The organism is Desulfovibrio sp. (genome assembly GCF_014803725.1).
In the GTDB taxonomy this organism is placed as follows: domain Bacteria; phylum Desulfobacterota; class Desulfovibrionia; order Desulfovibrionales; family Desulfovibrionaceae; genus Desulfovibrio.
Genome location: NZ_JAAVBE010000028.1, coordinates 1 through 56772 on the forward strand (window position 1 = coordinate 1; position 56772 = coordinate 56772).

At 66.1% G+C, this 56772-nt stretch carries 50 protein-coding genes and 3 pseudogenes (1 of these 53 only partly in view); 46 read left to right on the forward strand and 7 right to left on the reverse strand.

All coding sequences use genetic code 11. The features are described 5' to 3' along the window. The first annotated feature begins 336 nt into the window (after positions 1–336). The 11 genes from HDR50_RS10345 (at position 337) to HDR50_RS10395 (ending at position 11841) form a co-directional block, all read left to right on the forward strand. Positions 337–1611: a 3-isopropylmalate dehydratase large subunit gene (locus HDR50_RS10345; protein WP_291358045.1), complete on the forward strand. Its 1275-nt coding sequence runs from the start codon at positions 337–339 to the stop codon at positions 1609–1611. Positions 1612–1790: 179 nt separating this feature from the next. Next, positions 1791–2291: a 3-isopropylmalate dehydratase small subunit gene (locus HDR50_RS10350; RefSeq protein ID WP_291358046.1), complete on the forward strand. Its 501-nt coding sequence runs from the start codon at positions 1791–1793 to the stop codon at positions 2289–2291. Then, positions 2292–3371 carry a 3-isopropylmalate dehydrogenase gene (leuB, locus tag HDR50_RS10355; RefSeq protein ID WP_291358047.1) on the forward strand — a complete coding sequence of 360 codons (1080 nt, stop codon included), beginning with the start codon at positions 2292–2294 and terminating at the stop codon, positions 3369–3371. Between the two features lie 3 nt (positions 3372–3374). Next, complete coding sequence (locus tag HDR50_RS10360; protein WP_291358048.1) at positions 3375–4370, forward strand: hypothetical protein; 996 nt, start codon at positions 3375–3377, stop codon at positions 4368–4370. Positions 4371–4540: 170 nt separating this feature from the next. After that, a complete protein-coding gene (locus HDR50_RS10365) occupies positions 4541–5335 on the forward strand; it encodes a helix-turn-helix transcriptional regulator (RefSeq protein ID WP_291358049.1) in 795 nt (264 codons plus the stop codon). 337 nt (positions 5336–5672) lie between these two features. Further along, entirely contained in the window at positions 5673–7202 is a 1530-nt protein-coding gene (locus HDR50_RS10370) for an aldehyde dehydrogenase family protein (RefSeq protein WP_291358050.1), read from the forward strand. A gap of 51 nt (positions 7203–7253) precedes the next feature. Next, positions 7254–8348 (forward strand): ABC transporter substrate-binding protein, encoded by a 1095-nt coding sequence (locus HDR50_RS10375; protein WP_291358051.1) that lies wholly within the window; start codon positions 7254–7256, stop codon positions 8346–8348. Between the two features lie 117 nt (positions 8349–8465). Beyond that, positions 8466–9221: an ABC transporter ATP-binding protein gene (locus HDR50_RS10380; RefSeq protein WP_291358052.1), complete on the forward strand. Its 756-nt coding sequence runs from the start codon at positions 8466–8468 to the stop codon at positions 9219–9221. Positions 9222–9248: 27 nt separating this feature from the next. Next, positions 9249–10043, forward strand: a complete 795-nt coding sequence (locus HDR50_RS10385; RefSeq protein ID WP_291358053.1) for an ABC transporter permease — start codon at positions 9249–9251, stop codon at positions 10041–10043. Between the two features lie 2 nt (positions 10044–10045). Beyond that, entirely contained in the window at positions 10046–10891 is an 846-nt protein-coding gene (locus tag HDR50_RS10390) for an ABC transporter permease (RefSeq protein WP_291358054.1), read from the forward strand. Positions 10892–10908: 17 nt separating this feature from the next. After that, positions 10909–11841, forward strand: coding sequence for an ABC transporter ATP-binding protein (locus tag HDR50_RS10395; protein WP_291358055.1), 933 nt, complete (start codon positions 10909–10911; stop codon positions 11839–11841). On the opposite strand, the gene HDR50_RS10400 is transcribed toward HDR50_RS10395, so the two are convergent. Then, on the reverse strand, positions 11838–13175 hold the full coding sequence (locus tag HDR50_RS10400; RefSeq protein WP_291358056.1) for a homoserine dehydrogenase: 1338 nt from the start codon (positions 13173–13175) through the stop codon (positions 11838–11840). The genes HDR50_RS10395 and HDR50_RS10400 overlap by 4 nt on opposite strands. 204 nt (positions 13176–13379) lie before the next feature. After that, positions 13380–14561, reverse strand: a complete 1182-nt coding sequence (locus HDR50_RS10405; RefSeq protein ID WP_291358057.1) for an aminotransferase class I/II-fold pyridoxal phosphate-dependent enzyme — start codon at positions 14559–14561, stop codon at positions 13380–13382. 198 nt (positions 14562–14759) lie between these two features. Between HDR50_RS10405 and HDR50_RS10410 the strand changes: the two genes are divergently transcribed. The 18 genes and pseudogenes from HDR50_RS10410 to HDR50_RS10495 all read left to right on the forward strand — a co-directional run bounded on the left by HDR50_RS10410 (position 14760) and on the right by HDR50_RS10495 (position 34623). After that, complete coding sequence (locus tag HDR50_RS10410; RefSeq protein ID WP_291358058.1) at positions 14760–15266, forward strand: rubrerythrin family protein; 507 nt, start codon at positions 14760–14762, stop codon at positions 15264–15266. A 280-nt stretch (positions 15267–15546) separates the two neighbouring features. Further along, positions 15547–19266, forward strand: a complete 3720-nt coding sequence (locus HDR50_RS10415; RefSeq protein ID WP_291358059.1) for an FAD-binding and (Fe-S)-binding domain-containing protein — start codon at positions 15547–15549, stop codon at positions 19264–19266. Further along, complete coding sequence (locus tag HDR50_RS10420) at positions 19263–21368, forward strand: hypothetical protein (RefSeq protein WP_291358060.1); 2106 nt, start codon at positions 19263–19265, stop codon at positions 21366–21368. The genes HDR50_RS10415 and HDR50_RS10420 overlap by 4 nt, the downstream gene beginning before the upstream one ends. Before the next feature lie 8 nt (positions 21369–21376). Continuing rightward, a pseudogene (locus HDR50_RS10425) lies at positions 21377–22049 on the forward strand (site-2 protease family protein). A gap of 39 nt (positions 22050–22088) precedes the next feature. Next, a pseudogene (gene trpS / locus HDR50_RS10430) lies at positions 22089–23039 on the forward strand (tryptophan--tRNA ligase); the annotation flags it as partial. A gap of 34 nt (positions 23040–23073) precedes the next feature. Beyond that, complete coding sequence (ruvX, locus tag HDR50_RS10435; RefSeq protein WP_291358061.1) at positions 23074–23511, forward strand: Holliday junction resolvase RuvX; 438 nt, start codon at positions 23074–23076, stop codon at positions 23509–23511. Between the two features lie 17 nt (positions 23512–23528). Next, positions 23529–23963: pseudogene (locus tag HDR50_RS10440) on the forward strand (endolytic transglycosylase MltG); the annotation flags it as partial. Positions 23964–24105: 142 nt separating this feature from the next. Next, positions 24106–24618 carry an endolytic transglycosylase MltG gene (mltG, locus tag HDR50_RS10445; RefSeq protein WP_291358062.1) on the forward strand — a complete coding sequence of 171 codons (513 nt, stop codon included), beginning with the start codon at positions 24106–24108 and terminating at the stop codon, positions 24616–24618. Continuing rightward, positions 24615–24851, forward strand: a complete 237-nt coding sequence (locus tag HDR50_RS10450; protein ID WP_291358063.1) for a hypothetical protein — start codon at positions 24615–24617, stop codon at positions 24849–24851. Before mltG ends, HDR50_RS10450 begins: the two co-directional genes overlap by 4 nt. Further along, positions 24848–26392, forward strand: a complete 1545-nt coding sequence (locus HDR50_RS10455; RefSeq protein WP_291358064.1) for a cobyrinate a,c-diamide synthase — start codon at positions 24848–24850, stop codon at positions 26390–26392. Before HDR50_RS10450 ends, HDR50_RS10455 begins: the two co-directional genes overlap by 4 nt. Continuing rightward, positions 26383–27036, forward strand: coding sequence for a precorrin-8X methylmutase (locus tag HDR50_RS10460; protein ID WP_291358065.1), 654 nt, complete (start codon positions 26383–26385; stop codon positions 27034–27036). The genes HDR50_RS10455 and HDR50_RS10460 overlap by 10 nt, the downstream gene beginning before the upstream one ends. A gap of 141 nt (positions 27037–27177) precedes the next feature. Next, a complete protein-coding gene (gene truB, locus HDR50_RS10465) occupies positions 27178–28116 on the forward strand; it encodes a tRNA pseudouridine(55) synthase TruB (RefSeq protein WP_291358066.1) in 939 nt (312 codons plus the stop codon). A 94-nt stretch (positions 28117–28210) separates the two neighbouring features. Continuing rightward, the gene (rpsO, locus tag HDR50_RS10470; RefSeq protein WP_165078615.1) at positions 28211–28480 is read left to right on the forward strand and encodes a 30S ribosomal protein S15; all 270 of its coding nucleotides are present in this window, start codon (positions 28211–28213) and stop codon (positions 28478–28480) included. Between the two features lie 264 nt (positions 28481–28744). Beyond that, positions 28745–30982, forward strand: coding sequence for a polyribonucleotide nucleotidyltransferase (gene pnp, locus HDR50_RS10475; RefSeq protein ID WP_291358067.1), 2238 nt, complete (start codon positions 28745–28747; stop codon positions 30980–30982). 259 nt (positions 30983–31241) lie between these two features. After that, positions 31242–32243 carry a hypothetical protein gene (locus tag HDR50_RS10480; protein ID WP_291358068.1) on the forward strand — a complete coding sequence of 334 codons (1002 nt, stop codon included), beginning with the start codon at positions 31242–31244 and terminating at the stop codon, positions 32241–32243. A gap of 30 nt (positions 32244–32273) precedes the next feature. Continuing rightward, a complete protein-coding gene (locus HDR50_RS10485; protein WP_291358069.1) occupies positions 32274–32792 on the forward strand; it encodes an NfeD family protein in 519 nt (172 codons plus the stop codon). A gap of 3 nt (positions 32793–32795) precedes the next feature. Beyond that, positions 32796–33812: a stomatin-like protein gene (locus HDR50_RS10490; RefSeq protein ID WP_291358070.1), complete on the forward strand. Its 1017-nt coding sequence runs from the start codon at positions 32796–32798 to the stop codon at positions 33810–33812. Further along, the gene (locus tag HDR50_RS10495) at positions 33805–34623 is read left to right on the forward strand and encodes a hypothetical protein (RefSeq protein ID WP_291358072.1); all 819 of its coding nucleotides are present in this window, start codon (positions 33805–33807) and stop codon (positions 34621–34623) included. Before HDR50_RS10490 ends, HDR50_RS10495 begins: the two co-directional genes overlap by 8 nt. Before the next feature lie 101 nt (positions 34624–34724). Here HDR50_RS10495 and metK read toward each other — a convergent pair whose 3' ends face one another. Beyond that, positions 34725–35906: a methionine adenosyltransferase gene (gene metK, locus HDR50_RS10500; RefSeq protein ID WP_291358073.1), complete on the reverse strand. Its 1182-nt coding sequence runs from the start codon at positions 35904–35906 to the stop codon at positions 34725–34727. 25 nt (positions 35907–35931) lie between these two features. Then, positions 35932–36780 carry a pantoate--beta-alanine ligase gene (gene panC / locus HDR50_RS10505; RefSeq protein ID WP_291358074.1) on the reverse strand — a complete coding sequence of 283 codons (849 nt, stop codon included), beginning with the start codon at positions 36778–36780 and terminating at the stop codon, positions 35932–35934. A 152-nt stretch (positions 36781–36932) separates the two neighbouring features. Between panC and rlmN the strand changes: the two genes are divergently transcribed. From rlmN to HDR50_RS10530, 5 genes are all read left to right on the forward strand, one after another. Then, positions 36933–38006 (forward strand): 23S rRNA (adenine(2503)-C(2))-methyltransferase RlmN, encoded by a 1074-nt coding sequence (gene rlmN / locus HDR50_RS10510; RefSeq protein ID WP_291358134.1) that lies wholly within the window; start codon positions 36933–36935, stop codon positions 38004–38006. A gap of 312 nt (positions 38007–38318) precedes the next feature. Continuing rightward, the gene (locus HDR50_RS10515; RefSeq protein WP_291358075.1) at positions 38319–38540 is read left to right on the forward strand and encodes a 4Fe-4S binding protein; all 222 of its coding nucleotides are present in this window, start codon (positions 38319–38321) and stop codon (positions 38538–38540) included. Between the two features lie 24 nt (positions 38541–38564). Continuing rightward, positions 38565–40253: an FAD-binding protein gene (locus HDR50_RS10520; protein WP_291358076.1), complete on the forward strand. Its 1689-nt coding sequence runs from the start codon at positions 38565–38567 to the stop codon at positions 40251–40253. 99 nt (positions 40254–40352) lie between these two features. Beyond that, positions 40353–41651, forward strand: coding sequence for an SLC13 family permease (locus HDR50_RS10525; RefSeq protein WP_291358078.1), 1299 nt, complete (start codon positions 40353–40355; stop codon positions 41649–41651). A 60-nt stretch (positions 41652–41711) separates the two neighbouring features. Continuing rightward, on the forward strand, positions 41712–42641 hold the full coding sequence (locus HDR50_RS10530; RefSeq protein WP_291358080.1) for a LysR family transcriptional regulator: 930 nt from the start codon (positions 41712–41714) through the stop codon (positions 42639–42641). Between the two features lie 162 nt (positions 42642–42803). On the opposite strand, the gene HDR50_RS10535 is transcribed toward HDR50_RS10530, so the two are convergent. Continuing rightward, positions 42804–43514, reverse strand: coding sequence for a hypothetical protein (locus HDR50_RS10535; protein ID WP_291358081.1), 711 nt, complete (start codon positions 43512–43514; stop codon positions 42804–42806). Positions 43515–43631: 117 nt separating this feature from the next. On the opposite strand from HDR50_RS10535, the gene HDR50_RS10540 reads away from it, so the two are divergent. Next, on the forward strand, positions 43632–43811 hold the full coding sequence (locus HDR50_RS10540) for a hypothetical protein (protein ID WP_291358082.1): 180 nt from the start codon (positions 43632–43634) through the stop codon (positions 43809–43811). Between the two features lie 2 nt (positions 43812–43813). Here the strand turns inward: HDR50_RS10540 and HDR50_RS10545 are convergent, their stop codons facing one another. Beyond that, the gene (locus tag HDR50_RS10545) at positions 43814–44278 is read right to left on the reverse strand and encodes a hypothetical protein (protein ID WP_291358084.1); all 465 of its coding nucleotides are present in this window, start codon (positions 44276–44278) and stop codon (positions 43814–43816) included. Between the two features lie 644 nt (positions 44279–44922). Here HDR50_RS10545 and HDR50_RS10550 point away from each other — a divergent pair. Further along, positions 44923–46896 (forward strand): FAD-dependent oxidoreductase, encoded by a 1974-nt coding sequence (locus HDR50_RS10550; protein ID WP_291358086.1) that lies wholly within the window; start codon positions 44923–44925, stop codon positions 46894–46896. Positions 46897–46916: 20 nt separating this feature from the next. Then, positions 46917–47300, forward strand: a complete 384-nt coding sequence (locus HDR50_RS10555) for a nuclear transport factor 2 family protein (RefSeq protein WP_291358088.1) — start codon at positions 46917–46919, stop codon at positions 47298–47300. 120 nt (positions 47301–47420) lie between these two features. Here the strand turns inward: HDR50_RS10555 and HDR50_RS10560 are convergent, their stop codons facing one another. Further along, on the reverse strand, positions 47421–47840 hold the full coding sequence (locus tag HDR50_RS10560; RefSeq protein WP_291358089.1) for a nuclear transport factor 2 family protein: 420 nt from the start codon (positions 47838–47840) through the stop codon (positions 47421–47423). A 293-nt stretch (positions 47841–48133) separates the two neighbouring features. Here HDR50_RS10560 and HDR50_RS10565 point away from each other — a divergent pair, with 293 nt between their 5' ends. From HDR50_RS10565 to HDR50_RS10605, 9 genes are all read left to right on the forward strand, one after another. Then, entirely contained in the window at positions 48134–48763 is a 630-nt protein-coding gene (locus HDR50_RS10565) for a flavodoxin family protein (protein ID WP_291358090.1), read from the forward strand. Positions 48764–48774: 11 nt separating this feature from the next. After that, positions 48775–49611 (forward strand): amidohydrolase family protein, encoded by an 837-nt coding sequence (locus HDR50_RS10570; protein ID WP_291358092.1) that lies wholly within the window; start codon positions 48775–48777, stop codon positions 49609–49611. A 70-nt stretch (positions 49612–49681) separates the two neighbouring features. Then, positions 49682–50464: an SDR family oxidoreductase gene (locus tag HDR50_RS10575; RefSeq protein ID WP_291358094.1), complete on the forward strand. Its 783-nt coding sequence runs from the start codon at positions 49682–49684 to the stop codon at positions 50462–50464. A gap of 25 nt (positions 50465–50489) precedes the next feature. Continuing rightward, entirely contained in the window at positions 50490–51494 is a 1005-nt protein-coding gene (locus HDR50_RS10580; protein ID WP_291358096.1) for a TAXI family TRAP transporter solute-binding subunit, read from the forward strand. Between the two features lie 24 nt (positions 51495–51518). Continuing rightward, complete coding sequence (locus HDR50_RS10585; protein ID WP_291358097.1) at positions 51519–53420, forward strand: TRAP transporter permease; 1902 nt, start codon at positions 51519–51521, stop codon at positions 53418–53420. A 2-nt stretch (positions 53421–53422) separates the two neighbouring features. Then, positions 53423–54337 (forward strand): LysR family transcriptional regulator, encoded by a 915-nt coding sequence (locus HDR50_RS10590; RefSeq protein WP_291358098.1) that lies wholly within the window; start codon positions 53423–53425, stop codon positions 54335–54337. 45 nt (positions 54338–54382) lie between these two features. Then, positions 54383–55270 (forward strand): amidohydrolase family protein, encoded by an 888-nt coding sequence (locus tag HDR50_RS10595; protein WP_291358099.1) that lies wholly within the window; start codon positions 54383–54385, stop codon positions 55268–55270. Between the two features lie 343 nt (positions 55271–55613). Continuing rightward, positions 55614–56597: a TAXI family TRAP transporter solute-binding subunit gene (locus tag HDR50_RS10600; protein ID WP_291358100.1), complete on the forward strand. Its 984-nt coding sequence runs from the start codon at positions 55614–55616 to the stop codon at positions 56595–56597. A gap of 31 nt (positions 56598–56628) precedes the next feature. Continuing rightward, on the forward strand, positions 56629–56772 hold the 5' end (the start) of the coding sequence (locus HDR50_RS10605; protein WP_291358101.1) for a TRAP transporter permease. It continues 1800 nt past the right edge of the window; only the first 144 of its 1944 coding nucleotides appear in the window; it begins with the start codon at positions 56629–56631; the stop codon falls past the right edge of the window.

A 56772-nucleotide genomic window follows, 5' to 3' on the forward strand; every position in this document is an offset into this window, starting at 1 on the left:
CCGGAAGAATCCTAAAAAATAAGATTTTTTGCTGCTTGCAAGGAAGATAAAAATTTTCGCAGGGAGTGTACTCAAGTACTCGACCAAGAAAATTTTTCTCTGACGCAGCAAGCAGCAAAGCGCTAGCCGTTGCCCGGCTTGCCGGGCTTACGGATAGCGACAGCGGTTCCGTTGACTGGCTGACGCGCTACCTAACTGCTGTCTCCATCCGTAGCTTCCTTCGTCGCAACGGCTGGAGCAAGGCTGTTTTTAACGGATAATTTCGGCGTTAAGACGGCAAGCACAGACGGGACGCCCCCGCAACGCAGCTGCACAATCAGGCCAAAGGAAGACACCATGCCCAGAACCCTCGCCCAGAAGATCCTCCAGCGCCACACGGACGAGCCCGTGGAGGACGGCGCCATCGTCCAGTGCCGCGTCTCCATGGTGCTCGCCAACGACATCACCGGCCCCCTCGCCATCAAGTCCTTCCGCGGCATGGGCGCCGCGCGCGTCTTTGACCGCGACAGGATCGCGCTTGTCATGGACCACTTCACCCCGCAGAAGGACATCGACTCCGCCAACCAGGTGATGATAAGCCGCCGCTTCGCCGAGGAGCAGCAGATCACCCACTACTACGAGGGCGGCAACTGCGGCGTGGAGCATACGCTTTTGCCCGAGCTCGGCCTCGTGAACCCGGGCGACCTCGTCATCGGCGCGGACAGCCACACCTGCACCTATGGGGGCATCGGCGCCTTCGCCACGGGCATGGGCTCCACGGACATCGCCGCGGCCATGGCCCTTGGCGAGACCTGGCTCAAAGTGCCCCCCACCATCCGCGTGGAATACGCGGGCGAAATGCCGCGCTGGCTGCGCGCCAAGGACCTCATGCTGCTGCTCATCGGCCGCATCGGCGTGGACGGCGCGCTCTACAAGGCGCTGGAATTCGGCGGCCCGGTCATCGCGGGCCTCGGCGTGGAAGGGCGCCTCACCATGGCGAACATGGCCATCGAGGCCGGCGCCAAGGTGGGCCTCTTCCCGGTGGACGCGGTGACGCTGGCCTGGTGCGCGGAGCGCGGCCACACGGTCGCGCCCGACCTCAAGGACGGCCTCGCCGCCGACCCGGACGCGAAGTACGAGGCCGTGCTGCACATGGACGTGACGGATCTCGAGCCCGTGGTGGCCTGCCCGCACCTGCCCTCCAACGTGGTGCCGGTATCGGACGTGAAGGACGTTCCCATCCATCAGGTGGTCATCGGCTCCTGCACCAATGGCCGCATCAGCGACATGCGCGACGCGGCCGAGGTGCTGCGCGGCCGCAAGGTGCACAAGAAGGTGCGCTGCATCGTTTTGCCCTCCACGCCGGAAGTGTGGAAGGCCTGCCTTGCCGAGGGCCTGATGCAGGTCTTCATGGATGCGGGCTGTATCGTCGGCCCCTGCACCTGCGGGCCGTGCCTCGGCGGGCATACCGGCATCCTCGGCGACGGCGAGGCGGCCGTGACCACCACCAACCGCAATTTCAAGGGCCGCATGGGCAGCCTCGACTCGCAGGTCTACCTCGCGAGCCCCATCGTGGCCGCGGCCAGCGCCGTGGCGGGCAAGGTGGCGGGGCCACGCGAGATAGGGATTTAGTTGAAAATTTTTCAAATTTTCAACCATACGCGCTGTCGTTTCGCGGAAACAACGCGGTGTTTCCGCTCACTTTTGCGCGGGCGCTCATGAATGAGCGCCGGGCAGCCTGTCATAAATGCCAGGCTGCCCCGGAAATCGGCCTTGAGTGACGCGCGGGAAGAAAGAGGAGAAAGATACCCATGATATACAAGGGCAAGGCCCACAAGGTGGGCGAACATGTGGATACGGACGCCATCATCCCGGCGCGCTTCCTCGTCACCGCTGACCCGGAAAAACTGGGCGAGAACTGCATGGCCGGGCTTGAGCCGGACTGGGTGGCCCGCGTGAACAAGGGCGACATCCTCGTGGCCGGGCGCAATTTCGGCTGCGGCTCCTCGCGGGAGCACGCGCCCCTCGCCATCCTCGGCGCGGGCATGCCCGTGGTGGTGGGGCACAGCTTCGCGCGCATCTTCTACCGCAACGCCTTCAACATGGGCCTCCCGCTCATGGAAGTGGGCGACGCCATGGACGCCATCAACGACGGCGACGAGCTTGAGATCGACACCGCCACCGGGCGCATCCGCGACCTTACCAACGGCGCGGAGATCGTCTGCCCGCCCCTGCCGGAATCCATGGGCAAAATTCTCGCCAGCGGCGGCCTCGTGGGCTATGTGAAACAGCGGCTGGAGGAGGGAAACTAGATGGACGCACGCATCTGTCTCTTGCCGGGCGACGGCATCGGCCCGGAGATCCTGGCGCAGGGCGTGGCCGCGCTCAAGGCCGTGGCCAGGCGCTTCCGCCACGAGTTCACCTTCGTGGACGCGCTCATCGGCGGCGCCGCCGTGGACGCCTGCGGCGAACCCCTGCCGCAGGAGACCGTGACCAAATGCCTGGAATCGGACGCGGTGTACCTCGCCTCGGTGGGCGGCCCCAAGTGGAACGGCCTCGCGCCGCAGAAGCGCCCGGAGCGCGGCCTGCTCGGCATCCGCAAGGCGCTGGGGCTCTTCGCCAATTTGCGGCCCGCCATGCTCTTCCCCGAGCTCGCCGGCGCCTGCCTGCTCAGGCCGGACATCGCGGCGCGCGGCCTTGACCTCATCGTGGTGCGCGAGCTCACGGGCGACATCTATTTCGGCGAGCCGCGCGGCCAGGAACTGCGCGACGGCCTGCGCACGGGCTACAACACCATGATCTACAACGAGGAGGAGATCCGCCGCATCGCCAGGGTGGCCTTCGAGACGGCCCTCGGGCGGCGGAAGAAGGTCTGCTCCGTGGAAAAGAGCAACGTGCTCGAGACCTCGCGCCTCTGGCGCGAGGTGGTGCTCGAGACGCACAAGGAATATCCCGCCGTCGAGCTCTCGCACCTCTATGTGGACAATGCCGCCATGCAGCTCGTGCGCGACCCCTCGCAGTTCGATGTCATCCTCACGGGCAACATCTTCGGCGACATCCTCTCGGACGAGGCCTCGGTCATCACCGGCTCGCTCGGCATGCTGCCCTCGGCCTCGCTGGGCGCCAGCGGCCCGGGCCTGTTCGAGCCCATCCACGGTTCCGCGCCGGACATCGCGGGCGAGGACAAGGCCAACCCGCTGGCGACCATCCTCTCCGGGGCCATGCTGCTGCGCCTCGGGCTGCACCTGCCCGAGGAGGCGGACTGCATCGAGGCCGCGGTGCGGCGCACCCTCGCCGACGGCTTCCGCACGGCCGACATCATGGAGCCGGGCAAGACCCTCGTGGGCTGCGCAGCCATGGGCGCGGCCGTGTGCGAGCGCATCGCGGGCTAAGTCATGCGCGTCCTGCTCGGCTGCGTCAACAGCAGCGTCTCGCTGGTGGGCTATGACCTCGCGAAACGCGTGCCCTTCTGGTACTGCCCGGGCAATGTGCTCAGGGCCTGCGGCATCTGCGTGCACCAGGGCGCCCTCTGGGTGGCCACGGACAACGAGGTGCAGCGGCTGGACGCCGCGGGCGTCACCCTGCTGCCGCTCCCGGGCCCGCACGAGAACCTAGCGCACAGCGTGAAGCCGCTGGACTTTGCCGGGGGCGCGGCCCTGGGCGTGGCCGACACGGGCAATTCGCGCGTGCTCGTGCTCGGGGGCATGAAGGCGCTCTTCTCGCTTTCGCCGCTGGAGGGCTGGCTGGAAGCGGCCGCGCAGGGCGACGGCCGGCCGGCCCTGCCGCCGGACGCCATCCACCTCAATGACTTCATCAGCTGGATGGGCGGCCTGCTCGTCTCGGCCTTCAACTACCAGCCCTTCGCGGGCCTGAAGCGCGACTTCCCGGGCTGGCAGGCCGAGGGCCTGGGCTGCCTCTTCCACCTGCGCCGCCACGACGGGCGCACCATCGCGCGCGTGGCGGCACAGGGCCTCGACTGCCCGCATTCGCTGATCCAATGGGAGGGCGCGGTCTATTGCTGCTCCTCGGCGCGGGGCATGTTTTTCCGCTATATGGAGGACGGGCACGGCGGCCTGCGCGAGGACGCCCGCTGGCCCGTGACGCAAAGCCACTTCCTGCGCGGGGCACTGCGCGTGGAGGGCGGCTGGCTCCTCGGCGGCTCGTCCCGCCGCCATCAGGAAGACGGCGGCGGCATGTGCCTCTTTTTGCTCCACGACGACGGCCGGGTGGAAGACCTGCCCCTGGGCGGCCCGGGCGAGATCTACGACATCATCCCCTGGGACGCGGCCCTCATGCCCGGCATCTGCGCCATGCTCGCCGGCCGGCCCCTGCTGGACCTGCCCGGGGACTTCCCGCCGCGCTGCGTGCTTGCGCCGGAATACGCTGGCTGAGGGCCGGCGCTTTCGGGCCGTCCCCGGGCGCCCGGGACTTCTCCGGGGCGGGCAAAGGCCTTGCAGAAGGGCGGCGCCTCGCCGTATGATGGCGGAACGGGCCGGCCCGAGCCTGACGCGGGGCGCCCCCGCGCCGGCTTTTCCGGCGCCGCATGCGCGCAAGGTGCCCCATGGAATCCCAGGAAGCCAAGCTCTATCTCGTCCCCTTTGACACGGCCCAGCGGCCGGTCTTCTGGTTCAACGACGATTTTTGCGCCAAGAGCTGGAGCCGGCCCCACGCGCATCCCTGGGGCGAGCTCGCCTATACCGCGCACGGCGGCATCGTCATCTGCACCGAATACGGCAACTGGCTCGCGCCGCCGCACCGCGCCATCTGGATACCCGCGGGGCTGCGCCACGAATGGTACGTGCCCTGCGACTCCAAGGATTGCAGCCTCTGGATCGACCAGTCCGTGCTGCTCGGCGTGGAGCGCTTCACCCGCTGCCACATGCTCAAGATCACGCCGCTCGTGCGCGAGATCCTGCTCTACCTGAGCCCGCAGCCCAGCGTCTACGGTGACGACGCCCGCGGTCGCCTCATCGTGACCCTGCTCGACCTTTTGCTCGACCTCCCCGAAGTGCCCGAGCCCCAGGCCATGCCGCGCGACCACCGCCTTCTCGAGCTGTGCACCATCCTGCTCACCACCCCGGGCGAGGCCAGCACCCTGAGCGAGTGGGCCGGCCGCCTCGGCATGAGCGAGCGCAACCTGGGGCGCCTCTTCCGGCGCGAGACCGGCACCTCCTTCAGAAGCTGGCGCCAGTTCCAGCGGATGCAGAGCGCGCACGCGCGCCTGCGCCAGGGCGAGAGCGTCACGGCCGTGGCGCTCGATTGCGGCTATTCCTCGGTGTCGGCCTTCATCGCCACCTTCAAGGAACATTTCGGCTTCACCCCGGGCAAGGTGGCCTTCGGCAGCCACGGCGCCTGAGCCGGGGCTCTTCTCTTCCGTCTCCTCCATTCCCTTTTTCCGTCCCTCTCCCGTCACGGTACCTGCTCGGCCACTCTGCCCTGGCCCCGCTGCGCCGCCCGCACTTTGTCCTCTTTTCGACAAAGTTTGTCTGAAAACCGCAAGTCGCCCGACACTGGCACAGGGTATCAGAGAATCACCATAGAAGTTTGCGTCACGGGCCGGCCGCCATGGCCCCCCAGGCGGCGGCACGGCGCAAGCGGCAGCATGGCAGCGGGAGGCGGAGACCTGGCCCCCGGCACACCCTCCTGGCCAGTTCTCCGCCTTCCCCGCGAGCATAAACCCTGTGGAGGAGACAATGGCGGACATCAGGATCAAAAACTTCATCAACGGCGAATGGCAGGAAGAGGCCAACGGCAAGCGCGTGCCGCTCTACAACCCGTCCACGGGCGAGGAGATCGGCAGCGTGCCCATCTCAGGCCCGGCCACGGCCGAGGCGGCCATCGCCACGGCCTACGCCGCGTACCGGCCCTGGCGCAACCTGCCCATCGCCAAGCGCATGACCTATATCTACAAGATCCGCGACTGCATGGTGCGCGATCTCGAAAAACTGGCCCAGGCCATCGCCCTTGACCAGGCCAAGCACATTTCCGAGGCCCGCGGCGAGGTGCAGCGCGTCATCGAGATCATCGAGTCCGCGGCGGCCACCCCCTCCACCATCCAGGGCGACACGCTCGACTACATCTCCACCAATATCTCGGCCAAGGTGGTGCGCCAGCCGCTCGGCGTGTTCGGCGGCGTGGCGCCGTTCAATTTCCCGGCACTGGTGTTCGGCTGGTTCATCCCCTACGCCATCGCCGCGGGCGACACCTTCATCTTCAAGCCCTCCACCCAGTCGCCCTATTTCATGCAGCTCATGTGCGAGATCTTCCAGGAGATCGAGCTGCCGGCCGGCGTGGTCAACGTCATCCACGGCAACCGCGACATCCCGGGCTCGTGGTATGAAGACCCGCGCATGGCCGGCGTGTGCCTCGTGGGCTCCACGCCCACGGCCAAGGCCATGGCCGCGGGCTGCGCCAAGGGCGCCAAGCGCTCCATGCTGCTCGGCGGCGCCAAGAACGTGCTGCTCGTCATGGAAGACAGCAACATGGACGTCTTCATCACCAACTTCCTCAATTCCTGCTACGGCTCGGCCGGGCAGCGCTGTCTCGCCGGCTCCATCGTGGCCGCGGTGCCCGAGGTCTACGACGAGGTGGTGGAACGGATGATCGAGGCCTCCAAGACCGTCAAGGTGGGCGACGCCTTTGACCCCGATGTCTACATGGGCCCGCTCATCTCGCGCAAGGCCGCCGACAACGTGCTCGGCTATGTGGACATCGCCCTCAACCACGGCCACGGCTGCAAGCTCGTGCTCGACCGCCGCAAGGTGGACCTGCCCGAGAAGAACAAGAACGGCTACTTCGTGGGCCCCTGCATCATCCGCGACGTGACGCCCTGCAACCCGCTCTTCACCACCGAGGTCTTCGGCCCGCTGGTGGCGACCATCAAGGTGGCCGACATCCACGACGCCATCGGGCTCATCAACAGCTCCGAATACGGCAACGGCGCCTGCATCTTCACCCAGAACATGCACTATGCGGACGTGTTCAGCCGTGACACCGACGTGGGCATGGTGGGCGTCAACGTGGGCATCTGCGCGCCGCATCCCTTCGTGCCCTTCGGCGGCATCAAGGGCTCGCTGCTCGGCACGGACAAGGTGCAGGGCAAGGGCGGCATCGACTTCTTCACCCAGTACAAGGTCACGACCACGCGCACCTACGACCCCAAGGGCGTCGCCGGCCAGCCGGCCCCGGCGGCCCAGAAGGTCCGTTCCTGCGTGGCGTCCTAGGTTTTGTCCGGCATGCGCCGGACGCGCAACCCTTTTACGGGAGGATTGAGGATGAAACTGCGTTCCCTCGCGGCACTTGTGCTCGCACTGGCGTTCCTGCTGGCCACGGCCGTGGCCGGCGAGGCCAAGGAGCTCTCGCCCCAGAACCCGGTCAAGGTGCCCTCGGCCTGGATGAACGAGAACGAGACCTTCGCGGCCTGGCTCGCCCATGAGATGGGCTGGGACAAGGAAGAGGGCATCGACCTCGAGATCAACTACTTCAACTCCGGCATGGACATCGTCAACGCGCTCCCCTCGGGCTCCTGGGTGGTGGCGGGCAATGGCGCCGTGCCCGCGGTGTGGGGCGGCCTGCGCTATGACACCTATGTCATAGGCATCGGCAACGACGAGTCCTACACCAACGGCGTGCTCGTGCGGCCGGACAGCCCCATCGCCAAGGTCAAGGGCTGGAACCCCAAGTATCCTGACGTGCTCGGCAGCCCCGAGACCGTGCGCGGCAAGACCTTCCTCTGCACCACCATGTCCAGCCCGCACATGGCGCTCTCTTCCTGGCTGCATGTGCTCGGCCTGACCGACAAGGACGTGGTCATCAAGAACATGGACCAGCCCCAGGCGCTCTCCGCCTTTGAGAACGGCATCGGCGACGGCGTCTCCCTGTGGGCGCCCCAGCTCTATGTGGGCATGGAAAAGGGCTGGAAGCTCGCGGGCGACATCAAGAACTGCGGCGAGACGCTGCCCATCGTCATCCAGGCCGACAAGAAGTATGCCGACGAGAACCCCGAGGTCATCGCGGCCTTCCTGCGCGCCTACATGCGCGGCATCCACATGCTGAAGAACGAGCCCGCCGAAGTCATCGAGCCGCTCTACCGCCGCTTCTTCCTCGAGTGGGCGGGCCAGCAGTACACCCCCGAGGTGGCCCTGAAGGACATCAAGACGCACCCGGTCTTTGACTTCGACGAGCAGCTCGTGGTCCTCGACGATTCCAAGGGCACGAGCGAGGCCCAGAAGTGGCAGCAGTACCTCGCCAAGTTCTTCACCGATCTTGGCCGACTGAGCCCCCAGGAATACGAGAAGGTCAAGGACGCCAACTATGTGACGCCCAAGTTCATGAAGATGGTCAAGCAGCCCGTGCCTCCCTACAAGTAGGGAGCGCCGGCAAGGTGGCTCCGCCCCCCCACAAAGGGGCGGGGCCCCGCCCGGCGGGCCCCGGAAGGCCGCCCAGCGCACCCGGGGTCCCCGCCGTCATCTTTTCAAGGAGCCCACATGCCTGCCCAAGCTGAGAACGAAATCAAGATCAGGGTCAACAACCTTACCAAGCGCTTCGGCGACCTCACCGTGCTGGACGGCATCAACTTCACCATCCGCAAGGGCGAGCTGCTGGCCATCGTGGGCCCCACGGGCTGCGGCAAGACCACCTTTTTGAACTGCCTTTCCAAGCTCATGCCGGCCACCGAGGGCGAGATCCTCATCGACGGCAAGGAGGCCAACCCCAAGGCGCACAACATCGCCTATGTGTTCCAGGAGCCCACCTGCCTGCCCTGGCGCACGGTGCGCGAAAACGTGGCCTACGGCATGGAGGTCAAGGGCGTGCCCAAGGCCGAGCGCGAGCAGCGCGCCCAGGAGATCATGGATCTCGTGGGCCTCGCCTCCTGCGCCGACCTCTACCCGAACCAGGTCTCGGCCAGCATGATGCAGCGCATCGCCGTGTCCCGCGCCTTCGCGGTCAACCCGGACCTTCTGCTCATGGACGAGCCTTACGGCCAGCTGGACGTGAAGCTGCGCTTCTACCTCGAGGACGAGCTCGTCAATTTGTGGCAAAAACTCAACAGCACCATCCTCTTCGTGACGCACAACATCGAGGAGGCCGTCTACGTGGCCGAGCGCATCCTTGTGCTGACCAACAAGCCCACCAAGGTCAAGGAAGAGATCATCGTGGACCTGCCCAGGCCCCGCAAGCTCATCGACCCCCGTTTCGTGGACCTGCGCCGCCAGGTCACTGACCTCATCCGCTGGTGGTAACCGGCGGCCGTCAAGCAGGAGTCCCTCATGGCCTATCAGACCGTCGTCGTCAAAGAGTCGGCCCTGGTCCGCGCGCTCCCCTGGATCAGCGTCATCGCCTTTTTCATCCTCTGGGAGGGGGTGGTGCGCTCCGACATGATCCCGCCCACCATGCTCGCCTCGCCGAGCCAGGTGGTGAGTGCCTTCATCGACAAGATCGGCGACCCCAACCCGGACGGCGCCATCATGTTCACCCACTTCAAGACCAGCATCGAGGAGGCCTTCACGGGCTATGTGCTGGCGCTTCTCGTGGGCATCCCGCTGGGGCTCGCCATGGGCTGGTTCAAGATTGCCGAGGGGCTGTTCCGGCCCATTTTCGAGCTTATCCGCCCCATACCGCCCATCGCGTGGATTCCGCTGACCGTGTTCTGGTTCGGCATCGGCCTCACGGGCAAGGTGTTCATCATCTGGATCGCCGGCATCGTGCCCTGTGTCATCAACGCCTATGTGGGCGTGCGCATGACCAACCCGGTGCTCATCCAGATGGCGCGCACCTACGGCGCAAGCGACTGGCAGATCTTCAAGCAGCTCTGCATCCCCTCGTCGCTCCCCATGGTCTTCGGCGCGCTCCAGCTGGCGCTCGCCTATTGCTGGACCAACCTCGTGGGCGCGGAACTGCTCGCCGCGGACTCGGGCCTGGGCTACCTCATCACCATGGGCGGCCGCGTGGCGCGGCCCGACCTCATCGTGCTCGGCATGATCTGCGTGGGCCTGTCCGGCGCCGTCATCGGCTTCATCATCGACCGCATTGAGAAAAAGCTGCTCGCCGGCATCAGGAGGTAAGCATGGCTTCGTCTTCCATAGCCAATGAGACCGTGGACCATGCCAGCGAACGCGGCCGCTTCACGTTCTACAAGCTCATAACCAACAGGTATTTTCTCTACACCGTGTCCCTGGTGGGCTTTTTCGCCCTCTGGCACTGGACGGCGGTGAACAAGATCTTCCAGAACTCCCTCGCCACTCCCAAAGAGGTGCTGGATCAGGTCATCCGGCTCACCACCATGAACTTCGCGGGCAACAATCTCTGGGGCCACATCTGGGGCAGCACCCAGCGCGTGCTCGTGGGCTTCGTGCTGGCGAGCCTCGTGGCCACGCCGCTGGGGCTCTTCATGGCGCTCAACAAGACGGTCAACGCCATCGTCAAGCCGCTCTTCGACCTGTTCAAGCCCATGCCGCCCATCGCCTGGGTGTCGCTCGCCATCCTCTGGTTCGGCATCGGCGAGACCTCAAAGGTGTTCATCATCATCATCGGCACCTTCGTGCCCTGCCTGCTCAACGCCTATAACGGCGTGCGCCTCGTGGACCCGGACCTCTTCGACGTTATCCGCGTGCTCGGCGGTTCCCGGCGCGACGAGATCTTCAACGTCTGCCTGCCCGCCTCCTTCCCGGCCATCTTCGCCGGGCTCCAGATCTCGCTCAGCGCCGCGTGGACCTGCGTGCTCGCCGCGGAGCTCATGAATTCGCGCGACGGCTTGGGCTTCCTCATCAAGCGCGGCATGGACACCCACAGCCCGGCCCTGGTTCTCAGCGGCATGCTGCTCATCGCGGCCGCCGCCTGGCTCAGCTCCCTGGCCATTGCCCTGCTGGAGCGCAAGTGCTGCCCCTGGAAGCGCAGCATCGACAACATCTAACGGCGCAGGGGGAGACCATGCCCAAGAGTGTGAGCGAGGAAGTCAACGAGCAGTTTGAAAAGGCCGTGGACGACCACTACAACGCCATCATCAAGGGAGAGATACAAGAAGGCATCGAGGAGGGCACCGCCAGCGGCGTGCTCGTGCAGGAGCCGCTCAACGCGCCCCCGCCGCCGCGCCCGGCCGGTGCGCCGCCGGTGAAGATCCACTGCGAGGACATCAGCAAGACCTTCATCCAGAAGGGCAACCAGGCCGTGCCGGTCATCCGGGACATCACCCTCGATGTCTACGAAAACGAGTTCCTGGTGGTGCTGGGGCCAGGTCAGAGCGGCAAGTCCACCCTGCTCAAGATCATCGCGGGCCTGGAGATCCCGGACAAGGGCTATGTCACCCTTGACGGCGAGCCCATCACCGGCCCGGGGCCCGACCGCGGCATCGTGTTCCAGAGCTACATGCTCTTCGCGTGGAAAAACGTGCGCGACAATGTGGAGCTCGGCCTCAAGCTGCGCGGCGTGCCCGCGGAGGAGCGTCACGCCATCGCCGACCACTATATCAAGATGGTGGGCCTCGAGGGCTTCGAGAAGCACTATCCGCACCAGCTCTCGGGCGGCATGAAGCAGCGCGTGGGTATCGCCCGGGCCTACGCCAATTCGCCCAAGGTCATGCTGCTGGACGAGCCCTTCGGCCAGCTCGACGCGCAGACGCGCATGTACATGCAGGTGGAGACGGCCCGCATCTGGGAAAAGGAGCGGCGCACCGTGCTCTTCGTCACCAACAATATCGACGAGGCGCTCTTTCTGGGCGACCGCATCGTGCTCATGGAAGGGAAGCTGCCGGGCACGCTCAAGACCGAATACGCGGTCAACCTGCCGCGGCCGCGCGAGCACACCTCCATGGAGCTTCTGGAGCTGCGCGAGGAAATCATCTCCAATACGGAACTCGTGCTTTAGAGCACCCGGTAATACACCGCCGGTTCACGCAACAGGCCCGCGTCAGCGGCGCGCTTCAAGGCGCCGCTCATGGCGCGGGCCGTCGTTTCGTGGGTCATGAACACGAGCGGCACGCCGCTCGCGCCGTCGCCGGCCTTCTGGATCATCTGGGCCACGCTGATGCCCTCGGCGGCCATGCAGCCCGAGATGTCGCGCAAAACGCCCGGCGTATCCTCCACCATGACGCGCACATAATAGGGCGAGCGCCAGTCCTCGGGCGGCACGATGGCCGCGCGCTCGAGCTCGCCGTCCGCAAACCCGGTATTGTTGGGCCGCTCCTCGCGGGCCACGGCCATGAGGTCCGCGAGCACGGCCCCGGCCGTGGGCAGGCTCCCGGCGCCGCGGCCGTGGAAAAAGAGCGGCCCGGCGGCGTTGGCGTCCACGCGCAGGGCATTGTAGGCCCCGCCCACGCGCGCGAGCAGGTAGGTATGGTGCACGAGCGCGGGGAAGACGCCGGCCTCGAGGCGCAGCGGGGTTTTGGCGCCGGCGGGGGCGCCGTCCGCCGCCCCGGCCAGCCGCGCCTGGCCGATGAGCTTGATGCGGTAGCCAAATTCCCGCGCGAAGCGGATGTCCACCGCAGCCATGCCGCGGATGCCGCGCACGGCGAGGGCGGCGTACGGATAGTCCGCGCCCCAGGCGAGGCGAATGAGCAAAATGAGCTTGTGCGCCGCGTCGTGGCCGTCGATGTCCAGCGTGGGGTCGGCCTCGGCGAAGCCCAGTTCCTGCGCCTGGCGCAGGGCCTCGCCGAATTCCAGGCCGTTGGCCGTCATCTCGGAGAGGATATAGTTGCTCGTGCCGTTCAGGATGCCCATGAGGGATTCGACGCGGTTGCCCACAAGGCTCTCCTTGAGCGCCTGCACCACCGGGATGGCCCCGGCCACGCTGGCCTCATAGCGCAGGATGCGCCGCTTCTTCCGCGCCAGCCGGAAGAGCGCGAGCCCGTCCTCGGCGAGGAGGGCCTTGTTGGCCGTGACCACGTGCTTGCCGTGCTCAAGCGCGTCCGCGATGATGCTGCGTGCGGCGTCGATGCCGCCCATGAGCTCCACGAGCACGTCGATTTCCGGGTCGTTGACGAGCCTGGCCGGGTCGGTGGTGAGCGCGGCGCCGGCGGGCAGCGGCACCCCGCGGGCCTTGTTGGCGTCGCGCACGAGCACGGCGCGGATTGCCATGTCGCGGCCGGTGCGCCTGCGGATGATGTCGGCATTGTCCACGAGCAGCCGCGCGAGGCCGCTGCCCACGGTGCCGAAGCCGGCCAGTCCCACGCCCAGCGGGCGCGTTTCGCTGTTCTTTGTCATCGCCCTTCCTATGAGGTCATCGTATCCAATAGAGTTGAAAGGCCTTCCTTAAATCCGCCTGGAGCGAAGCGGAAGACGGGTGCTGCGACCGGATGGCGGCGCGAAGCGCCGTGCCCGTTGGCGAGCAAAGCGAGCCCTACGGGCATCGACAGCAGCGATGGTGCCGGAAGAATCCTGAAAAATAAGATTTCTTGGCGCCGCCACTCAGGCACCGGCCCCGGAAAGCAGGCGGCGGATGCCGGCCACGGCCTGCCGGGTGCGGTGCTCGTTTTCGATGAGCGCGAATCGCACATACTCGTCGCCATAGGAGCCGAAGCCCAGCCCCGGGGACACCGCCACATGGGCCTCGTTGAGCAGCAGCTTGGAAAACTCCACCGAGCCCATCTTGCGGAAGGGCTCGGGGATGCGCGCCCAGACGAACATGGTGGCCTTGGGCGGCGCCGCCTCCCAGCCGATGCGGTTCAGGCCCTCGATGAGCTTGTCGCGGCGCTCGCGGTAGATGTCGCGCACTTCCCGCACACAGTCGTCGGGCCCGTTGAGCGCCACGGTGGAGGCGATCTGGATGGGCTGGAAGATGCCGTAATCGAGATAGCTCTTGATGCGCGCAAGCGCGTGGATGAGCCGCGGGTTCCCGAGGCAGAAGCCCACGCGCCAGCCGGGCATGGAATAGCTCTTGGACAGGGTGGAAAACTCCACGCCCACGTCGATGGCCCCGGGCACCTGCAGGAAGCTCGGCGCCTCGTAGCCGTCGAAGGTGAGGTCGGCATAGGCGAGGTCATGGATGACCCAGATGTCGTTTTCCTTGGCGAAATCCACCACCTTGCGGAAAAATTCGAGGTCCGTCACCTCGGTGGTGGGATTGTGCGGATAGCAGAGGAAGAGCAGCTTGGGCTTGGGCCAGGCGTGGCGCATGGCCTCGGTCAGGTCCTCAAAAAAGTCGCGCCCCGGCCCGATGGGCACGCTGCGCACGTCCGCGCCGGCGATGATGGGCGCATATTTGTGGATGGGATAGGTCGGGTCGGGCGCCAGCACCACGTCCCCGGGCTGGAGCATGGCAAGGCAGAGGTGCGCCAGGCCCTCCTTGGAACCCATGGTCACGATGGCCTCAGTGTCCGGGTCAAGCTCCACGCCGTAGAGGCGGCGGTAGCGGTCGCAGATGGCCTTGCGCAGGTTGGGGATGCCGCGGGAGAGCGAATAGCGGTGGTTCACCGGCTTTTGCGCCGCCTCCACGAGCTTGTCCACCACATGCTGCGGGGTGGGGATGTCCGGGTTGCCCATGCTGAAGTCGACGATGTCGATATTCTGCCGCCGGAGCTTCATCTTGAGGTCGCCCACCACGGCGAAGACATAGGGGGGCAGGCGCTGGATGCGTGAAAATTCTTCCATCTGGGGTCTCCGTTGGCCGCCGGGGGCGGGTGGAAAGGCCGGGGCGCAAGCATAGCCGCGCCGCGCCGCGCTGTAAAGGCGTTGACGCGAGCGCGGGGAGGCGGGGCTCATGCCAGAAAGCGCTTTACAAAGCCCGCCCATTCTCCTAAACAGGAATGACTCTTGTTTAGCAAAAACCCCAATGAGGAGAATCACACCATGAGCAAGACCGACCAGAACCTGATGGACGCCTTTGCCGGCGAATCCCAGGCCAACCGCAAATATCTCGCCTTCGCCAAGGTGGCCGACCAGGAGGGCATGCCCCAGATCGCCAAGCTCTTCCGCGCGGCCGCGGCCTCGGAGACCGTCCATGCCCACACGCATCTCAAGAACGCGGGCAAGATCGGCACCACCATGGAAAATCTCAAGGACGCCCTCGGCGGCGAGACCCACGAATACACCAAGATGTATCCCGAAATGATCAAGGAGGCCGAGGAGGAAGGCAAGACCGCCATCGCCCGCTATTTCGGCTACGTCAACAAGGTGGAGGAGATCCACGCCGAGCTGTACAAGAAGGCCATGGAGAACCCCTCCAGGATCTCCAACGAGGACTACTACGTCTGCAAGTTCTGCGGATACACGCACCAGGGCCCGGTGGAATCCTGCCCGGTGTGCGGCGCCGGCGCCGCGGCCTTCTTCAAGGTCGAGGACTGCTGCAAGGCCTAGCCCCTTCCCGATGTGAACCCCCGCGCCACGCCTGAGGCGGCGCGGGGGCCGCGCAAGGCGCTTTTCGGGGCAGCGGTCTTCATGGCTTGCGCCCTTGCCGCCAGCCGTTTCCCTGCACAGCCCCGCCGCGTTCTCCCTGCTCCCTGCCTCACCCGGCTCCCACCGCCCCCCCGGCGGCCGCCCTTGCCAACTGGCCGCGGAAATCATAAACTACCCGTTTGCGCCCGCCTTCCTCATCGCATCCTGCCGCGGGCGCGCCGCAAGCAAGGGGTGGACGGCCATGCGCCACAAGGGCCCGCACATTTCCATCGCGCCTGACCATGTGGTCAACCGCATCCTCAAGATCAACGCCGACGATTTCGCCGAATGGCCGGAATCTGTCCGCAACCTCGCCATCAGCATCGCCGAGGAGCTTTTCCTCGTCGCCTATAATCCCTTCATCGACGCCGAGCTCGTGCGCGAGAGCGTGCGCGGCTCTTTTGAGCGCGAATCCGTGGCGCTGGCCCACTATTACGCCACTGCCATCAGCGAAGGCATCACCATGTTCTGGTCCGCCTACGAGGCGGAAACGGCCTTCCGCGAAAAACTGCTGGACGCGCTTTCCGACATCTTCCCGGAGGAGTGCATCCGCCGGGAGCCCGCGGACCTCGTGGAAAACGCCACCGACGCCACGGACCTGCGCATGGAGCTGCCGCTGCTCGTGGTGGAGCCGGACAATGCCGAGCAGGTGGCCGCGCTCGTGCGCCTCGCCAATGACATGAAGTTCGCGCTCATCCCGCGCGGGGGCGGCTCGGGCATGACCGGCGGCGCGGTGCCCGCGCGCAAGCGCGCAGTGGTCGTCAGCATGACGCGCTTGACGCGCATCGGGCCCATCGACCTTGCGGCCATGACCGTCACCTGCGAGGCGGGCGCGCTCACCCAGCAGGTCATCGACGCCGTGGCAGCGGCGGGCGCGGTCTTCACGGTCGACCCGGCCTCCAAGCAGGCCTCGTCCATCGGCGGCAATGTGTCGGAAAACGCGGGCGGCCCCAGCGCCTTTGAATACGGCACCACCCTCGACAACCTGCTCTGGTGGAAGATGGTCACGCCCACGGGCGAAATCATCACCGTGGAGCGCGAGGATCACCCCCGCCACAAGATCCTCCCGGACGAGACCGCGGTCTTCGCCGTCAAGGACGTGAGCGGCGGCGTGCGCAATGTCGTGCACCTGCGCGGTGACGAGATCCGCCTGCCCGGCCTCGGCAAGGACGTGACCAACAAGGCCCTCGGGGGCCTTCCCGGCATGCAGAAGGAGGGCGTGGACGGCATCATCACCGAGGCCTGCTTCGTCATCCACAAGAAGCCGAAGCACTCGCGCGTCATGGTGCTGGAATTTTTCGGCCGCTCCATGCACCCGGCGGCGCTCGTGGTGCGCGACCTCGTGGCCTTGCGCAACCGCATCCGCGAGGAAGGCGATTACGCCCACCTTTCGGCGCTGGAGGAATTCAACGCCAAGTATGTGCAGGCCATCGAGTACAAGCGCAAGTCGCAGAAGTTCGAGGGGCTGCCCATCTCGGTGATCGTCCTCCAGGTGGACGGCGACGACCCGTACCTGCTCGACAGGTGCGTGGCCGACATCGTGAATGTGGCCGAGGCGCAGGAAAACGTGGACATCATCGTGGCGCGCGACGCGAAAGAGGCCGACCTCTTCTGGGAAGACCGGCACCGCCTCTCTGTCATCGCGAGGCGCACCTCGGGCTTCAAGCTCAACGAGGACGTGGTCATCCCCATGCAGCGCATCCCGGATTTCGCGCTCTTCCTCGAGCAGCTGAACCTCGAATACGCGGCGCGCGCCTACCGCCACGCCCTGCAGGAGGTGGGGCGCCTCCCGGGCTTCCCCATGGAGGACAAGGCCTTCAACGAGGAGTTTTCCAGGGCCGCCAGCGCGGCCTCGGGCGACGTTTCGGCCACCGAGCTCTCGGACAACGAGCTCTGGGCCAGAGGGGGCGCCTACCTCGACGGCTTCGCCCAGGCGTACCCGCACCTCGCCAAAAAGATCGACGCCATCCGCGCCCACATGGAGGCGAGCCGCATCATCATCGCGAGCCACATGCACGCGGGCGACGGCAACTGCCATGTGAACATCCCGGTCAATTCCAACGACGCCCGCATGCTGGAGGAGGCCGAGGAGGCCGCGGCGCGCGTCATGGCCGAGTGCCAGGAGATGGGCGGCGAGGTCTCGGGCGAGCACGGCATCGGCATCACGAAGATCTCGTTTTTCGCGCCCGACAAGATGGAGGCCCTGCGCCGCTTCAAGGAGCGCGTGGACCCGCGCGATGTCATGAACCCGGCCAAGCTCGTGCACCGCGAGCTGCCCGTCAGGCCCTTCACCTTTTCCTTCAACCGGCTCATCAACGACATCCGCGAGAGCGGCCTCCCGGACAAGGAAACGCTCATCAGCCTGCTCTCGGCCATCCAGATGTGCACGCGCTGCGGCAAGTGCAAGCTCGTCTGCGCCATGAGCTATCCCGAGCGCTCCATGCAGTACCACCCGCGCAACAAGAACATGGTGCTCGGCATGCTGCTGGAGGCGGTGTATTATTCGCAGATCAACACCGGCCGCATAGACGAGCGCCTGTTGCGCGAGCTGCGCGGCCTCGTGGAGCACTGCACGGCCTGCGGCCGCTGCACGGCCAACTGCCCCATGAAGATCCCCTCCGGCGAGGTGGCGCTTTCCCTGCGCGGCATGCTCGACCACGAGGGCGCGGGCGGCCACCCCATCAAGGAGCGCGCCCTCACCTGGCTTGTGCGCGACATCCCGGCGCGCGTGCCCAAGGCCGCCAAGCTGGCCTCGGTGGGCCAGAAGATGCAGAACCGCGTGCTCGATTTCGTGCCCCAGGCCTGGCAGCGGCGCATGGAAAATCCGCTCTTTTCCGGGCGCGGGCCCAAGACCGGCTATACCAACCTGTATGAGGCGCTGAAGCTCCACCGCGGCTCCATCTTCGTGCCAGCGGACGAGGATGTGCCGGAGGCGGCGGAAGAAGCCGCGGCCGATGCGCCAGCGGCGGAAACGCTTGCGGAGAACGCGGCCGCTGCGGTGGGAACGCCCCTTGAGGCGGAAGCGCCAGTGACGGAGGGCGCGCCCGCAGACGGCGAAAGCGCCCCGGAAAGCCTGCCCGGCGCCGGCCGCGAGCTCGCGCTCTATTTCCCGGGCTGCGGCGGGGCGCTCTTTTATGACCGCATCGGCATGTCCTCCATCATGCTCATGCTCAAGGCGGGCATCGCCGTGGCCGTGCCGCCGCGGCATCTCTGCTGCGGCTTTCCGCTGCTCGCCGCGGGCATGGACACGGCCTTTGAGGACAATCTCGCCCAGAACCGCCAGTACCTCGCCTCCATGCTTCGCAGCCTCGCCCGCCAGGGCTTCGAGTGCCGCTGGCTGGTCACGGCCTGCGGCTCCTGCCGGGACGGCCTCGAGCGGCTGAAGCTCACCGAGATGTTCCCGAACCTCGAGCACCGCGACGTGAGCCAGCTCGTGCTGCCGCGCCTGCCCGAGCTTCAGGCGCAGGGGGAGGGCAAGGACGCGGCGCCGGAAAACGCGGACGTGCTCTATCACGCCTCCTGCCACTGCGAATGGGCGGACGTGAACAAGATCAAGGGCCAGCGCCAGCTCGTGAAAGCCCTCAAGGACTTCTCCGGCCGGAGCGTGACCATGAGCCCGGGCTGCTGCGGCGAATCCGGCATGGGCGCCATGACCTCGCCCGAGATCTACAACCTGCTCCGGGAGCGCAAGCGCGAACGCCTCGAGAGCGCCTTTGCGGACGGCGTGGACGGGCCGGTCATCGTGGGCTGCCCCTCGTGCAAGATCGGCATCGGCCGCACCCTGCTCGCCATGCGCGACAAAAGGCCGGTCTTGCATGTGGCGGAATGGCTCGCCGGCCTCATGGACGGCGAGGACCGCCGCCAGACCTTCCGCAAGCGCGTCAACGAGAGCCGGGGCGAGATCCGCGCCGTCAGGCTGTGAGGCGCCCCAAGCCTGACGCCCCGCTGTCGCGGACCGGCCGCGCCCGTTGGCGGTTCGTCCGCGCGCTCGCCTGGCTCGCTCTTCTCGCCGGCCTCGCGCCCTTTGTCTGGGCCTTGGGCTTCTGCTTCCCGCGCGGCGACGACTTCGACGAAGTCACGCGCGCCATGTTCCTCTTCGACCTTCCGGGCGGCCTCTACGAAGTCGGGCGCGAATGGCTGACCTGGAGCGGCCGCTACACCTACCACTTTCTCGCTGTGTTCCTCGGCAAGGCCGGTGAACTCCGTTTCGCCGCCGGCCTCATGTGCGGCGCGGTGCTGGCGCTCCACGGCGCGGCCTTTTACGGCTTCGCCCGGGCGGCGGGGGTGGCCCGGCGCGACGCCGCCCCGCTGGCCCTGCTGGCCGTGCTCACGCTCTGCGCCTGCACCGGCTTTCTCCCCGGTTTCTACCTGCTCACCGACGCGCTGACCACGGGCTTGCAGTCCGCAGCGGCGCTGCTGTTTTTCTGGAGCCTCTGCGCCCTGTGGCAGCGCTGCGCGGCTTCAGCACCGGATGCGGCGCTCCGCCGCTCCCGGCGCCTTGCCATCCTGCTCGGCGTGCTCGGCGTGGGCGTGTTCGAGCATGCGGCGCTCGCCGTGCTTTCCGGCGCAGCCATCGCCTGCGCCCTCGCCTGGTTCCATGACCGGCGAGGGCAGGTGCGCTTCGCGGCCGGGCGCTTTCGCGTCTTCCTCGGCGTGGGGCTCTGGTGCGCGGGCGCCCTGCTTTTTTCGTTTCTCGCGCCGGGCAATTTCGCCCGCAGGGCCGTGCGCGGCATTGACGCGGAGACCGTGGGGCGCCAGCTCGCGGCGCTTCCCGGGGACTGGCTCCATGCGCTCGGCGCCTTTGCCGGGAGCCTCTGGCCCGCGGCGGCGCTCCTGCTGGTGCTGCTCCTCCTCTTCCTGCGGCGCCGCGAAAAGCCGGTTCTTGCGCGGCCGGAAGCCCTGCTCCTCGCCGCGCTCTGCCCGACGGTGTTCTGCCTGTTCAGCTTCGCGCTCGGCGCCCTGCACGCCGCAAGCGACATGCCGCTCCCGAGCCATTCCAAGCTGGCCGCGAGCCTCGGGCTGTATGCCGCCTGCGCCCTTGGCTTCACGGCTTCTGCCCTGCTTGATGCCCTGCCGGCCCTCACCCGCCCCCGGCCTCTTTGGGCACTTCTCACCGGGGCGGTGCTGCTCGGGCTGTGCCTTGCGGGCGGCAACTTCCAGGGCTGTTTGCGCGCTGCCGTCAACGGCGACATGGCGCTCTATGCCGAGACCATGGAACGGCGGGACGCCTGGCTGCGCCACGAGGGCGCGAAATCCCCCTGGCAGGGGAAGTTCCGCTTCGGCCTTGCGGGCGAAGTGCTCTATCCCGGTTCGCGCGTGCGCACGCTCAGGCCCGGCGCCCCCGTGACCCTCGTCTGCCAGTGGCGCCGCCCGGTGCCCCCGGTCTGGAGCTTCGCCGGGCTCCCGCCGAAACCTTCGGCATGGCCCAACCAGTGGGTGGCCTGGATGTACGGCCTTGAGGCCGTGGCCAGCGCCCGCCCCTCGCCGGCGCCGGCCGTGGGTGCGGTTTTTGGGCGAGCGGACGCACCTGGTGGCGCTCCTGACGGCCCGCTGGAACTGCGCCTGCCCCCCGAAGCGCGGCGCCTCGGCCTGACGGGCGCGTGGCGCGTCAACGCGCAGGGCGGCCCCAACCCCACTTTTGCGCTCGACTGGCTCGTGCTCGAAAGCGAAAAAGCGCTGCCAAAACAGGTGGCCGTGCTGGCGCCGAGCCCGCTCTCCCGGGCGCGCATGGCGCCGCTTTTTGTGCAGGCATGGCTGTTGCGCGCGGCCGAAGCCGGGGACGGCGCTCTTGCGCTCTGGAGCGGGCCGGAACTCGCCTTCCATCCGGCCGCCTGGCGCGTGAAAGGGGCACACGCAGGTATGTTCCGCTACGCCTTTCCGCTCGGGCCGGCCGCGCCGCTGGCGCAAGGCGCTTCCGAGCCCGGGGAGTGGCCGGCCGGCCTCTTCCTGCGCCTCACCGGGGCGGGCCTCCTCCAGCTCGCGCCGGCCGGGGCCGTCCTCGACAGCGGCCTTGAAAGCGGATAGGTTCAGGCATGTTCGATTTTGACATTTCCCAGGCCCTGCGCCTGCTCGCCATCGCCTTCGTGCCCGCGCTGCTCGGCATCATCCTCCACGAAGTCGCCCACGGCTGGGTGGCCGAGCGCTGCGGCGACCCCACGGCCCGCCAGCTCGGGCGCCTGACCCTCAACCCCCTGCCGCANATCGACCCNGCNGGNCTNGCCGTNTTCGGGCTCACCAGCCTTTCCGGNGCCTTTGTCTTCGGCTGGGCCAAGCCCGTGCCNGTGGACCCGCGCAATTTCCGCAACCCNCACCGGGACATGATGCTGGTNGCCCTGGCCGGGCCCATGACCAACTTCGTGCTCGCCGTGNCTCTTCGGNCTCGGNCTNTGGGCNGCNGTNCANGTGCTGCCCTTTGCCGAGCTGCGCGGAAGCCNGGNCTACATTTTCGCCCTGTCCTCGCTCCAGGCCGGGGTGGTCATCAATTTCGGCCTCGGCTGGCTCAACCTGCTGCCCATCCCGCCGCTGGACGGCAGCAAGATCCTGGCCTATTTTCTCCCCGGCGAGTGGGCGTGGCGNTACATGAACCTCGGGCGCTACGGCTTTGTCATCCTGCTCGTCCTTNTGGCCACNGGCCTGCTCGGCAAGCTGCTCGGGCCGCTCGTNAGCNNNAGCAGCCTCGGGCTGCTCGGCCTTTTGGGCTTCTGACGCCGGCCCCAANCCCCCCAAGCGCACAAAGGACGCACCATGAGCGAAAAACCGCGCACCGTCTCGGGCATGCGGCCCACCGGGCCGCTCCATCTGGGCCACTATTTCGGCGTGCTCAGGAACTGGATCGACCTGCAGGAGCGCGAACAGGCCTTCTTTTTCGTGGCCGACTGGCACGCGCTGACGAGCGACTACGCCGACCCCTCGGCCATNCGCCGCAATATCGANGAAATGGTCAAGGACTGGGTGGCCGCCGGCCTCGACCCGGAAAANTGCGTCATCTTCCGCCAGTCGGATGTCAAGGAGCACGCCGAGCTCTCGCTTNTGCTCTCCATGATCACGCCCGTCTCNTGGCTGGAGCGCAANCCCACCTACAAGGAACAGCAGCAGCAGATCAGCAACAAGGANCTNGGCAACGCGGGCTTTCTCTGCTACCCCGTGCTCATGGCCGCGGACATCCTCATGTACCGNCCCCACGGCGTGCCCGTGGGCGAGGACCAGTTGCCGCACATGGAGCTCACNCGCGANATCGCGCGCCGCTTCAANTANCTCTANGGCGAGACCTTCCCCGAGCCGCAGGCCCTGCTCACGCCCGCGGCCAAGTGCCCGGGCCTNGACGGCCGCAAGATGTCCAAGAGCTACGGCAACGGCATCTCGCTTTCGGAGCCCATGGACAGCATCNGNGACAAGGTGCGCGGCATGTTCACGGACAAGGCGCGGCTGCGCAAGTCCGACCCCGGNGACCCGGACATCTGCAANCTCTTCCCCTACCATGTGCTGCTCTCAAGCCCGGAGGAGCAGATGGAGATCNGGCGCGGCTGCACCTCNGCGACCCTGGGCTGCGTGGACTGCAAGAAGATCTTTCTCAAGAATCTCGCNNCTTTNCTGGAGCCNNTGCAGGAGCGGCGGGCCAAGCTCGACGACAAGGCCGTGGCGGNCATCCTCGCNCAGGGCGGCGANCGCGCGCGGGCCTTNGCGGCCACGACCATGCAGCGCCGTNNGGGAAAAGATGGGGCTCTAGGGCGTGCGCTNCGCCGGCATCGACTACGGCCTCGCCCGCACGGGCCTCGCCGTTTCCGACCCGGAGGGGNGGGTGGCCTTTCCGCTCGCCACCTTCCGNCTCGAGGATTTCGCCGGCCGCTCGGCCCTTNTGGACGCNCTGGCCGACCGCATCCGGGAGGANGGCGCGGAGGCCGTGGTCATGGGCCTNCCCCTGNTNNTGGACGGCGGCGAGAGCCTGACCACCCGCCAGGTGCGCAACGTGACNGGCCGGCTCAAGCGGCGNCTTGAGCTCCCCATCTACTATATGCCGGAACTGCTCTCTTCCGAGGAGGCCGCGCAGGACCTGCGCGAGGCCGGNCTNTCNCGNGANAAGGCCCGCGCCGTGCTNGACNGGCAGGCCGCGGCGCGCATCCTCGCGTCCTTCCTGGCCGAGCCCGANGANCGNCGGAGGCTNGCATGAAGACCTTTTTCCGCTTCATGCTCCTCCTTATCCTCGTGGCCGCNGCCGGCGGCGTGTGGCTCTGGCACGAGGCCCAGGTCTTTCTCGAAACGGCCGCGGGCCAGCCGGGGGAACAGGTCATCTTCGACGTGGCCCCGGGCGCGCACCTCAACAAGATCGCCGACGACCTCCAAAAGCGCGGCCTCATCACCAGCGCGCGNAACTTCGCCCTGCTCGCGCGCTGGAAAAAGCAGGAAAACCGCCTNCAGGCCGGGCGCTTNGCCCTTGAANGNGGNTCNANGCCCGAAGCGGTGCTGGAGGCGCTCGTCAACGGCCGNCCNGTGCTCCAGCGCGTCACCGTGCCCGAGGGGCTGACGTGGTGGCAGACCGGGCGNCTGCTGGAAAGCGAGGGCCTNGTCCGCTTCGAGGACTTCCGCGAGGCNGTCACCGACCCGGAATTTCTCAGGCATTACGGCATCCCCTTCGCCACGGCCGANGGCTTCCTCATGCCGGACACCTACTTGCTCAAGCCGCCGGATGCCGGCNGCGGNNGNNNCNGGGGNCGAGGCGGCAGCGCAAGCNGCGANGGCCCAGGCGCGCGCNGTGGCAGGNCGNATGATCGACAATTTCTGGCGCAANGCGGCNCCGCTCTGGCCCGATGGCGCCGGGCGCGAGGGCGTGGCCGCGCGGCCNCCGGCGCCGGAGCTCAGGAAATGGGTGACGCTNGCCTCCATCGTGGAGAAGGAGACNGGCATCCCGGAAGAGCGGGCGCGCGTGGCCGGCGTGTANGANAACCGGCTCGGCCGNGGCATGCTNCTCCAGGCCGACCCCACGGTCATCTACGGCCTCGGGCCCACCTTTGACGGCAATTTGCGCCGNAGCCAGCTCGACGACGCGGCCAANGCCTACAACACCTANCAGCGNNCNGGNCTGCCGCCCGGGCCCATCGCCTCCTTCGGCACGGCGGCGCTNNNCGCGGCCATCNGNCCNGANGAGCACGGCTATCTCTACTTCGTNGCCANNACNGACGGNGGCGAGCACCAGTTCTCCGCNACGCTCCAGGAACACAACCGCGCCGTNCGCGAATACCTGCGCCAGCGGCGCGCCGCCAGGCGAGGCACGCCATGAACTATCTCATCATGGAGGATTTTTCCGGCCAGCCCGTGCCCTTCATCTTTCCGCGCCGCGTGGACCACGCCGACATGCGCGACCAGCTCCCTTACGGGCAGGCGCTTTCCTGCGGCACCGTGGAGCTCGGCCCGGCAGGTTTCGTCTGTTCCGGCGGCAACGCCGAGCTGGGGCTCAGGGCGCGGCCCGCGGCAGACGCGGCCGTCATTACAGAAGCTCTGCGGACGCGATGAAGGGCGCCTTGCCGCCCGGCCTGCTCATGGCCGGCACGGCCAGCGGCGCCGGCAAGACCGTGGCGGCGCTGGGCCTCATCCGCGCCCTGCGCAGGCTTGGCCTTGAGGTAGCCGCCGCCAAGACCGGGCCGGACTTTATCGACACAGCCTTTCTCGCCCAGGCGAGCGGCGGTGCGGCGGCCAATCTCGATGTCTGGATGTGCCGCGCGGGCGCCAAGGCACGCCGGCGCGGCGTGCCGGCCGGCCTTGCGCGGCTGCGGCGCCGGCTTTTGTCGCCGGTAGCGGGGAGCAAGCCCGACGTCTGGGTGGTCGAGGGCGCCATGGGCCTCTATGACGGGGGCCCGGACGGCGCGGGCGGGGCCGCGCAGCTTGCCAAGGCGCTCGACCTCCCGGTGCTGCTCGTGCTCAATGTGCGCGGCATGGGGCAGTCGGTGGCCGCGCTCGCCGAGGGCTTTTTGCGCCACAAGCTCCGCGGAGGAAGGCCGCGCTTTCTGGGCCTCATATGCACCCAGTCCGGCGGCGCGGCCCATGAAAAGCTGCTGCACGAGGCGCTGGCCCCGGTGCTTGCGCGGGAAAAGCTGCCCCTGTTCGGCTTCCTGCCCCGGGCCGGGGCGCCGAAGCTCGCGTCCCGGCATCTGGGCCTCGTGGAGGCCCGGGAAGCGCTTGAGGGGCGTGACCTGGACGGCATCGGCCGCTGGTTCGCCGGCCATTGCGACGTGGCGGCCATCCTGCGGGCGCTCGACGTTCCTCAGCCGCAGCCAGCGGCAGCACCCACCTCCTCGCCCCGAGACTCCGGCTCTACCGCCTTCTTCCCTTTCCGGCGCCGGGCCGGCCGCACTATCGGGCGCCCGCGCATCGGCATCGCGCGGGACGCGGCCTTCAGCTTCTGTTATGCCGACCTCCCGGCTCTGCTGGCCGGGCTCGGCGCGGAGCCGGTGTTCTTTTCCCCGCTGGCGGACGCCGCGCCGCCCGAGGGCTGCGCGGGCCTCTACTTTCCCGGCGGTTATCCCGAGCTGCACGCCGAAGCGCTTGCGGCGAATACCGCCATGGTCGCGGCCCTGCGCGAGTTCGCCGGCCGCGGCCTCCCCGTCTATGGCGAATGCGGCGGTTATATCTATCTCATGCGCGAGGTGCAGGTGGGGGGCGCGCGCCACGCGCTTGCCGGGCTTTTGCCGCTCACCTGCCATCTGGGCGACCGGCTGGCGGCGCTCGGCTACCGCGAAGCCGAGCCGCTGCCCGGCTGGTTGCCGGCACGCCCCGAAAGCGAAAAGTCCCCGCTCGTCGTGCGCGGCCATGAATTCCACTATGCGCGCCTGAACCACGCGGAGCTGCCCCCGGATTGCGTGCCGCTCTGGCGCGTGAGCGACGCCGCCGGCGAGCCGCGCGGGCTTGAGGGCTGCCGCCTCGGGCGCGTGGCCGGCTCGTGGCTGCATCTTTATCCCGAGGGCAGCCGCCGCTTCTGGAAAGCATGGCTTGAGCTCACGCGCGCAGCCGAACGCCCCGACACAAAGCCCCAGCCCCCGGAGTTGCCATGCCCGTGATGCTCGACCCCGCCGCCACGCCCGAGGCCATCGAGGCCCGCTCCTTCGCCATCATCGACGCCGAGCTCCCCGAGCCGCGCCCCTTTGCCGGGCCGCTCTGGGAGGTGGCGCGCCGCTGCATCCACGCCCTCGGGGATACGGCCATCCTGCCCGAGCTGCGCCTCAGCGAGCACGCCCTTGAACGCGGCGTTTCGGCCCTGCGCGCCGGAAAGCCCGTGTTCACGGACACGCGCATGGCGGCCGCCGGGCTGCCGGCGCGGCGCATGGAGCGCCTCGGCGTCGAGGTAGTGCCGCTCATGGGCCTTGACGGCGTGGGCGTGGCCGCCCGCGCGCGGGGCGTCACGCGGGCGGCCGCGGGCATCCGCATGATTGCCGACCGCCTCGCCGGCGCCGTCGTGCTCATCGGGAACGCGCCCACGGCGCTCCTGGCATTGCTGGAAGAACTGGAGGGACGGCCCCCGGAGGCCGGGCCGGCGCTCATCGTGGGCATGCCCGTGGGCTTTGTGAACGCCGCGCAATCCAAGGAACTGCTCGCCCAAAGCCCCTGGCCGCACTTCACCCTTTTGGGACGCAAGGGCGGTTCGGCCGTGGCCGCGGCCTCTGTCAACGCGCTGGCCGAGCTGGCGCTGCGGGAGGGGGAATAAGCGACACGCGCCTCCCCTCCGCTTCCCGTTGCCAAAAGCGGGCAAAACGGGCATTTTCCAAGAAAACTTTGACTTTCCGCGCGGGCCGGTTTATGAGCGACAGTTGCTCCCGCATGGGAGCCGCCACAGGCCGGAAACAGCATGACGGAACAGCGCGCCCATCCACCCACGCCCTTGCCGCAACTGGACGGCGTGCTGGTGCTGGACAAGCCCACCGGGCCCACGTCGGCCCGCTGCGTGGCCGCGCTCAAGCGCCTGGGGCAGAAAAAGATCGGCCATGCGGGCACGCTGGACCCGCTGGCTTCGGGCGTTTTGCTCATCCTGCTCGGGCAGGCGACCAAGCTCTCGTCCTTCCTCATGGAGGGCGGCGGCAAGGTCTACCGGGGTTGCTTGCGCCTGGGGCAGACCACGGACACCTGGGACAGCCAGGGCGAAGTCATGGCCGAGGCGCCGTGGCAGCATGTGGCCCCCGAGGATGTGGCGCGGGACATCGCCTCGTGGACGGCCCTCACCGAGCAGCCCGTGCCGCCCTATTCGGCGGCCAAGCACGAGGGGCAGCCCCTCTACCGGCTGGCGCGCCGGGGCAGGACGGCCCCGGCCAAGACCAAGGCCGTGAAAATTTCACAGGCGGCGGCGCTCGAGGTGAGCCTGCCGTTTGTGCGCTTCCGGGTCGCGTGCGGCTCCGGCACCTATGTTCGCTCCCTGGCCCACAGCTTGGGGATGCGCTTGGGCTGCGGGGCCGTGCTGACGGAACTGACCCGGGAGTACAGCCACCCCTTCGGGCTCGGCGAAGCCACGGGGCTCGACGCCCTTGTGGCCGACCCGGCCCTTTTGGCGGCGCGGGTGCGGCCCCTGGCTGACGCGCTTCCCGCGTGGCCCCGGCTTCTGCTCACGCGGGAGCAGGAACGCCGCGTGCGCAACGGCATGGCGCTCCCCGTGAGCGCCGTGGACAGCGGCGATGCCGCCCGCGACGCGGGCCACGCCCTGCTCTGCGCGGCGGACGGAACGGCGCTGGCGCTCGCGCGGCGCGAAATGACGCCGCTGGGGGATGCGTGGGCCGTCGCAAGGGGCCTGTGGTAGGGCCGCGTGGCCCGGGAGGCCGTGGGCTCTACCGGGGCGCAGGGCAGGTTTTGGGGGTGGCGCATCATCAACCCTTCCTGAAAGGAGAATCGCTGTGGTCATGGATGCCGAACAGAAAAAGGCTGTCATTGACGCCCACGCCAAGCACGAGGGCGACACCGGCTCCCCGGAGGTGCAGGTGGCCCTGCTCACCGCGCGCATCGAGGGCCTGACCGGGCACTTCAAGGTGCACAAGAAGGACTTTCACTCGCGCACGGGCCTGCTCAAGCTGGTGGGCCACCGCCGCAAGATCCTCAATTATCTGAAAAAGAAGGATATCCAGCGCTACCGCGCGCTCATCGAAAAACTGGGCTTGCGCAAGTAGGCTTTCGTTTTTATCATGAAGGACTGCCAAGGGGGGGCGCAAGGCTCCCCCTTGGCGTATCAAACCGGCCCCGCTTGCGTGAGGCCGGGCTTCCGCTTTTCCCGCCCGGAAGAGGCGCCCGCGGGCGCATTGGCGGGGATGACGCCCCTGATGGGGCATAAACGCAGAAGGGGGGTCCGGGAAAATCAGGCAGGGCGCGGCCGGCCACGCGCACCCGCACGGCTGCCCGCTTTTCCCGGAATCCCCTTCACCCATGAGGAATGTATGGCACAGGATATTTTTGAGCCCACCCGGGTCACGGCCGAGGTGGGCGGCAAGGAAGTCATCCTTGAATGCGGGCGCCTCGCCAACCAGGCGGACGGCGCGGTGTGGGTGCAGTGCGGCGGCACGGTGGTGCTCGTCACCGTGTGTTCGCAGCCCCTCGAGTTCGACAAGGGCTTCTTCCCGCTGACCGTGGAATATTCGGAAAAAATGTACGCCGCCGGACGCATCCCCGGGAGCTTCTTCCGGCGCGAGATCGGCCGCCCCTCTGAGCGCGAGACACTGGTCTCCCGGCTCATCGACCGGCCCATCCGCCCGCTCTTCCCCAAGGGCCTGAACGAGGACGTGCAGGTGCTCGCCACCGTCATCTCCGCCGACCAGGAGAACGATTCCGACGTGCTCGCCATCACCGGCGCCTCGGCGGCGCTCATGGTCTCGCGGCTGCCCTTCGCCGGGCCCGTGGCGGGCGGGCGCATCGGGCGCATCAACGGCCGCTTCGTGCTCAACCCCACCATTTCGGAGCAGGCGCAAAGCGACATCAATCTCGTGTTCGCGGCCTCGCGCGACGCGCTGACCATGGTGGAGGGCGAGGCGCACTTCGTGCCCGAGGACGACATCATCGAGGCCCTGGAATGGGGCCGCAAGGAGATCCAGCCGCTCATCGACGCCCAGTACAGGCTCGCCGAGCTCTGCGGCAAGCCCAAGATGGACTTCACCCCGCACGAGGACGACCCCAGGCTCCTCGCGCGCGTGGAGGAGCTGGCGCTTGCCGCCGGCCTCGACGCTGCCCTGCGCGTGCCCGAGAAGCTGGCCCGCAAGGAGGCGCGCAAGGCCGTCAAGACCGCCGTGCTCACGGCGCTCACCGACGACCCGGCCTGGGCGGAAAACGAGGCCGCGCTCAAGGCCGTGCCCGACATGCTGTGCGACCTTGAAAAGCGCCTCGTGCGCGGGCGCATCGTCAGGGAGGGCACGCGCATCGACGGCCGCGACGTGAAAAGCGTGCGCCCCATCCAGATCCAGACAGGCGTGCTCCCCCGCGCCCACGGCTCGGCGCTGTTCCGGCGCGGCGAGACCAAGTCCATGGTCGTGACCACGCTCGGCTCCTCCACGGACGAGCAGCGCATGGACTCGCTCACCGGCGACGTGACCAAGCGCTTCATGCTGCACTACAATTTCCCGCCCTATTGCGTGGGCGAGGTCAAGCCCGTGCGCCTCTCGCGCCGCGAAATCGGCCACGGCGCCCTTGCCGAGCGCTCTCTTAGGCCCATCCTGCCCCCGGATACGGACTTCCCCTTCACCCTGCGCGTGGTGGCCGAGACCATGGAGTCCAACGGCTCCTCCTCCATGGCGGCGGTGTGCGGCGGGTCACTGGCGCTCATGGACGCGGGCGTGCCCGTATCCGCGCCGGTGGCGGGCGTTGCCATGGGCCTCATCAAGGAAGGGGACCGCTTCATCGTGCTCACCGACATCTTGGGCGACGAGGACGCGCTCGGCGACATGGACTTCAAGATCGCGGGCACGGCCGAGGGCGTGACCGGCGTGCAGATGGACATCAAGATCACCGGCCTCACCACGGACATCATGCGCGCGGCCATGCGCCAGGCCCGCGAGGGGCGGCTGCACATCCTGGGCGAGATGGCCAAGGCCATCGCCGAGCCGCGCAAGGAGCTTTCGCGCTATGCGCCGCAGCACGCCGAGATCTTCGTCAACCCGGACATCATCCGGCTGATCATCGGCCCCGGCGGCAAGAACATCAAGGCCATCACCACGGCCACGGGCGCCTCGGTGGACATCGAGGACTCGGGCCGCGTCTCCATCTTCGCGCCCACGGCCGAAGCGCTGGAAAAGGCGCGGGAGATGGTCTCCTACTATGACCAGCGCCCGGACCTCGGCAAGAACTACCTCGCCAAGGTGCGCAAGGTCATGGACATCGGCGCCATCGTGGAGGTGCTGCCCAATGTGGAGGCGCTCGTCCACGTGTCGCAGCTCGATATCGGCCGGGTGGAGCAGCCGGGCGACGTGGCCCGCATCGGCGAGGACATGCTCGTCAAGGTCATCGAGATCAATGGCGACCGCATCCGCGCCAGCCGCAAGGCCGTGCTCCTCGAGGAGCAGGGCCATCCCTGGAACCCGGAGGAGACCGCCCGGCCCCCGCGCCGCGAAGGCGGCGACCGCAACCGCGGCCCGCGCCACGGCGGCGACCGGGGCGGTGATCGCGGCCCGCGCCGGCAGGGCTCGTAAATAGCGTTTGCATAAGAGCCCGTGCCCGCGGCCGATGCGAGCCCAGCCGCGGGGCCGGGCAGTTAAGGCGAGCGCACAGCGCCGCCCGCGCTAGCCAGCCGAAGGCCGCCCTGATAGGGCGTTTGCGTTGCAGGCGAAGCCTGCTTACGCAAATGGACAGCAAAGCTAGTGAGCGGAAAAATTCACTTTTTCCGCGAAACGCCGGCTCGTAAGGTTGAAACGCGCAGCGTTTCAACTCATCCTTCTAAAAGGACACGGCATGTTCGGAAAAAAGAAAAAGGCCAAGGCCGCCCCGGCGGAAGACGCGACGCAGCAAAAGGAAGCGGGCGCTCCTGAACAGAAGGCTCCGCGCCCCGGCGCGGACCGCGTGCACGCCGAGGGCCTGGGCGACGCCTGGGTGGCGCTCACCGGGCAGAATCCGGCGGCCATCATGCCGCAGGTGGTGGCCACCGTGCTCAAGGAGGGCGGCACGCGGCCCCCGTGGCAGTGGAAGCGCGGCGGCCGCGAGCATGTGCTCATGGCCTGGCCCGAGGACCAGCCCGTGCGCGCGGCCGTGCTCGTGGCCGGCGAGGAGGGCGGCAAGCTCAGCCCGGTGACGGCCGTGCCCCTGCTGGAGGGCCTGCCCAACGACCTCGAGGTGGAGGCCGTCCAGCCCCGCGCCGAGGGCCTGGGCGCGAACGTGGCCGTGACCATGATGGAGGGCGAGAACCCCATGTGGTTCTTCGACCCGCTCTATGGCCGCGACAAGGATGACCTCACGCCCGGCATCACGCACACCTTCTGGCTGGCCGGGCTCGCGCTCGGCATCCGCAAGGCGCTGCTCGACGAGCTCACCATCACCCAGGGCCCGCAGTACGAGGCCCACGCGGCCGCGTGGCTCGAGGAGCATCCCGGCGCCTCGCGCCTCGACGTGCCGCCGCTCAAGATCCCCATGCAGGGCAAGCGCTGCATCATGCCCGGGCGCCGCTTCGGCGAGTATCAGGTGCGCAACGTGGTGGAGCGGGTGGAGGACTTCCGCCTGGAAAAGATGGATGTCAGGGCGCTCTACCTCAACTTCCCCTTTGAGGACCGCGCGCCGCTCAGGCTCGCGCTCTATGCGTCGAAATTCGTGCTCGGGGACTATGTGCCCGAGGAGGGCGACGAGATCGAGGCCTATGTCTGGCTCGAGGGCCGGATCATCGACCTCGAGGGCGCGCCGGCGGCCGGGGATGATGACGCGGCCCCCCGCGGGCCGGCCCCGGGCACCACGCCGCACCAGTAGTTTCCGCAGCCATTTTCGGAGGCGCGCGCCATGAGCCTGCCCCTGATCTGGTTTTTGCTGGGCCTTGCCTTTCTGGCGGTGGAGCTCGTCAATCCCACCCTGATCCTGGGCTTTTTCGGCATCGGGGCTTGGGTCACGGCCTGCGCCGCCCTGTTGGGCCTGGCGCCGGCGTGGCAGATCGTGCTCTTCATCGCGGCCTCGCTGCTCGCCCTGCGCCTGCTCAGGCGGCGCTTCCGCCATGTGTTCGGGGGCCGCGCCGAGGCCGCCACGGACCCGCACGACTATGGCGGAAGCGGGGACGCGGCGCCACCGCATCCGCTGGCCGGCCATACTGGCCGCGTGAGCAAGCCCGTCCGGCCGGACGGCCGCGGCGAGGTGCGCATCGACGGCAGCTTCTGGCGCGCCATGGCGCCCGTGTACATCCCCGAGGGGCGCGAGGTGCGCGTGCTCGGCGCCATGCCGGAGGATTCGCTCGTCTTGCGCGTGGAGCCGCTCACGCGGGATGACAGCGGCGCCCCAAGGCCACATACGGCTCATCAAAAGGACTGATGTATGGATGCCCTTCTCGGCTATGGCTGGCTCGTGCTGCTGGCGGCGCTCGTCATTGTCGTGCTCGTCAAGAGCGCGGTGGTGGTTCCCAACCAGTCGGCCTATGTGGTGGAGCGGCTGGGCAAGTTCCACAAGGTGCTCTATGCGGGCTTTCACCTGCTCGTGCCCTTCGTGGACGTGGTGGCCTATCGGCGCAGCCTCAAGGAGCAGGTGCTGGACGTGCCCAAGCAGACCTGCATCACCCGCGACAACGTGACCGTGGACATCGACGGCGTGCTCTACCTTCAGGTCATCACGCCGGAAAAATCGGCCTACGGCATCTCCGACTACGAATGGGGCGCCATCCAGCTGGCGCAGACCTCGCTGCGCTCGGTCATCGGCACCCTGGTGCTGGACAAGACCTTTGAGGAGCGCACTCGCATCAACCAGGAAGTGGTGGAGGCGCTGGATTCGGCCACCGCGCCCTGGGGCGTCAAGGTGCTGCGTTACGAGATCCGCGACATCACGCCGCCGCGCAATGTCATGGAGGCCATGGAAAAGCAGATGCGCGCCGAGCGCGAGAAGCGGGCGGCCATCGCGCTTTCCGAGGGCGACATGCAGTCGCGCATCAATCTCGCCGAGGGGCAGAAGCAGGCCGCCATCGCCCAGTCCGAGGGCCAGAAACAGGCGCTCATCAACCAGGCGGACGGCGAGGCCGCGCAGATCCGCAAGGTGGCCGAGGCCACTGCCGAGGCGCTGGACATCGTGGGGCGTGAGCTCGGCGGGGACGCTGTGGCGGCGGCGCAACTGCGCGTGGCCGAGGCTTGGATCGCCGAATTCGGCCGCCTCGCCCAAAAGGGCAACAGCCTCATCATCCCGACGAATCTGGCGGACGCTGCCGGCATGGTGGCCGCGGTGACGAAAATCATCAAGCCGCATGAGGGGCTTGGTGCGCTGGCGGCCAAGGAGGGCGCCACACAGGCGGACGGCACGCCACAGGCTACCCCCGGCGCAGAGAGCGGAGCCGGCGCCCGTGCCTGAACCGCGCCCCTCCCGGCCGGCCGCCCGCGCGGGCGGCCGGCACAAGGCAGCCGCCGCTGTCCCCTGGTATGCCGGGGAACACAAGGACGCCCTCTTCTACCTGCTCATCGCGGTGTTTTTTCTGGAACTCGTGGTGGGCGGCGTGGCCTTTTTTTACGGCATCATGCACGCCGCGCCGGAAACTGCGGGCGGCCCGCCCGTAGCGCGCTTCCCCTGGCTCGCGTGGTGCCTCGTGGCCGTGCTCGCGCCGGTGGGCCTGCTGCTCATCGTGCATCTCGCCGGCACATGGCTCTCGCGGACGCTCACGCGCGAGGAAGCGCAGCCGGCGGAGCCTGACGCCGGGCAGGAAGGCTCCGGCCCCACTCAGGAACACCTCCCCGAAGGACTGCGCCGCTTTTACGCCATGGTGCGCAACGCGCCGACGCTCGTGGTGCTGCTCGGCATCCTGCTTTTGGGCGCCGGGCTCTTCTTCGCCGAGGGCGCGCTCTCGGCCCTCGGCCGCGCCGGCGCGGCCCTCATCCCCTATATCCCGTGGATAGCGGGGAGCGCGGCCGCCCTCCTGGCCGTGTGCTTTCTCGGGCATGCCTGGTTCGTCTACCGCCAGCGCCGCATGGAGCAGGAATACGCCTATCGCCGCGAAGTGCTGGAGCGCACGGGCATGGTGCTCATGGACAAGTCCTGCGTGGCGCTTCCGCCCGCCGGAGCGGACGGACAGCCCGCGCCGCTTCCCCCCGCCGGTGCGCCCTCCCTGCCCGAAGTGGTGGACGTGGAGGCGAGCGCTGCCCCGAAGAATGACGACGACACCCGCTAGGGCTTCGGCGGCTTCCCCGGCCGCAGAGGAAAAGGCGGCGCATCCAGTGGGATGCGCCGCCTTTCTCGTGGGCTCAAGCAAGCTGCTGCGTTTCGCGCCCGCTACACCTTGGCCGCCGTGCGCAGGTCGGTCACGGCGTCCGTCTTTTCCCAGGTGAATTCCGGGAGCTCGCGGCCAAAGTGGCCGTAGCAGGAGGTCTTGCCGTAGATGGGGCGCTTGAGGTCGAGGCGCTTGCTGATGAAGTAGGGCCGAAGGTCAAAGACCTCGCGCACGGCCTTGGTCAGCACCTCGTCCGGGATGTCGCTGGTGCCGCGCGAGGAGACGAGCACGCTCACCGGGTCGGCCACGCCGATGCAATAGGCGATCTGCACCTCGCATTCCGGGGCCAGGCCCGCTGCCACCACGTTCTTGGCGATGTAGCGGCCCATGTAGGCGCCGGAGCGGTCCACCTTGGAGGGGTCCTTGCCGGAGAAGGCGCCGCCGCCGTGGTGGCCGCTGCCGCCGTAGGTATCCTGGATGATCTTGCGCCCGGTGAGGCCGCAGTCGCCCATGGGGCCGCCCACCACGAAGCGGCCCGTGGTGTTGATGAAGATCTCGCAGTCCTTTTCGTCAAAATAGCCCGAGTCGCCGAGGATGGGCCGGATGACGTGCTCCTTCACGGCCTCGGCCACCTCGGCCTGGCCCACGTCGGCCGCGTGCTGCGTGGAGACCACCACATTGTTGATGCGCACGGGCTTGCCGTCCTGGTACTCGAACGACACCTGCGTCTTGCCGTCGGGCCGGAAGAAGTCCACGATGCCGTCCTTGCGCACCCGCGCGAGCTGCTGCGAAAGCTGGTGCGCCCAGTAGATGGGGGCCGGCATGAGGGTGGGCGTCTCGTTGATGGCGTAGCCGAACATCATGCCCTGGTCGCCGGCGCCCTGCTCCTCCGGGCTCGCGCGCAGGACGCCCTGGGCGATGTCGGGCGACTGGTGGTCGATGGAGGAGATGACCGCGCAGGTCTGCCAGTCAAAGCCCATGTCCGAGCTGTTGTAGCCGATGTTCTTGATGGTCTCGCGCACCACCTTGGGCAGGTCGGCGTAGCCGCGCGTGCTGATCTCGCCGGCGATGACGGCCATGCCCGTGGTCACGAGGGTCTCGCAGGCCACGTGCGCGTCCGCGTCCTGCGCGAGCAGGGTGTCGAGCACGGCGTCGGAGATCTGGTCGGCCACCTTGTCGGGATGGCCCTCGGTGACGGATTCGGACGTGAAATAGTATTTGCCCTTCTTATTCGCGTTTTTCATGGCGTTCTCCTTTTGCGAACAGGCTTCAGGAACGGAGCAGGATGTTGTCAATGAGCCGCGCCTTGCCGAGCTTGACGGCGCAGGCCATGAGCGCCGGGCCGTCCACGCTTTGAAGCGGCTCCAGCGATTCGGGATGGACGATCTCGAGGTAGTCGGGCTTGCCCCCGGGCATGTGCTCCCGCCAGCGGGTCAGCACAAGCTCGCGCAGGCGCGAAACGTCGGTCTCGCCGGCGGCCACGGCCTCGCGCGCCTCCAGCAGGGCCGCGCGGATCTGCGGGGCCACGGCGCGCTCGTCCGGCGTGAGGTAGACATTGCGCGAGGACATGGCAAGGCCGTCCGCCTCGCGCGTGGTGGGCCGGGCCTCGATGCGGGTGGGCACGTTGAGGTCGCGCACCATGCGCCGGATGATGGCCTGCTGCTGCCAGTCCTTCTGGCCGAACACGGCCACGTCCGCGCCGGTGAGCAGCAGGAGCTTGAGCACCACCGTGCACACCCCGCGAAAATGGATGGGCCGGTCAATGCCGCACAGCCCCTTGGCGAGCTCGGGAACCTCCACCCAGGTGGCGTGATCCGGCGCATACATGGCGGCGGGCTCGGGCATGAAGAGCGCGTCCGCGCCGTGGGCGGCCGCGATGGCGCTATCGCGCTCGGCGTCGCGCGGGTAGGCCGCCAAGTCCTCGTTGGGGCCGAACTGCGTGGGATTGACGAAGAGGCTCACCACCAGCCGCCTGGCAAGCCCGCGCGCATAGCTCATGAGGTCTTCGTGGCCGGCGTGGTAGTAGCCCATGGTCGGCACCAGGGCGATGTCGTCGCCGGCCGCGTGCCAGGCCCGGCATTGCGCCGCCAATGCCTTGGGATCGGTAAATATCTGCATATCAAGTTATGGTGATATAGGTTGCGGGAGACATTTCATACAGGAAAATCCCGGGGCTGTAAAGCGCCGGCGCGTGGCTCGCCGGCGACCCGGTGAGGCCGGCGCGCCCATTTGACAAGCGGCGCGGCGGATGCTTAAACCGGGCCATGAGCATGACCCCGGACCCGCGCCCCAACCTGCTGGATTTCACCCTGCCCGCGCTCATCGACTGGATGCGCGACGAGCTTGGCGAGCCCAAGTTCCGCGCCGTGCAGCTCTGGCAATGGCTGTGGCGCAAGATGGCCCGGGATTTCGAGGGCATGAGCGACATCTCGCGCGCCACGCGCGCCCGGCTCGCCGAGGCGGCCCGCATCCGCTGGCCCGAGGTGGCGCAGAAGCAGGGAAGCGCCGACGGCACGGTGAAATTCCTCCTGCGCATGGAGGACGGCGCCCTCGTGGAGAGCGTGCTCATCCCCTCGGAAGGGCGCGACGGCGGCCGCCGCTGGAGCCAGTGCCTCTCCTCGCAGGTGGGCTGCCCCATGGCGTGCACCTTCTGCGCCACGGGCAGCATGGGCTTTGGCCGCAACCTGAGCATGGGCGAGATATTGGGGCAGGTGCTGGTGGCGCGCGACTACCTGGGCGACACCAGGCCCGACTGGCCGGTCTTGCGCAACCTCGTCTTCATGGGCATGGGCGAGCCGCTGCTCAACTGGGGCGCGGTGAAGGACGCCCTCGTGAGCCTCAACGACGACCGGGGGCTGAACTTCTCGCCCCGCCGCATCACGGTCTCCACCTGCGGCATCCGCGAGGGCCTGCGCGAGCTTGGCGAAAGCGGCCTCGCCTATCTGGCCGTGTCGCTGCACGCGCCCAACCAGGCCTTGAGGGAAAAGCTCATGCCCCGGGCCGCGCGCTGGCCGCTTCCCGAGCTCATGGCGGCCTTGGCCGCCTATCCGCTCAAGACGCGGGAGCGCATCACCTTTGAGTACCTGCTGCTCGGCGGCGTCAACGACAGCCCGGAGCACGCGGCCGAGCTGGCGCGGCTCGTCGCCCGCGTGCGCGGCAAGCTCAACCTCATCGTCTTCAATCCCTGGCCGGGCGCGCCCTGGCAGGCCCCCAGCGAGGAGCGCGTGCTCGCCTTCGAGCGCGCCCTGTGGGACCGCAACATCACGGCCATCGTGCGCAAGAGCAAGGGGCAGGACATCGCCGCCGCCTGCGGCCAGCTCTGCGCCGCGCCGCAGCAGGGCTGAGCGGGAGGCCTGGGGGCGCCCCACTTCCCGTCCCCCCTGAGATACCCCCGCCATAAGCTCCTCCGCCGCCTGACCAGCCCCTCGCCTTCTCTCCCTGCGCCCGCGCCCGCGCGCCGCACCCCCCTGTGCCTCTCCCTCAGCCCGCAGCCCCTGCGGGCCTCTCCGCGCATGTCCCCTCCGCCGCGCTTTTGCCGCGCCCCCGGTGCTCCAGCCGGGGCATAGGCAAAAGCTATATGCCCATAAAATAATACTCGTTCCCTAAAACAGACGACTTGTTATAAATATCCCAAGCCATTTAACAAGGAGTCTGACATGCCCCCGGTGGTTGACAGCGAACTCTGTATCGTCTGCGGCAAGTGCGTGGAGATCTGTCCTCTGGATGTCATGAAGAAGAAGGATGACAGGATCGTCGTCATGTATCCCGATGAATGCTGGCATTGCCGCGCCTGTGTGATGGATTGCCCGAAAGAGGCCATCCGCATGCGCTACCCCCTCTCGCACATGCTCCTTCATTATGACGCGCCCAGGGCCTGACCCGGAGCGCAAAGGCAGGAAACCATGGAAATCAGGATGAACCCCGACCCCATCGTTGTGGATTTTCTGGTCATCGGCGGCGGCATCAGCGGGCTCCAGGCGGGCATCACCGCGGCCGAGGCCGGCCTTCAGACCCTCATCCTCGAAAAGGCCGACACGCGGCGCTCGGGCAACGGCTGCGGCGGCAATGACCACTTCATGTGCTACCTGCCCGAGTACCACGGCGACGATTTTGAGGCCGTCATGCGCGAGGCCAAGGAAACCCTGGTGGGCGGCAACCAGGACGACAACCTCTTCCGCTTCATGCTGGCAAGATCCGCGGACCTCATCCGCAAGTGGGAGTCCTACGGCATCAGGATGCGGCCCACCGGCGACTGGAACTTCGAGGGCCACGCCATGCCCGGGCGGCGCCGCTATCACCTCAAGTACGACGGCTCGGACCAGAAGGCGCGCCTCACGGCCGCGGCCAAAAAAGCCGGCGCCAAGATCATGAACAAGGTGGTGGTCAACGAGATCCTCGTCAACGGCGAGGGGCGCTTCGTGGGCGCCATCGGCATAGGCATCCGCGACGAAGTGCCGGAAATGCTCGTCTTCCAGGCCAAGGCCGGCCTCATCGCCGTGGGCGAGGCCATGCGCATGTATCCCGGCAACAACCCGGCCTACATGTTCAACACCTCCCATTGCCCGGCCAATGCGGGCAGCGGCGCGGCCATGGCCCTGCGCGCGGGCGCGCGGCTCGTCAACCTGGATCTCCCCTCGCGCCACGCCGGGCCCAAGTATTTCACCCGCTCGGGCAAGGGCACCTGGATCGGCGCGCTCACCGACATCAACGGCAGGCTCGTGGGCCCCTTCGTGGATACCATCCATGTGAGCCGCGAGCTCCCCGACCCCACCGGCGATGTCTGGAAAGACTGTTTCGTGAAGAACATGGATTCGGGCAAGGGCCCGGTCTACATGAACTGCACCGGCATCAGCGAGGAAGACCTGGCCCACATGCGCAAGGCGCTCGTCTCCGAGGGCTGCACCTCCATCAACGAATATCTCGACCAGTACGGCATCGACCTGCGCACATCCATGATCGAGTTCGGCCAGTACGAGCACATGTTCTACATGAACGGCATCGACATCGATGACCGGGCCATGTCCACCGTGCCCGGGCTCTACGCCTCGGGGCAGTCCGTGGGCAATGTGCGCGGCGACATCACCGCGGCCGCCGTCTTCGGCGACCATGCGGCGAGAGAGGCCGCGGCCTATGTGCAGACCGTGCCGGACTTCGACGTGGCCGCGCTCGGCGACGCCATCGGCGAAAAGGCGGCGCTCTACAACTTCCTGCTCCGGGAGGAGCCGGGCGCCCACTGGAAGGAGGCCAATTCCACCCTCCAGAAGATCATGGACGAATATGTGGGCACCCGCATCCGCTCGGGTTCGCTGCTCACCGCGGGCAGGAAGTATATCCGCGACCTGAGGAAGTACTCCCGCGAGAAGCTGCGCGCCGAAAACGCCCATGAGCTCATGCGCTGCCTCGAGGTGCTTGACCTGCTCGACCTCGCCGAGGCCTGCGCCGTCTCGGCCCTGGACAGGAAGGAGACCCGCGGCGCCTATCACCGGCGCAGCGACTTCCCCTTCACCAATCCCCTGCTGAACAACAAGTTCCAGACCGTGCGGCGCAAGGGGGACGACCTCGAGACGGAATTCAGGGAAAGGGTGCGCTGAGTTCGCCGCCGCGGGGGCCGGAGCGTCCGGGCGCGGGGCCATGCCCTCTCCGCCCGGGCGTGCCGCGACAGGGCATCTCTTAACGTTGGGAGTTTCGCCATGAGCGTTGAAATGCTGTTTCTCGTGTCACTGGTCGCGGCGCTGTGCCTCGGTTTCCTGTTCAAGGTGAACATCGGCTATTTCGCGCTGACCTTCGCCTTCATGAACGGGGTCTTCGCCTATGGGTTGAGCATCAGGAAGGTGGCCGGCATGTGGCCCATCTATCTCTTCCTCATGCTCTTCATCGTCACCACCTTTTACGGCTTCGCCATTTCCAACGGCACCCTCGTCAAGGTGGCCGAGACCATCATCTATAAAAACCGCAACCGGCCCGCCTTGCTGCCCTTCGTGCTCTTCGCCATCTGCATGCTCTTTGCCGGCACGGGCGCGGGCGCGCCGGCGGCCTTCGCCTTTTTGTCGCCGCTCGTCATGGCCGTGTGCATCAAGTCGCAGATCTCGCGCGTGCTCGCCACGGTGCTCATTTTCTGCGGCGCCACCATCGGCTCGCAGTTCCCGTTCAGCGTGGGCGGCATGATCGTGCAGCAGGTGGCGGAGAGCAACGGCTTCCAGAGCGACGGCATGGCCGTGTGCATGAACGTGCTTTTGAACTCCGCCGTCACCATGATCATCTTTTTCATCATCACCTATTTCGTGACCGGCGGCCACAAGACCCGGCACGTGAGCATCGGAAAGCCCGAGCCCTTCACCCCGGTGCAGCGCAAGACCCTGTGGATCGTGGGGCTGGTGTTCTTTTTCACCGTGGTGCCGGCCCTGGCCAAGGCCATGTTCCCCGAGGTCGCCTCGCTCAGGAAGTTCGCGGGCTTCTGTGACGTGACGGTCATCTGCACCATCGGCATCATCCTGTGCAGCCTCTGCAAGGTGGCCAGCGAAAAGGAGGCCATCGCCAAGGTGCCCTTCGCCATCATCATCATGATCTGCGCCATGGGCACCCTCATCGGCACGGCCGTATCGGGCGGGCTTGTCAACAGCCTCTCCGTCTGGGTACAGGAAAACGTGACCAGCGGCGCGGCGCCCTACTTCCTGCTGGCCGCGGCCTGCACCATGAGCTTTTTCGTGGCCACGCTCGGGGTGGTCATCCCCACGCTGGCCCTGCTCGTGGCGCCGCTCGCCGCCAGCACGGGCATGGAGCCGATCATCATCTTCTCGCTGATCTCCGTGGGCGGCTTCTATACCGGCTCGTCCCCCTTCTCCACCTGCGGCGCCATGGCCCTCGCCGGCCTCGAGGACCAGAAGGAGGCGGACAGGCTGTTCAAGAAGCTGCTCTTCCTGCCCATCGCCGGGCTGGTCTGGCTGGAGTTTTGCCTGTATACGGGCATCCTGCGCAACTGGGTGGGCTAAGGGGCGCCGGAGCTTCCGGCGAGGCCCGGAACAGAACGAAAGAGAGCGGGCGGCGGAGCCATGAACCTGACGCAACTGAAAGCCATCGTGCTCATCGACCTCCACCGCTCGCTCTCCAAGGCGGCGGCCCAGCTTTTCATCTCGCAGGCCTCGCTGAGCATTTCCATCAGGAAGCTGGAGGAGGAGCTGGACTGCGCCCTCCTCGTCCGGTCGCCGCAGGGCGTCTCCCTGACCAGAAAGGGCGCGGAGATACTGAAGCACGCCAGGATCATTTGCAGCGCCGTGAACGAGATCCAGCGGATAGGGGCGCGGGAGGAGTCGCGCCTGGCGGTGGATGTGTCCGTCGGGGTCTCGTCCTATCTCTGCAACCTGCTCGCCACCCGGGCCCTTCTGGCCCTGCGCGAAGCCGGCGAGGCCCTGAACATCAAGATCCGCGACATCGTGACCAATCAGGACACCATCCTCGATGTCTATACGGATGCCTGCGACCTCGGCCTCATCCAGGTGGGACGCATGGAGGAGAAACGGCTCCTGCCGGAAGCGGTGGGCAAGTACGACCTCTGCATGCGGCACATCCTTTCAGACCCCGTGTGCATCGCCGTCACCGGGGCCCACCCGCTCTTTGCCAAAGCCGCGTGCACGCTCGACGAACTGATGGCCTACCCCTACATCACCAACAAAAACCCCCGTGAAGACGCCTTTTATCTCTATCTCGGGCAACTGGGCTATACGGGCGACGTGCTCCAGGTAAACCATGTCCTGAACCATGACATCGCCCAAAGCACCCACGGCTTCTGGGCGGGGGCCCATGCCGGCCTGCTCGCCATGCGCGAGGCCATGAAACAGCCCATCGGCATCCTCACCCTGGAGGCCTGCCGTTTCTATTATGACATCGCGGCGCTGCACAAAAAGGCGGCGCTCACCCCGGCGGTGCAAAAATTTCTGGACATGCTCGGGCATGAGGCCGTCGCCATGGAGGGACGGGCGTGAAAAGGGCGCCCTGACCGGCGCCTGTTGAGGGCCCGGGTTGTGCCGTGGTGCGCGTGAGGGGGGGTGAAGATGCGGGGGCGCGCCAGCGGAGACCGGCTTTCTGCTCCGGCAAGCCCGCGTTTTATAGGCGCATGCCGTTTCCTGCGCAGGCCCGCGATGCCGTTAGCGTCCGCGCTTTTGCTTTATCACTGCATCAACTTGCAGCCTGACTTGATGCAGCACGTCCGGCTCGGTCAGCGCCTGCCAGTCCAGAAACTCCATTTTTTCAAACTCATAGTTGTCACGGTCGAAGGAGAGCCAGATGCCTTCGCAGCTCGCCAGCAAGAGGCCCCGGCACTCGAGGCGCCGGGCATAGGATCTGGCCTGCTCAAACGCTTCCCTGCGCTGCCTTTCACTGGCAATGCGGAATTTCGCCTCACAGACGAAAGCGCCCCCTTCGTTGCCACGCTCCGTCTCGGCGTGGATCACATAATCCGGGTAATAGCGGACGCCCCTGCCCATGCGCAGCGGCATCTGGCGTAGCCAGTCCTTTTCCGTGAGGCCTAGTTGCCGCAAAAACGGTTCCAAAAGGTATCGCTCCACATCCCGCTCGCAGGTGAGGGGGATGCCCGGGCTGCCCGCAAGCTCGGGCAAGGCCGGCAGCGTGGTGATGTCAAAGCCCTTTTGCTGCAAGATGTCGAGCAACGCCGCATATTCTTCCCGCGAGCAGCCGCGGCCCGAAACCCCCTGCATATTGGCCTTGACAAGGCCCTTGTGCGACCACACGGGGTCGGCCTTCAATTCTTCAAGAGAGACAGGCGGGATTGGCACGGGCCGGCCGAGCCACACCACGCCGGGCCAGAACCTGAAGGGGTCATCATAGCCGGGGCTCACGGCCCTCCAGATGCTGCTGATATGACTGTACGGCGCAAGCTCATACATCAGGACTATATCGCCGGGCCTGGTATCGGTGTTTCCCTGCCAATAGTGGATGGAACTTGAGGACAAGTTTTGAAGATACTCATGGTCTCTTTTGGCATTCCCTCCCACCAGATAGGATTTCAAGGGCCGGGGCACCTCCTCACTCAAGGGATTGGAGATAAAATGCTGCGCAAAACCGTAAAAGAAAACGCAAAACTCTTGCGGCGACAAGCCATGCTGAAGCCGGAATTCATGGAATACCTTGCATAACTTTAGGTAATATAAACATTTGTCTTCATAGTTTGTCTTTGGCGGAAGTGGCGGTAGCCCGATGCCAAAGATCTCACAAATCTCCTCAACCCGGAAAAATGCACAGGATACAGATAGGGAAAGGCAAATTGCTGGGATTCAGCATATAACGCAAGGGAAATGCCGGGGATATCCTGGACAAGATCCCGATAGGTACATCCCTCTTCTGTCACTATATTATGGAGATCATCCGTTACGGCTGTAGAAAATTCCTCAAAATCCGTATAGTCATATTCGCTGATTTCATACCCAAAGTTATACCACTCAGCTGCAAGGGGAGAAAGCAGCAAGGAATCGATGAATCTTTTTATCCGGCCGTCGGGATCACCGGCAGCCGCATATTTGGGCAAATTTTGAAAAAACGACAAGGCCTGGGCGCCTTCTCCCGTTGCCAGATAGTTGTCCAAAAGAAATCTTGTGAATTGCATGGAGGCATGCTCCTGAAACTGTATGGCCTGACTTTTGGCGGCACTGCCCCTCAAGATATTTTTCTCACCGGCTCAGCATCCGGTGCCATGCCCTTGACGATACCCGTCCGGCTACTTGGCGCCGGTCATCTTGGCGGTGCATCCACTGGGGAGGCGACGAAGCCCCTCCGTTTCTCCCGCAGTCAGACAGTTCCAGAAACAGCGAAGTCCCGCAAGGCTTTTCACACCTTGCGGGACTTCGCTGTTCCAAGAAATGGTGCCCACCATCACTTGAAAAATACTAACAACGCATTGATATAGTGTTTTAAAATTTTATTTCTATAATGGGCTGCCCCCAAAGTTGCCCCTTCTTCTTTTCCTGTCCATCGCATAGCCGAAGCGCCATCCCCGCACGGCCTGCGCCGGGCCCGATGCCCCAGGAGTGCGGCAGACTCTCCCTTTCTCCTGCCGCGACGCCGTCAGGTGCTCATCCGCCGCCAGCCTCAAACTTCCGGGGGGTGTGTTGACATTAATTTAGTTTTCATTAAAAAAATCTTCAGCGCACACGAGGAGCCGAATCCACATGGCAGTGGTCATCGACTCCAAGAGGAAAACGGCGAATGAAAAATCATCGCCAAGACCTATCAGGAACTGTAGGAGCGGTCATGTCCGAATTTGTCTGTCTTGCGCGTCCGCTGGAAATAGGCGCGGTTCGCATCAGGAACCGTTTCTGCATGGCCCCCATCGGCGGCGGCCAGCACCACAAGCCCGAGGGCGGCCTCAAGGACGAGACCATCCAGTACTTGGTGGAACGCGCCAAGGGGGGCTTCGGGCTGATCTTTACCGGAGCCATCGCCACGGATCATACCGTCGACCCCTATACCGGAGTCGGACCGGCCATTTTGCAGAATCCCGACGCCTTCCGCATGACCGCCATTGAGCTCAACGAGCGCGCGGCCGTGTACGGCGCAAAGATCTTCGCCCAACTGACCATGGGCCTCGGGCGGAATTATCCTAACCTGCCCGCGCCCTCCGTCATGCCGGTCTACGGGCATCCCGGGGAATTTTCCCCGGCCCTGAGCACCGAACAGATCAAGTCCAAGATCGACTCGCTGGTGCGCTCGGCGGTCATCGCCAAAAACAGCGGCTTTGCCGGGGTGGAGGTGCATTCCATCCACTGGGGCTATTTGCTCGACCAGTTCGCCCTCGCCATGTTCAACAAACGCATGGACGACTATGGTGGCAGCCTCGAGAACCGGCTGCGCGCGGCCAGGGAGATCGTGGAGGGCATCAAGCAGGAATGCGGGGCGGACTTTCCCGTCAGCATGCGCCTCGGGCTCAAGACCTTCATCAAGGATTTCGGCAAGGGGACCCTTTCCGGCGAGGACGAAAGGGGCCGGACCATCGAGGAGGGGGTGCGCATCGCGCAACTGCTCGAGTCCTACGGCTACGACTGCCTCAATGTGGATACAGGCACCTACGACGCCTTTTATTACGCCTGCCCGCCCATGTACATGCCCAAGGGCTACGGCGTGGAGCTGGCCGCGCGCGCCAAGAAGGCGGTTGTCATCCCCATCCTCGCAGGGGGCCGCATGAATGACCCCTCCATTGCGGAAAAGGCGGTCTGCGAGGGCAAGATAGACGCCGTGGTGCTCGGGCGCGCCGCCCTGGCCGACCCGGCCTATCCCAACAAGGTGCTCTCAGGGCACCCGGATGAAATCCGGCCCTGCATCGCCTGCAACCAGGGCTGCCTTACGCGGCTCCAGCAGGGCAAGCAGCCCTCGTGCGCGGTCAATCCGCAGGCCATGCGGGAGCTGCGCTTCGCGCTCAGGCCCGCGGCCACGAAGAAAAAGGTCGTCGTGGTCGGGGGCGGCGCGGCCGGCATGGAAGCCGCGCGGGTCGCGGCAAAACGCGGGCATGAGGTCGTCCTGCTGGAAAAGGGCAAGGAGCTCGGCGGCAACCTCATCCCGGGCGGCTCTCATTCCTTCAAGAAAGAGGTGCGCGAGCTCAACGCCTGGTACCGGCAGGAGCTTGAGCGGCGGCCCGTGGACGTGCGCCTCGGGACCGAGGCGACGCCGGAGATGCTCCGGGACCTGAGCGCCGATGTCGTCATCCTCGCCACGGGCTCGAGCCCGGTTGAAATCTCCGTGCCCGGCGGCGCGGAGGGCAAGGTCCTCGGCTGCCTCGAGGCGCTGGAGAGCCCCGACAAGGTTGGCGAGCGCGTGGTGGTGGTCGGCGGCGGCCTCGTGGGCTGCGAGATGGCGCTGGAATATGCCATGGACGGCAAAAAGGTGACGGTGGTGGAGACGCTGCCGCGCATCCTGTCCTCCGGCATCCCCAACCCCATCCCCAATGCCCAGATGCTGCCGGACCTGTTTGAAAAGTACGGCGTGACGGTGCTCACGGGCCACAAATTCGCGGGCTTCCGCGATGGCAAGGCGCTTTTGGAGGGCAAAGACGGCGAGGTCGAGGTACCTGCGGATACCATCGTCACGGCCGTGGGCTTCCGGCCGCGCGCTTCACTGAAAGACAGGCTCGGGCACGACGGGGCGGCAATCTATGAAATCGGCGACCAGCGTTCCGTGGCCACCATCCTTCAGGCCATCTGGGATGGTTTTGAGATCGGCAACAACCTCTAGCAACAGAAAAGGAGAACCCCATGCGTGACAAGCTGGCGGAATACGATGCCGTTGCCAAAGCGGCGGAAAAATTCGTGAAAAGCGTGGCCGAGGGAACCAGCAAATATGCCCGCGAGCTCTTTGTGGACGAGGCCGTGCTGTTCGGCTACCTGGACGGCAAGCTGGAGCACGGCTCCATCGAGCAGTTTTACCACAATGTGGACACCGTGCCGGGCGACAAGAATTTCAAGGCCCGCATCGATGTGCTGCTCGTGGAGGAGACGCTGGCCGTGGTCCGCATCCTCGAGGAAGGCTGGGGGGGCAGGATTGACTTCACCGATGTGCTGTTGATGCTCAAGATGAACGGCGAGTGGAAGTGCGTCGCCAAGGCCTATAACCAGAATTCCGAAACCATCAGCAAGTAGCTTTCGGGAGCATGGCGAAAGGCCTCGGTATTCCCATGGGAATACCGGGGCCTTTGCGTCATGGGCGACATCTGGCGGACTATCGGCCGCCTGCGCCTGCGGCCCGTGAGAGGCGCGCCATTACTTGATGTGGTAGACCTTGCTCACGATCTTCCAGTCATCGCCGTCCTTTACCAGGGTGAACATGTCGTCAAAGCTCGTGTCCCCGAACTTTGAATCGATGCTCACCACCGCCACGTCGCCGGCCACCTTCACTGTCTCGATCTTGTAAGTGGCGTTATGCGGCCCGGTCTTGTCATAATAGGCGAAGAGCTCACTGATGGGCACGGTGACGAGCTTGCCCTTTTCCGCATAGGACATGGTCGCCTTGGGGGCGAAGGCAGGCTCGGCGATCTTGCTGTCGCCCTTCACAGCCGCCTCGGTGTAAAGATTGAGGGCCTTGGTGATGCCTTCCATGTCCTTGGCGTCATCGGCGCAAGCCGGGCTGATGTTCCACAAAAAGGCCGCCAGCGCCAGCGTAATCAGGACCAGTTTTTTCATGGGTGCCTCCTTCGGGAGCGATAAAAATTCCCGGTGCGACGTAACGGAGCCGCCCGCGGGTAGTGGGAGACGAATTAATTTATCGAATACTAAAAAATGTCAACAGGCTTTTCCGCCTGCCGGGGAGGCAAGGGCGCCCTGCCGGCCACAAACCTTGGAATTTTTTAGGGCACGCCTTGCGGTATTGATTTAATCAATACCGCATAAAGAAAAAAAGTATTTGTCGACGCCCGCCATCCGGTTTTTAAGAAAGTATCCATTCCACCATAGGACTTCAAACAAGGATGGCAGCGATGAAAGTTCTGGCTCTCAATGGCAGCTCCAACAAGAACGGCGTGACCCGCCATGCCATTGACCTGGTCGGGGAGGAATTGGCGAAGGAAGGCATCGGCATGGACGTGATCCACGTGGGCGCCAAGCCCGTGGCCGGCTGCCTGGACTGCCGCAAGTGCCGCACCAACGGCCACCATTGCGTCCACAACGACATCGTGAACACGATCATCGACAAGCTCCCCGAATATGACGGCCTCATCCTTGGCTGCGCCGTGCATTACATGGGCATTCCCGGCCCCTTCAAGTCCGTGATGGACCGGCTGCTCTACGCTACCGAGCACCTTGAGGGCTGGGGTCCCAAGCCGGCCACGGCCATCGCCGTCTGCCGCCGCGCCGGGGCCATCAACGCGGTACAGCAGCTGGGCAACTACCTCAACTGCTCCAACCTGCTCACGGTGAACAGCCAGTACTGGAACATCGGCTTCGGCTGGAAGCCCGAGGAATTTCTCACCCAGGACGCCGAGGGCGTGCAGACCATGCGCGTGCTGGGCAAAAATTTCGCCTGGATCATGAAGGTGCTGGACGCCACGAAAGACAGCATCCCGCGCCCAACCTATGAGAAGCGGGTGCGCGCCAACTTCTGCCGCTGAGGGGTGCTGCCATGAAAGCCATCGATTTTCGCCTGCGGCCGCCCTTCAGGAGCTATCTCAACTCCTTCATGTATGACATGCCCGCGCTTGAGCGCTCGCACAAGGCGCGGGACCTGGGCGAAGTTTCCCCGGCCGCGAGCCGCAAGGACTGCCGCCTGCTCGTGGAGGAAATGGACGCCGCCGGCGTGGTCTGGGGCGTGGCCCCGGTGCGCCTGCCGCAGGAGGCGGACAACGAGGACGCCCTGCGCCTCATGGAAGAGTATCCGGGCCACTTCCTCGGCATCCCCTGGATCGACCCTCTCACGCCGAAAGCGGCCGTCGCCGGGATTGAACGCTACTGCGTGAACGGCCCCTGCAAGGGCATCATCCTCGAGCCCGGCCTCTACACCACGCCGGTCAAGTGGTACCTCAACGAGCCCGGCATCTTCCCGGTGTACGACTACTGCGAGGAACGCGGCATCCCGGTGCTCGTCTCCTTCGGCGGCCGCGTGGCCGACCCGCGCTATTACGCGCCGGAACTGGCCTATGACGTGGCGACCCGCTTCAAAAAGCTCAAGCTGGTGCTCTGCCACGGCGGCTGGCCCTTTGTGACGGCCATTTGCAAGGTCGCCATGGACTGCCCCAATGTCATCCTCTCGCCGGACACCTGGGCCATGGACTTTGCGCCGGGCGCGGCGGACTATATGGTGGCCGCCAACTACATGCTTCAGGACCAGATCGTCTTCGGGAGCTCGTATCCGGCCATGCCGCTGGCCGCGGCCGTGGAGAACTACGCGCGGCGCCTGCGCCCGGAAGTGGCGGAAAAGGTCATGTACGGCAATGGCGCAAGGCTTTTCGGCCTAGAATGAAGGCCGGGCAAATGGCCGGGCGCCCACCAGGAAACCAGCTTAATCACTGACAGGAAAAGAGGAATAACCCATGAATCTGGAAGGCAAGATCGCCATCGTGACCGGCTCCAATTCCGGCATCGGCGCGGCACAGGCCGAAACCATGGCCGCGCAGGGGGCCTCCGTGGCCGTGTGCGGCAGGGACCGGGCGCGGGTGGACGCCGAAGTGGACAAAATCAGGGACGCCGGCGGGAAGGCCATCGGCATGGCCTTTGACGTGCAGGACACGCCGGCCATCAAGGAATTTTATGAGCTCGTCATGCACACCTGGGGCCGGGTGGACGTGCTCGTGACCACGCACGGCATCTTCGACCAGCGGCGGGGCTCACTGGAAATGACGGAACTCGACTTCCAGAAATTCATGCAAATCAACGTCATTTCCGTGTTCAATTTCTGCAACCTGGTGCTTCCGCAGATGATCGAGCGCAAGAAGGGCTGCATCCTCGCCACGGCTTCCATCAGCGGCATGCGCAACACCGCCCAGGGTGGCCCGCGCGGCAGCGCCGGCGGCGGCTCGGTCTATACCTCCTCCAAGCACGCGCTGGTGGGCTACATGCGCAGCCTGAGCGCGCTCTATGCGTGGCAGGGGGTTCGCGTCAACGTCATCTGCCCCGGCTCCGTGGTGACGCCCTTTATCCAGGACAGCCTCGACAACGACCCGGACGGCTATGAGCGCCGCGTGCGCGTCATCCCGGCTGGGCGCCTCGGCGTGCCGCAGGACGTGGCGTGGCTCACGGCCTTCCTCGCCAGCGACGAGGCCGACTTCATCAACGGCGCCGTCATCCCCGTGGATGGCGGCCGCTCCAATGTGTAGCCGTGGACCGACAGAGGAGGATATAGTGAGCACTTTCCTGCGCAAAATTCTGGTCGCATGCGCGGCCGTGGCGCTTTTGACGGCGCTTTCTCCCCACAATGCCCGCGCGGCGGACGATGACGGCACGGGCGTCAAGATGACACTGGCTGGCGGCCCGCTGGGCGGGGGGGCCTCCATGGCGCTCGCGGCCTTCATGAAGGCCTTCTTGGCCCAGTATCCCAACGCCAAGGTTGACCTGATGCCCGGCAACGGCACGGCTAACCCGGCGCGCGTTTCCGCCGGGCAGGTCAACGTGGCCCACGCGCAGGGCGCGCTGCTCAAGGCGGCCAGCGAAGGCAAGGCGCCCTACAAGAAGAAGCACGACAACCTGCGCTCGCTCTTCTCGCTCAACGACGACTGCCGGCTCCTGCTCTTCGCGCGCGAGGACGCCCCCATCCAAAGCCTTGAGGACCTGGCCAAGAACCATCCCGCCATCCGCCTGAGCCCGGCCACGCGCGGCTCCACCAACGACATGTTCACCCGCTGGGCGCTCGGCGCCTATGGCGTGGACTACCCGGATATCGAGAAGTGGGGCGGCACGGTCACCTATATCAACTTCGACGCCATGGTCGACGCCATGAAGGACAAGCAGCTCGACATGGTGGGCTACAACGGCCCCGGCTTCCCGGCCTTCCTGCGCCAGATACTGCTCTCCAACCCGGTGCGCTTTTTGCCCGTGGGCGAAGAGGAAATGGCCAAGCTCAAGGAGCGCGGGCTCAAGGCCTCGGTCATCAAGGCGGGCGAGTTCGAGGGGCTGCCCCCGCAGGACGTGCCCGTTGCCACGGACACCACGGAGATTATCTGCAGCGCGGACATGCCCGACGAGCTGGCCTACAAGATCGCCAAGATCTGGACGGAAAACGCCAGGGACATCGCCCTCGCCAATCCGGGCTACGGCACCTTTGACCCGGCGGTGAGCTGCAAGAACACGGCGCTGCCGCTGCACCCCGGCGCGGAGCGCTATTTCCGCGAAGCCGGCTACCTCAAGTAAGGCCCCGCAGGGTGGAGGTGCAAGATGCAGAACCGTTTACGCGCCTGGCTCCAATACGTCTTTGTTGCCCTGGCGGTGGTGCTCACCGTGTTCCAGCTCTACAGCACGTCGGGCATCGCCATCTTCAACTCCACCCTGCAGCGCGTGGCCCACTTGAGCCTCGTGCTCTGCCTGACCTTTATTTTCGTGCCCTGCAATACCAAGTATGGCAAGGAAAAGCCGGAACCGCCCCTGCTCACGGTCATCGACATCGCCCTGGCCTGCCTCGCGATGGGCATCGCCGTCTTTTATTTCCAGAATTCCAACGAGATCTTTGACCGCTTCGCCTATGTGGACGAGGTGACGCCGCAGCAGATGTTCTTCGGCACGGCTCTCATCGTGCTTGTGCTGGAGGCCACGCGCCGGGCGGCGGGGCTGCCCCTCGTCATCGTGGCGCTCTGCTTCATCGCCTATGGCCTGTTCGGGGCGGATCTCCCCGGGGCCTTCGGCCATGTGCCCATCACGCCGGAAGCCATGATCGAGCAGCTCTTCCTGCTCACCGAAGGCATCTACGGCGTGGCCATCGGCGCGGCGGCCACCATGATTTTCGCCTTTGTGCTCTTCGGTGCCTTTCTCGAAGTCTCCAACATGAGCAGCGTCTTCATGGACCTCTCGTGCGTGCTGACCCGGAAGGCCAAGGGCGGTCCGGCCAAGGTGGCCATTTTCGCCTCGGCGCTTTTCGGCACCATCTCCGGCTCGGCGCAGGCCAACGTCTACGGCACGGGCATTTTCACCATCCCGCTGATGAAGAAGGTGGGCTATTCCGCGCCCTTCGCCGGCGCCGTGGAAGCCTGCGCCTCCACGGGCGGCCAGCTCATGCCGCCCATCATGGGCGCCGCGGCCTTCATCATGGCCGACATAACCCAGGTGGGCTACCTGACCATCGCCAAGTCGGCGCTTCTGCCCTCCATCCTGTTCTATCTCTCGCTCTACGCCATGATCCATTTCGAGGCCGTGAAGCACAATATCGGCACCATGCCAGCAAGCGAGATACCCCCGCTTTCGTCGGTGACGCGGCGCCTCTACTACCTGCTGCCGCTGGCCTTCCTCATCGTGATGATGCTGCTCGGGCGTAGCGTGAACTTCTCGGCCTTCGCTGGCTGCGGGGTCATCTTCCTGCTCTCGCTCTTCCGGGAGGAAACGCGGCTCACGCCGCGCCGGCTCCAGAAGGTCGCCGTCACCGCCACCCGCAACACCCTGATGATCACCTGTGCCTGCGCCTGCGCGGGCATCGTGGTGGGCATCATCAGCCTCACGGGCGGCGGCTTCAAGCTCATCAACATCCTCATGTCCTTCGTGGACGGCAATTTGCCGCTCCTGCTCGTCATGCTCATGCTTACCTGCTTCATTGTGGGCATGGGCGTGCCTACGGCCCCGGCCTACATCATCGTTTCCGTGCTGGCGGCGCCGGCCATGATCAAGCTCGGCGTGCCCATGATCGGGGCGCACATGTTCTGCCTCTATTACGCCGTGCTCTCCACCATCACGCCGCCCGTGTGCATGGCGGCCTTCTCGGCGGCAAGCATCGCGGACGCCAACGCCATGCGCACCGGCTTCACGGCGGTGAAGCTCGGGGCCATCGCCTTCATCATCCCCTTCTTCTTCGTTTACCAGCCGGAGCTCTTGTTCCAGGGCTCCTTCCCTGACATAGTCATGGCGACGGTGACGGCCATCGTCGGCGTCATCGGCATGACGGCCGGGCTCCAGCGCCAGTTCCTCACGGGCTGCGGCATCGTCGAGTCGGCCCTGCTGTTCGCGGGCGGCCTGTGCTGCATCTATCCCGGCTCCCGGACAGACCTCATCGGCCTCGGGCTCATCCTCGGCATCGGCCTCTTCCAGTACTGGCGCAGGCTACCCCGACACGGTGAGCCGGCAAGGGCGGAATGACCATGCTCGATTTCAGGCTGTTGCGCCATTTCTGTGCCATCGTCACCGAAGGACAGATCAGCCGCGCCGCCCAGACCCTGCACATCAGCCAGCCCACCCTGAGCCTCTCGCTCAAGGAGCTGGAGGAACAGGTGGGCATGCCGCTCATCAACCGCAGCGGCGGCAAGTGGCAGGTGACCGAGCACGGGCAGCTCTTTTACCAGGAGGCGCAGCGTATCCTCGCCCAGGTGGAGGAGCTCGGCAAGAAACTGCGCAACCCCTATGCGGGCGCGTCCGCCATTTTCGGGGAGGTGCGCCTCGGCTGCAGCGGCTTTTGCACCTCCTTTGTGCGCGCCGTGCTGCGGCCTCTGCTCCGGGACTATCCCGGCATCCGCATAAGGCTGCTCCTCGCCGACAACCTGACGCTGGAGAACACCATCCAGAAGCAGGGCCTGGATCTCGCGCTCATCCAGCTCCCGGTCATTTTCGGCAATTGCCAATCCGTGCCCCTCTGGCCGCAGCACTTCGTGTCCTGCTGGTCGCCGCTCTTGCCCGCGCCGCCGGACAGGCCCGTGAGCCCGGAGGCACTGGCCGCTCATCCAATCCTGCTCTCGCGCAGATGGTCCAATCTCGGGGCCTTCCGGCCGCTGATCATCGCCATGCAGGAACGCGGGCTCGAGCCGCACGTCATCCTTGACACGCCCTTTGCGACCCTCATCCCCGATTTTCTGCGCACCGTGGCGGCCGTGGGCATCGTGCCGGAAAACGAGCTCGACAAGGTGGCTGCGGAGACCTTTGCCGTGCGGCCGCTGGCCATACCCACGCTGGAGTTCCGCTCCGCCATCATCTGGCACAAGCACAGCGATCTTTCGCCTGCGGCGGCCAAGGTGGTGGAGCTTCTACGCGAGCTGGATGCGCAAGCCGCACACGGCGCGTAAAGCCGCTGTGGCACGTCCCCTCACTTCATTCCCGCAGGAAAGCCGATGCAAATCATTGATTTTCGATGCCGTCCGCCCTTCGACACCATGGCGAAAGACTGGATATTCTCGCTGGACGACAAGCCGGGCAATCCAGGGCTGCGCGCCAAATACCAAAAAATGGGCATGGAGCTGCCGGCCTCGCTGCTCGGCCGCTCCATGGAGGAATTCCTGAAGGAATGCGACGCCGCCCATATCGGCAAGACCGTGGTGCCCCTGCGCCGGCTCCCCACCCAGAACAACGACCATCTGGGCGCGCTTCTGCGCGCCTATCCGGGCCGCTTTATCGGCTTCGCAGGAGTGCAGCCGCTGGAGGAAGGCATCGCGGGGGCGCTGGCGCAGATCGTGCTCCATGTGGTGGGGGGACCCTGCCGCGGCGTCTACATGGAGCCCGGGCTCGACCCGCATCCCTGGGCCGTGGACGACGTCGGCATCTTTCCCATCTACGAATTTTGTCAGCAGCATGACATCCCCGTGTGTCTGCTCTATGGCGGGGTCTTTCACCAGAAAAAACCCCCGAGCTACGACCTCTACGAACCGCGCCGCATCGAGCGTGTGGCCCGGCGCTTCCCGGATCTGCGCATCCTGCTTTCGCACGCCTGCTGGCCATTCACCGCGCTCGCCTGCGGCGTGGCCCTTAACTGGGAGAATGTCTGGCTCTCCCCGGACGGCTTCATGATCGACCACCCCGGCTCGCGGGACTATGTGGTGGCCGCCAATTATCGCCTCCAGGACAAGATTATCTTCGGCAGCCTCTACCCGAGCATGCCCATGGAGTTCGCCGTCTCCCGCTACAAGGAACTTTTGCGGCCCGAAGTGTGGGACAGGGTTTTTAATGAAAATGCTAGCCGCTATCTGAGAGAACCGGCGGAGCAGCCCGCAACGCCCGGTTAAGCTGTATTTTTAAAAGCATCTTTTCCAAGGTGGGACACCCCGGGGCGCCTTTTGCCGCAGAAACGGGCAAAAGGCCCTCCGGGTGTCCTCCTTTCTCTCCCCCCTCCCAAGACAGCGCAATTTCGGGCCCTTCGGCACATCTTCCTTGCCGGAGCGGATGCCCTATTGATAAAATTCATATCACCTAGAGAAAATTTGTATTTGTTCTATAGGCAAATTCCCCCTATCAAAAACTATCGGGAACCATCGGGAAAGCGCTTGCGCGTCCAGGCTCTTCGCGGGCTCCAGAGCAGACAACATGCGGCGCAAATCCTGTTTCACCTGAAGAGTACAAGGGGGAACCATGAGATTCAGGAAGTTTTCTCTGACTGCACTGTTCGTCGCCCTGTCTGCCTTTACCCTCACCCTCCCGGGATCTCCCGTCACAGCGGCTGAGACTGCCTCCTTAGGCGTCGGCACCGTGGGGGGCACCTACTATGTCATCGGCGCAGGGCTCGCCAAGGTGGCGGAAAAATATATCCCCGGTTTCACCCTTTCCATCGAGTCCACGGGCGGCGGCAATGTGCCCACGCGCATGATCCAGGCAGGCAAGCTGGATTACGGCCTCGCCACCAGCGGCCCCATGGTCTGGAACGCCAAAGACGGCTATAATCCCGAACTCGTCAAGACCTACACCAATGTACGCACCCTCTTCCCGCTTGCCCCCAACTATTTCACCTACTGGGCGCCGGAGACGAGCGGCATCAAGAATTTCCGCGATATTGCCGGCAAGACCTTTTCTGGCGGTCCCAAGACCTCGGTGACTTCCGCCTTTACTCCCATCTGGCTCAAGGAATTCGGCCTCACCCCCGGCAAGCAGGTCAATGCGGGCATGGGAGAGCTGCCCGCCCTGATGCTGGACGGCATCATCGAAGTGGCGGCAGCGGCCCACGGCAATCCCAGCGGGCCGGCCGTGGAAACGGATTCCGTCACGCCCATCACCATCCTCGAATTTTCGGATGAGGACATCGACTACATCACCAAGCACTACCCGGTGTTCACGCGCATCATGAGGCCCGCCGGCGGCTATAAGAACTTCCCCGAACCCAAACCCACCCTCTCCATGTGGGGCTATTGCCTGGCCAACAAGGACGTTTCCGACGACATGGCCTACCAGTTGACCAAGGTCTTCTTTGAACATCTCGAGGATTTCAAGGCGGTGTATCCGCCTCTGCTGGAGACCAAACCCGAGGATGTGCTCACCTCACCCCTGCCGATTCATCCGGGCGCGGTCAGGTATTACAAGGAAGTGGGCGTGGATATTCCCGAGAACCTGATTGCCAGGTAACACAACCCCAAGGACGGCGAGGGGGTAAGGGATGAGCCAGGACAAGAGTTTCGACGTACCTTTGGCCGATGGCGAAAACGTCTCGCTGAAGCGGACATTCGCGGAAAATTCCCGCTGGATGTACCTGATTTACGCCATCACCGTGGTCATGGCGCTGTTTCACCTGGCCGTCCTT

Excerpts from the sequence above, each read along its gene's own strand:
- HDR50_RS10530 (WP_291358080.1), top strand. The coding sequence starts at position 41,712 with ATGAACCTGACGCAACTGAAAGCCATCGTGCTCATCGACCTCCACCGC.
- HDR50_RS10550 (WP_291358086.1), top strand. The coding sequence starts at position 44,923 with ATGTCCGAATTTGTCTGTCTTGCGCGTCCGCTGGAAATAGGCGCGGTT.
- rlmN (WP_291358134.1), top strand. The coding sequence starts at position 36,933 with ATGACCCCGGACCCGCGCCCCAACCTGCTGGATTTCACCCTGCCCGCG.
- HDR50_RS10560 (WP_291358089.1), bottom strand. The coding sequence starts at position 47,840 with ATGAAAAAACTGGTCCTGATTACGCTGGCGCTGGCGGCCTTTTTGTGG.
- truB (WP_291358066.1), top strand. The coding sequence starts at position 27,178 with ATGACGGAACAGCGCGCCCATCCACCCACGCCCTTGCCGCAACTGGAC.
- HDR50_RS10410 (WP_291358058.1), top strand. The coding sequence starts at position 14,760 with ATGAGCAAGACCGACCAGAACCTGATGGACGCCTTTGCCGGCGAATCC.
- pnp (WP_291358067.1), top strand. The coding sequence starts at position 28,745 with ATGGCACAGGATATTTTTGAGCCCACCCGGGTCACGGCCGAGGTGGGC.
- HDR50_RS10390 (WP_291358054.1), top strand. The coding sequence starts at position 10,046 with ATGGCTTCGTCTTCCATAGCCAATGAGACCGTGGACCATGCCAGCGAA.
- HDR50_RS10395 (WP_291358055.1), top strand. The coding sequence starts at position 10,909 with ATGCCCAAGAGTGTGAGCGAGGAAGTCAACGAGCAGTTTGAAAAGGCC.
- HDR50_RS10365 (WP_291358049.1), top strand. The coding sequence starts at position 4,541 with ATGGAATCCCAGGAAGCCAAGCTCTATCTCGTCCCCTTTGACACGGCC.
- HDR50_RS10370 (WP_291358050.1), top strand. The coding sequence starts at position 5,673 with ATGGCGGACATCAGGATCAAAAACTTCATCAACGGCGAATGGCAGGAA.
- HDR50_RS10585 (WP_291358097.1), top strand. The coding sequence starts at position 51,519 with ATGCAGAACCGTTTACGCGCCTGGCTCCAATACGTCTTTGTTGCCCTG.
- HDR50_RS10460 (WP_291358065.1), top strand. The coding sequence starts at position 26,383 with ATGCCCGTGATGCTCGACCCCGCCGCCACGCCCGAGGCCATCGAGGCC.
- HDR50_RS10375 (WP_291358051.1), top strand. The coding sequence starts at position 7,254 with ATGAAACTGCGTTCCCTCGCGGCACTTGTGCTCGCACTGGCGTTCCTG.
- HDR50_RS10485 (WP_291358069.1), top strand. The coding sequence starts at position 32,274 with ATGAGCCTGCCCCTGATCTGGTTTTTGCTGGGCCTTGCCTTTCTGGCG.
- metK (WP_291358073.1), bottom strand. The coding sequence starts at position 35,906 with ATGAAAAACGCGAATAAGAAGGGCAAATACTATTTCACGTCCGAATCC.
- HDR50_RS10450 (WP_291358063.1), top strand. The coding sequence starts at position 24,615 with ATGAACTATCTCATCATGGAGGATTTTTCCGGCCAGCCCGTGCCCTTC.
- HDR50_RS10360 (WP_291358048.1), top strand. The coding sequence starts at position 3,375 with ATGCGCGTCCTGCTCGGCTGCGTCAACAGCAGCGTCTCGCTGGTGGGC.
- panC (WP_291358074.1), bottom strand. The coding sequence starts at position 36,780 with ATGCAGATATTTACCGATCCCAAGGCATTGGCGGCGCAATGCCGGGCC.
- HDR50_RS10350 (WP_291358046.1), top strand. The coding sequence starts at position 1,791 with ATGATATACAAGGGCAAGGCCCACAAGGTGGGCGAACATGTGGATACG.
- HDR50_RS10590 (WP_291358098.1), top strand. The coding sequence starts at position 53,423 with ATGCTCGATTTCAGGCTGTTGCGCCATTTCTGTGCCATCGTCACCGAA.
- HDR50_RS10385 (WP_291358053.1), top strand. The coding sequence starts at position 9,249 with ATGGCCTATCAGACCGTCGTCGTCAAAGAGTCGGCCCTGGTCCGCGCG.
- leuB (WP_291358047.1), top strand. The coding sequence starts at position 2,292 with ATGGACGCACGCATCTGTCTCTTGCCGGGCGACGGCATCGGCCCGGAG.
- HDR50_RS10555 (WP_291358088.1), top strand. The coding sequence starts at position 46,917 with ATGCGTGACAAGCTGGCGGAATACGATGCCGTTGCCAAAGCGGCGGAA.
- HDR50_RS10570 (WP_291358092.1), top strand. The coding sequence starts at position 48,775 with ATGAAAGCCATCGATTTTCGCCTGCGGCCGCCCTTCAGGAGCTATCTC.
- HDR50_RS10400 (WP_291358056.1), bottom strand. The coding sequence starts at position 13,175 with ATGACAAAGAACAGCGAAACGCGCCCGCTGGGCGTGGGACTGGCCGGC.
- HDR50_RS10415 (WP_291358059.1), top strand. The coding sequence starts at position 15,547 with ATGCGCCACAAGGGCCCGCACATTTCCATCGCGCCTGACCATGTGGTC.
- HDR50_RS10600 (WP_291358100.1), top strand. The coding sequence starts at position 55,614 with ATGAGATTCAGGAAGTTTTCTCTGACTGCACTGTTCGTCGCCCTGTCT.
- HDR50_RS10345 (WP_291358045.1), top strand. The coding sequence starts at position 337 with ATGCCCAGAACCCTCGCCCAGAAGATCCTCCAGCGCCACACGGACGAG.
- HDR50_RS10380 (WP_291358052.1), top strand. The coding sequence starts at position 8,466 with ATGCCTGCCCAAGCTGAGAACGAAATCAAGATCAGGGTCAACAACCTT.
- HDR50_RS10575 (WP_291358094.1), top strand. The coding sequence starts at position 49,682 with ATGAATCTGGAAGGCAAGATCGCCATCGTGACCGGCTCCAATTCCGGC.
- HDR50_RS10545 (WP_291358084.1), bottom strand. The coding sequence starts at position 44,278 with ATGCAATTCACAAGATTTCTTTTGGACAACTATCTGGCAACGGGAGAA.
- HDR50_RS10480 (WP_291358068.1), top strand. The coding sequence starts at position 31,242 with ATGTTCGGAAAAAAGAAAAAGGCCAAGGCCGCCCCGGCGGAAGACGCG.
- HDR50_RS10490 (WP_291358070.1), top strand. The coding sequence starts at position 32,796 with ATGGATGCCCTTCTCGGCTATGGCTGGCTCGTGCTGCTGGCGGCGCTC.
- HDR50_RS10525 (WP_291358078.1), top strand. The coding sequence starts at position 40,353 with ATGAGCGTTGAAATGCTGTTTCTCGTGTCACTGGTCGCGGCGCTGTGC.
- HDR50_RS10520 (WP_291358076.1), top strand. The coding sequence starts at position 38,565 with ATGGAAATCAGGATGAACCCCGACCCCATCGTTGTGGATTTTCTGGTC.
- HDR50_RS10455 (WP_291358064.1), top strand. The coding sequence starts at position 24,848 with ATGAAGGGCGCCTTGCCGCCCGGCCTGCTCATGGCCGGCACGGCCAGC.
- HDR50_RS10515 (WP_291358075.1), top strand. The coding sequence starts at position 38,319 with ATGCCCCCGGTGGTTGACAGCGAACTCTGTATCGTCTGCGGCAAGTGC.
- HDR50_RS10595 (WP_291358099.1), top strand. The coding sequence starts at position 54,383 with ATGCAAATCATTGATTTTCGATGCCGTCCGCCCTTCGACACCATGGCG.
- HDR50_RS10405 (WP_291358057.1), bottom strand. The coding sequence starts at position 14,561 with ATGGAAGAATTTTCACGCATCCAGCGCCTGCCCCCCTATGTCTTCGCC.
- HDR50_RS10565 (WP_291358090.1), top strand. The coding sequence starts at position 48,134 with ATGAAAGTTCTGGCTCTCAATGGCAGCTCCAACAAGAACGGCGTGACC.